General features: G+C 70.3%; 53 protein-coding genes (1 of these 53 running past the window's edge). 18 read left to right on the top strand and 35 right to left on the bottom strand.

The annotated features are described in order from the left end of the window. From coaA to FV229_RS03200, 14 genes are all read right to left on the bottom strand, one after another. A protein-coding gene (gene coaA, locus FV229_RS03265) for a type I pantothenate kinase (protein WP_147750566.1) crosses the window boundary here: on the bottom strand, window positions 1–912 show its 5' portion. The gene continues 99 nt to the left of window position 1, outside the view; 912 of the gene's 1,011 nt are visible here — the first part of the coding sequence; the start codon lies at window positions 910–912; its stop codon lies beyond the left edge, outside the window. After that, a complete protein-coding gene (locus FV229_RS03260) occupies window positions 909–1,232 on the bottom strand; it encodes a phosphoribosyl-ATP diphosphatase (RefSeq protein WP_147750565.1) in 324 nt (107 codons plus the stop codon). Before FV229_RS03260 ends, coaA begins: the two co-directional genes overlap by 4 nt. A gap of 209 nt (window positions 1,233–1,441) precedes the next feature. Then, window positions 1,442–2,218 carry an imidazole glycerol phosphate synthase subunit HisF gene (gene hisF / locus FV229_RS03255; protein ID WP_147750564.1) on the bottom strand — a complete coding sequence of 259 codons (777 nt, stop codon included), beginning with the start codon at window positions 2,216–2,218 and terminating at the stop codon, window positions 1,442–1,444. A gap of 12 nt (window positions 2,219–2,230) precedes the next feature. Next, complete coding sequence (locus FV229_RS03250) at window positions 2,231–2,716, bottom strand: DUF29 domain-containing protein (protein ID WP_147750563.1); 486 nt, start codon at window positions 2,714–2,716, stop codon at window positions 2,231–2,233. A gap of 37 nt (window positions 2,717–2,753) precedes the next feature. Next, window positions 2,754–3,500, bottom strand: coding sequence for a 1-(5-phosphoribosyl)-5-[(5-phosphoribosylamino)methylideneamino]imidazole-4-carboxamide isomerase (gene hisA, locus FV229_RS03245; protein ID WP_147750562.1), 747 nt, complete (start codon window positions 3,498–3,500; stop codon window positions 2,754–2,756). A gap of 44 nt (window positions 3,501–3,544) precedes the next feature. After that, window positions 3,545–4,207: an imidazole glycerol phosphate synthase subunit HisH gene (hisH, locus tag FV229_RS03240; protein ID WP_147750561.1), complete on the bottom strand. Its 663-nt coding sequence runs from the start codon at window positions 4,205–4,207 to the stop codon at window positions 3,545–3,547. A gap of 22 nt (window positions 4,208–4,229) precedes the next feature. Then, window positions 4,230–4,709, bottom strand: coding sequence for a DUF2628 domain-containing protein (locus tag FV229_RS03235; protein WP_147750581.1), 480 nt, complete (start codon window positions 4,707–4,709; stop codon window positions 4,230–4,232). Window positions 4,710–4,815: 106 nt separating this feature from the next. Then, window positions 4,816–5,403, bottom strand: coding sequence for an imidazoleglycerol-phosphate dehydratase HisB (gene hisB / locus FV229_RS03230; RefSeq protein WP_147750560.1), 588 nt, complete (start codon window positions 5,401–5,403; stop codon window positions 4,816–4,818). 87 nt (window positions 5,404–5,490) lie between these two features. Continuing rightward, complete coding sequence (locus FV229_RS03225) at window positions 5,491–6,366, bottom strand: S-methyl-5'-thioadenosine phosphorylase (RefSeq protein WP_147750559.1); 876 nt, start codon at window positions 6,364–6,366, stop codon at window positions 5,491–5,493. A 264-nt stretch (window positions 6,367–6,630) separates the two neighbouring features. Next, window positions 6,631–7,542: a cytochrome c1 gene (locus tag FV229_RS03220; RefSeq protein WP_147750558.1), complete on the bottom strand. Its 912-nt coding sequence runs from the start codon at window positions 7,540–7,542 to the stop codon at window positions 6,631–6,633. A 20-nt stretch (window positions 7,543–7,562) separates the two neighbouring features. Next, a complete protein-coding gene (locus FV229_RS03215) occupies window positions 7,563–8,849 on the bottom strand; it encodes a cytochrome b N-terminal domain-containing protein (protein WP_147750557.1) in 1,287 nt (428 codons plus the stop codon). 17 nt (window positions 8,850–8,866) lie between these two features. Beyond that, window positions 8,867–9,439 (bottom strand): ubiquinol-cytochrome c reductase iron-sulfur subunit, encoded by a 573-nt coding sequence (petA, locus tag FV229_RS03210; protein ID WP_147750556.1) that lies wholly within the window; start codon window positions 9,437–9,439, stop codon window positions 8,867–8,869. 249 nt (window positions 9,440–9,688) lie between these two features. Next, complete coding sequence (locus FV229_RS03205) at window positions 9,689–11,098, bottom strand: MATE family efflux transporter (protein ID WP_147750555.1); 1,410 nt, start codon at window positions 11,096–11,098, stop codon at window positions 9,689–9,691. A gap of 196 nt (window positions 11,099–11,294) precedes the next feature. After that, a complete protein-coding gene (locus FV229_RS03200; protein WP_147750580.1) occupies window positions 11,295–13,178 on the bottom strand; it encodes an ABC transporter ATP-binding protein in 1,884 nt (627 codons plus the stop codon). 175 nt (window positions 13,179–13,353) lie between these two features. Here FV229_RS03200 and FV229_RS03195 point away from each other — a divergent pair, with 175 nt between their 5' ends. Next, the gene (locus FV229_RS03195) at window positions 13,354–13,851 is read left to right on the top strand and encodes a tRNA (cytidine(34)-2'-O)-methyltransferase (protein ID WP_147750579.1); all 498 of its coding nucleotides are present in this window, start codon (window positions 13,354–13,356) and stop codon (window positions 13,849–13,851) included. A 231-nt stretch (window positions 13,852–14,082) separates the two neighbouring features. Next, a complete protein-coding gene (locus tag FV229_RS03190; RefSeq protein WP_147750554.1) occupies window positions 14,083–14,940 on the top strand; it encodes a manganese catalase family protein in 858 nt (285 codons plus the stop codon). A gap of 44 nt (window positions 14,941–14,984) precedes the next feature. Here FV229_RS03190 and FV229_RS03185 read toward each other — a convergent pair whose 3' ends face one another. Together FV229_RS03185 and FV229_RS03180 are read right to left on the bottom strand one after the other, a co-directional pair. Next, window positions 14,985–15,389: a carboxymuconolactone decarboxylase family protein gene (locus tag FV229_RS03185; protein WP_147750553.1), complete on the bottom strand. Its 405-nt coding sequence runs from the start codon at window positions 15,387–15,389 to the stop codon at window positions 14,985–14,987. Next, window positions 15,322–15,750 carry a MerR family transcriptional regulator gene (locus tag FV229_RS03180; RefSeq protein ID WP_147750552.1) on the bottom strand — a complete coding sequence of 143 codons (429 nt, stop codon included), beginning with the start codon at window positions 15,748–15,750 and terminating at the stop codon, window positions 15,322–15,324. Before FV229_RS03180 ends, FV229_RS03185 begins: the two co-directional genes overlap by 68 nt. 148 nt (window positions 15,751–15,898) lie before the next feature. Here FV229_RS03180 and hemF point away from each other — a divergent pair, with 148 nt between their 5' ends. Then, complete coding sequence (hemF, locus tag FV229_RS03175; RefSeq protein ID WP_147750551.1) at window positions 15,899–16,828, top strand: oxygen-dependent coproporphyrinogen oxidase; 930 nt, start codon at window positions 15,899–15,901, stop codon at window positions 16,826–16,828. Window positions 16,829–16,926: 98 nt separating this feature from the next. Continuing rightward, window positions 16,927–18,054 carry an ATP-dependent RecD-like DNA helicase gene (locus FV229_RS03170; RefSeq protein ID WP_147750578.1) on the top strand — a complete coding sequence of 376 codons (1,128 nt, stop codon included), beginning with the start codon at window positions 16,927–16,929 and terminating at the stop codon, window positions 18,052–18,054. A gap of 143 nt (window positions 18,055–18,197) precedes the next feature. Here the strand turns inward: FV229_RS03170 and FV229_RS03165 are convergent, their stop codons facing one another. From FV229_RS03165 to FV229_RS03145, 5 genes are all read right to left on the bottom strand, one after another. Next, window positions 18,198–19,346 (bottom strand): XRE family transcriptional regulator, encoded by a 1,149-nt coding sequence (locus FV229_RS03165; protein ID WP_246688027.1) that lies wholly within the window; start codon window positions 19,344–19,346, stop codon window positions 18,198–18,200. Then, complete coding sequence (locus FV229_RS03160) at window positions 19,339–20,004, bottom strand: hypothetical protein (RefSeq protein WP_147750549.1); 666 nt, start codon at window positions 20,002–20,004, stop codon at window positions 19,339–19,341. Before FV229_RS03160 ends, FV229_RS03165 begins: the two co-directional genes overlap by 8 nt. 307 nt (window positions 20,005–20,311) lie before the next feature. Beyond that, window positions 20,312–20,557, bottom strand: a complete 246-nt coding sequence (locus FV229_RS03155; RefSeq protein ID WP_147750548.1) for a hypothetical protein — start codon at window positions 20,555–20,557, stop codon at window positions 20,312–20,314. Between the two features lie 227 nt (window positions 20,558–20,784). Then, complete coding sequence (gene trpB / locus FV229_RS03150) at window positions 20,785–22,005, bottom strand: tryptophan synthase subunit beta (RefSeq protein ID WP_147750547.1); 1,221 nt, start codon at window positions 22,003–22,005, stop codon at window positions 20,785–20,787. Between the two features lie 227 nt (window positions 22,006–22,232). After that, on the bottom strand, window positions 22,233–23,228 hold the full coding sequence (locus FV229_RS03145; RefSeq protein ID WP_147750546.1) for a cytochrome c family protein: 996 nt from the start codon (window positions 23,226–23,228) through the stop codon (window positions 22,233–22,235). 369 nt (window positions 23,229–23,597) lie between these two features. On the opposite strand from FV229_RS03145, the gene FV229_RS03140 reads away from it, so the two are divergent. Together FV229_RS03140 and FV229_RS03135 are read left to right on the top strand one after the other, a co-directional pair. Beyond that, window positions 23,598–24,341 (top strand): 3-deoxy-manno-octulosonate cytidylyltransferase, encoded by a 744-nt coding sequence (locus FV229_RS03140; RefSeq protein WP_147750545.1) that lies wholly within the window; start codon window positions 23,598–23,600, stop codon window positions 24,339–24,341. Between the two features lie 7 nt (window positions 24,342–24,348). After that, window positions 24,349–25,209 carry a prephenate dehydratase gene (locus FV229_RS03135; protein WP_147750544.1) on the top strand — a complete coding sequence of 287 codons (861 nt, stop codon included), beginning with the start codon at window positions 24,349–24,351 and terminating at the stop codon, window positions 25,207–25,209. Between the two features lies 1 nt (window position 25,210). Here FV229_RS03135 and FV229_RS03130 read toward each other — a convergent pair whose 3' ends face one another. Continuing rightward, window positions 25,211–25,936 carry a tyrosine-protein phosphatase gene (locus FV229_RS03130; RefSeq protein ID WP_147750543.1) on the bottom strand — a complete coding sequence of 242 codons (726 nt, stop codon included), beginning with the start codon at window positions 25,934–25,936 and terminating at the stop codon, window positions 25,211–25,213. Window positions 25,937–26,112: 176 nt separating this feature from the next. Here FV229_RS03130 and FV229_RS03125 point away from each other — a divergent pair, with 176 nt between their 5' ends. Both FV229_RS03125 and ppa read left to right on the top strand, forming a co-directional pair. Further along, entirely contained in the window at window positions 26,113–26,619 is a 507-nt protein-coding gene (locus FV229_RS03125) for a GNAT family N-acetyltransferase (RefSeq protein WP_147750542.1), read from the top strand. 114 nt (window positions 26,620–26,733) lie between these two features. Next, window positions 26,734–27,270: an inorganic diphosphatase gene (ppa, locus tag FV229_RS03120; protein WP_147750541.1), complete on the top strand. Its 537-nt coding sequence runs from the start codon at window positions 26,734–26,736 to the stop codon at window positions 27,268–27,270. A gap of 415 nt (window positions 27,271–27,685) precedes the next feature. On the opposite strand, the gene FV229_RS03115 is transcribed toward ppa, so the two are convergent. Beyond that, the gene (locus FV229_RS03115) at window positions 27,686–28,942 is read right to left on the bottom strand and encodes an FAD-dependent monooxygenase (protein ID WP_147750540.1); all 1,257 of its coding nucleotides are present in this window, start codon (window positions 28,940–28,942) and stop codon (window positions 27,686–27,688) included. 204 nt (window positions 28,943–29,146) lie between these two features. Between FV229_RS03115 and tesB the strand changes: the two genes are divergently transcribed. From tesB to FV229_RS03095, 4 genes are all read left to right on the top strand, one after another. Further along, window positions 29,147–30,055, top strand: coding sequence for an acyl-CoA thioesterase II (gene tesB / locus FV229_RS03110; protein ID WP_147750539.1), 909 nt, complete (start codon window positions 29,147–29,149; stop codon window positions 30,053–30,055). Between the two features lie 310 nt (window positions 30,056–30,365). Continuing rightward, entirely contained in the window at window positions 30,366–30,704 is a 339-nt protein-coding gene (locus tag FV229_RS03105; protein ID WP_147728184.1) for a P-II family nitrogen regulator, read from the top strand. An 83-nt stretch (window positions 30,705–30,787) separates the two neighbouring features. Then, window positions 30,788–32,293: an ammonium transporter gene (locus tag FV229_RS03100; RefSeq protein ID WP_147750538.1), complete on the top strand. Its 1,506-nt coding sequence runs from the start codon at window positions 30,788–30,790 to the stop codon at window positions 32,291–32,293. Window positions 32,294–32,743: 450 nt separating this feature from the next. Continuing rightward, window positions 32,744–34,021: an outer membrane beta-barrel protein gene (locus FV229_RS03095; protein ID WP_147750537.1), complete on the top strand. Its 1,278-nt coding sequence runs from the start codon at window positions 32,744–32,746 to the stop codon at window positions 34,019–34,021. A 127-nt stretch (window positions 34,022–34,148) separates the two neighbouring features. Here the strand turns inward: FV229_RS03095 and FV229_RS03090 are convergent, their stop codons facing one another. From FV229_RS03090 to trmD, 3 genes are all read right to left on the bottom strand, one after another. Then, on the bottom strand, window positions 34,149–35,318 hold the full coding sequence (locus FV229_RS03090) for a phosphoserine transaminase (RefSeq protein ID WP_147750536.1): 1,170 nt from the start codon (window positions 35,316–35,318) through the stop codon (window positions 34,149–34,151). A 149-nt stretch (window positions 35,319–35,467) separates the two neighbouring features. Beyond that, complete coding sequence (locus FV229_RS27210) at window positions 35,468–35,626, bottom strand: hypothetical protein (protein ID WP_187273669.1); 159 nt, start codon at window positions 35,624–35,626, stop codon at window positions 35,468–35,470. A gap of 231 nt (window positions 35,627–35,857) precedes the next feature. Then, on the bottom strand, window positions 35,858–36,574 hold the full coding sequence (trmD, locus tag FV229_RS03085; protein WP_147750577.1) for a tRNA (guanosine(37)-N1)-methyltransferase TrmD: 717 nt from the start codon (window positions 36,572–36,574) through the stop codon (window positions 35,858–35,860). 119 nt (window positions 36,575–36,693) lie between these two features. On the opposite strand from trmD, the gene FV229_RS03080 reads away from it, so the two are divergent. After that, the gene (locus tag FV229_RS03080; protein ID WP_147750535.1) at window positions 36,694–37,431 is read left to right on the top strand and encodes a methyltransferase domain-containing protein; all 738 of its coding nucleotides are present in this window, start codon (window positions 36,694–36,696) and stop codon (window positions 37,429–37,431) included. A 242-nt stretch (window positions 37,432–37,673) separates the two neighbouring features. Here the strand turns inward: FV229_RS03080 and FV229_RS03075 are convergent, their stop codons facing one another. Beyond that, window positions 37,674–37,910, bottom strand: coding sequence for a hypothetical protein (locus tag FV229_RS03075; protein WP_306422439.1), 237 nt, complete (start codon window positions 37,908–37,910; stop codon window positions 37,674–37,676). Between the two features lie 17 nt (window positions 37,911–37,927). Further along, window positions 37,928–39,079 carry a helix-turn-helix domain-containing protein gene (locus FV229_RS03070; RefSeq protein WP_147750533.1) on the bottom strand — a complete coding sequence of 384 codons (1,152 nt, stop codon included), beginning with the start codon at window positions 39,077–39,079 and terminating at the stop codon, window positions 37,928–37,930. Between the two features lie 279 nt (window positions 39,080–39,358). Between FV229_RS03070 and FV229_RS03065 the strand changes: the two genes are divergently transcribed. Together FV229_RS03065 and FV229_RS03060 are read left to right on the top strand one after the other, a co-directional pair. Beyond that, window positions 39,359–40,069: a Crp/Fnr family transcriptional regulator gene (locus tag FV229_RS03065; protein WP_147750532.1), complete on the top strand. Its 711-nt coding sequence runs from the start codon at window positions 39,359–39,361 to the stop codon at window positions 40,067–40,069. Beyond that, entirely contained in the window at window positions 40,069–40,329 is a 261-nt protein-coding gene (locus FV229_RS03060) for a hypothetical protein (protein WP_147750531.1), read from the top strand. Before FV229_RS03065 ends, FV229_RS03060 begins: the two co-directional genes overlap by 1 nt. Before the next feature lie 381 nt (window positions 40,330–40,710). Here the strand turns inward: FV229_RS03060 and FV229_RS03055 are convergent, their stop codons facing one another. The 7 genes from FV229_RS03055 to FV229_RS03025 all read right to left on the bottom strand — a co-directional run bounded on the left by FV229_RS03055 (window position 40,711) and on the right by FV229_RS03025 (window position 50,544). After that, window positions 40,711–41,733, bottom strand: a complete 1,023-nt coding sequence (locus FV229_RS03055; protein ID WP_238271574.1) for an aromatic ring-hydroxylating dioxygenase subunit alpha — start codon at window positions 41,731–41,733, stop codon at window positions 40,711–40,713. Between the two features lie 209 nt (window positions 41,734–41,942). Further along, the gene (locus tag FV229_RS03050; RefSeq protein ID WP_147750529.1) at window positions 41,943–43,166 is read right to left on the bottom strand and encodes an acyltransferase; all 1,224 of its coding nucleotides are present in this window, start codon (window positions 43,164–43,166) and stop codon (window positions 41,943–41,945) included. Next, on the bottom strand, window positions 43,163–44,374 hold the full coding sequence (locus FV229_RS03045) for an acyltransferase (protein ID WP_147750528.1): 1,212 nt from the start codon (window positions 44,372–44,374) through the stop codon (window positions 43,163–43,165). Before FV229_RS03045 ends, FV229_RS03050 begins: the two co-directional genes overlap by 4 nt. Then, the gene (locus FV229_RS03040) at window positions 44,371–45,576 is read right to left on the bottom strand and encodes a glycosyltransferase (protein ID WP_147750527.1); all 1,206 of its coding nucleotides are present in this window, start codon (window positions 45,574–45,576) and stop codon (window positions 44,371–44,373) included. The genes FV229_RS03045 and FV229_RS03040 overlap by 4 nt, the downstream gene beginning before the upstream one ends. Next, window positions 45,576–47,846: a polysaccharide biosynthesis tyrosine autokinase gene (locus FV229_RS03035; RefSeq protein ID WP_147750526.1), complete on the bottom strand. Its 2,271-nt coding sequence runs from the start codon at window positions 47,844–47,846 to the stop codon at window positions 45,576–45,578. Before FV229_RS03035 ends, FV229_RS03040 begins: the two co-directional genes overlap by 1 nt. Window positions 47,847–47,984: 138 nt before the next feature. Continuing rightward, window positions 47,985–49,154: a glycosyltransferase gene (locus tag FV229_RS03030; protein ID WP_147750525.1), complete on the bottom strand. Its 1,170-nt coding sequence runs from the start codon at window positions 49,152–49,154 to the stop codon at window positions 47,985–47,987. 271 nt (window positions 49,155–49,425) lie between these two features. Beyond that, window positions 49,426–50,544, bottom strand: a complete 1,119-nt coding sequence (locus FV229_RS03025) for a glycosyltransferase family 1 protein (RefSeq protein ID WP_147750524.1) — start codon at window positions 50,542–50,544, stop codon at window positions 49,426–49,428. Window positions 50,545–50,597: 53 nt separating this feature from the next. Between FV229_RS03025 and FV229_RS03020 the strand changes: the two genes are divergently transcribed. The 3 genes from FV229_RS03020 to FV229_RS03005 are packed head-to-tail and all read left to right on the top strand — an operon-like array spanning window position 50,598 to window position 54,733. After that, window positions 50,598–51,851 (top strand): glycosyltransferase family 4 protein, encoded by a 1,254-nt coding sequence (locus FV229_RS03020; protein WP_147750523.1) that lies wholly within the window; start codon window positions 50,598–50,600, stop codon window positions 51,849–51,851. Continuing rightward, window positions 51,832–53,193 carry a glycosyltransferase family 4 protein gene (locus FV229_RS27900; protein ID WP_246685670.1) on the top strand — a complete coding sequence of 454 codons (1,362 nt, stop codon included), beginning with the start codon at window positions 51,832–51,834 and terminating at the stop codon, window positions 53,191–53,193. The genes FV229_RS03020 and FV229_RS27900 overlap by 20 nt, the downstream gene beginning before the upstream one ends. Further along, the gene (locus FV229_RS03005; protein WP_238273141.1) at window positions 53,183–54,733 is read left to right on the top strand and encodes a lipopolysaccharide biosynthesis protein; all 1,551 of its coding nucleotides are present in this window, start codon (window positions 53,183–53,185) and stop codon (window positions 54,731–54,733) included. The genes FV229_RS27900 and FV229_RS03005 overlap by 11 nt, the downstream gene beginning before the upstream one ends. Window positions 54,734–54,905: the final 172 nt, after the last annotated feature.

The following is a 54,905-nucleotide window of genomic DNA, read 5'->3' as shown; positions in this document are numbered from 1 at the left end:
GTTCGGCAAGTTGATCGTCGACCACAGCCGGTCGGCGATGGCGAGCGCTTCCGCCTCCGGCACCTCGGCGTATTTGCGGAAGTACGAGCGGGGGTCGCGGAACGCGGTCTGGCGCAGGCGCATGAAGCGCATCACGTACCACCGGTGCAGGTCGTCCTCGTGCCCGTCGAGGTAGATCGAGAAGTCGAAGAAGTCGGAGACGAACGGGATCGCGGTGCCGTCGCGCGGCAGGCGCGCCGGCTGCAACACGTTCAGGCCCTCGACGATCAGGATGTCGGGGCTCTCCACCACCCGCTCCTCGCCGGCCACCCGGTCGTAGACGAGGTGGGAGTAGAGCGGCGCGGTCACGCGCTTCCGGCCCGATTTCACGTCGTGCAGGAACTGCAGCAGGGCGGCGGTGTCGTAGCTTTCCGGGAAGCCCTTCCGGTCCATGATGCCCTGCGCGGCGAGCTCGGCGTTCGGCAGCAGGAACCCGTCGGTGGTGACGAGGTCGACCTTCGGGGTGTTCGGCCAGCGCGCGAGCAGCGCGGTGAGCACGCGGGCCGTGGTCGACTTGCCCACCGCCACGGAGCCGGCGAGCCCGATGATGTAGGGCGCCTTGGTCTCGCGCTCGGCCATCAGGAAGCGCTGGGTCGCCTTGAACAGCCCCTGGCTCGCCGCAACGTAGAGCGAGAGCAGCCGCGACAGCGGCAGGTAGATCGCGACCACCTCCTCCAGCGAGATCGGGTCGTTCAGCGATTGCAGGCGCTCCACGTCCTCCTGCGTCAGGGTGAGCGGCGTGTCGGCGCGCAGCTGCGCCCAGGATTCGCGGCTGAACAGGCGATAGGGCGAGATCCGCTCGGGCCCGTCGCCCGTGACCGGGTTCTGCCCCGTCACCGGATTCTGGCCGGGGGCGAGCGCGGCCGCCTTCATGCCGGCGGCCTCGACGCCTTCTCGGCGATGCCGCTCTGCGCGGTGCGGCGTTCCAGCTCCGCCATCACCGCCGACAGCTCGACGCCCCCGGCGCGCAGCAGCACGACGAGGTGGTAGAGCACGTCCGCCGCCTCGTTGGTCAGGCCGGCCTTGTCCCCCTGCACCGCGGCGATGGCGGCCTCCACCGCCTCCTCGCCGAGCTTCTTGGCGGCCTTGGCCGGGCCGCCGGCGAGCAGCTTGGCCGTGTAGGACTGGTCGGGCGCGGTGCCGGCGCGGCTCGCCACGAGGCGTGCGAGGTCGTCGAGGGTGTAGGCGGACATACAAGACCCGTGCGGCAGGGTTCGAAGGCGACGATGCCGTCGCCGGAACCTGCGTCAACGGCGGGCGCCGGGCAAGCGGGGAGCCGGCGCAGGAGCGCGTCGCCACCCGCATTTCCGCGACGGCCGGCCGGAATTGTCGGAAAAATGGTTCCGGATCGTGCCATGCCCAGGCCCTGCTATGGGAATGGGTTCACCGCATGGGACCGGGTTCAGGCGTCCAGCCGCATGGCGAGGCCGGCCGCCGCCATGTGCACCTTGGCCTCGGCGACGCTGTGCTGCCCGAAATGGAAGATCGAGGCCGCCAGCACCGCGCTGGCATGGCCCTCGGCGACGCCGGCCACGAGGTCGTCGAGCCCGCCGACGCCGCCAGAGGCGATCACCGGCACGGTCACCGCGTCGGCGATGGCGCGGATCAGCGCGAGGTCGTAGCCCGAGCGCGTCCCGTCCCGGTCCATCGAGGTGACGAGCAGCTCGCCCGCCCCCTTGGCCGCCACCGTGCGGGCGAAGGCGATCGCGTCGAGGCCGGTGGGGGTGCGGCCGCCATGGGTGAAGATCTGCCACGCGTCCGGCTCGCCCGGCGCCGAGGTGCGCTTGGCGTCGATCGCCACCACGACGCATTGCGCGCCGAACTTCTCCGCGGCCCGCGCCACGAGGTCGGGGTCGTTCACGGCCGCCGTGTTGATCGCGACCTTGTCGGCGCCGGCGAGCAGCAGCGCGCGCACGTCCGTCACCGCCCGCACGCCGCCGCCGACGGTGAGCGGCATGAAGCAGGCCTCCGCCGTGCGGCTCACCACGTCGAGCAGGGTGCCGCGCGCCTCGTGGCTCGCGGTGATGTCGAGGAAGCAGAGCTCGTCGGCGCCGGCCGCGTCGTAGGCCTTGGCCGCCTCCACCGGATCGCCCGCGTCGCGCAGCTCGAGGAACTTCACGCCCTTGACGACGCGGCCGTCCTTGACGTCGAGGCAGGGGATGATGCGGGTCTTGAGCACGGGGGCGGCCCTTCAGGCGGTCGTGTCGTCGGGGTCGATCGCGAAGGGACGCGTCAGCATCTCGTCGCGGGTGTAGGGGCAGGTCTCGGGGAAGGTCGCGAGGGGCAGCCGGGTCTCCCGCGCCGCCTTCAACCGGGCCGTGTCGTAGGCGCGTTCGAGCGCCTCGTCCAACCGGCTCTTGAGGCCGGGGTTGTCCTTCAGCACGAAGGATGCCTCCTTGCACTGCTCCTTGATCGACAGCGTCCAGGACCGCGTTCGGCGCGCCGGCTGATGATCGAACTTCAGCATGTGCAGGAGGAGGACGCGCCACGCGCTGACGAGGCTGTTGAACTCGCTCTTGCCCAAGCTCTCGATCTCCTCGGCGAGGTTCTGCAGATCGAGGGCGGTCAGGTCGCCGGCCCGGAGGCGCGCGCTCTGCTCCTGCGTCCAGGTGTAGAAATCGTCCGCGTAGGCCGTTCCGGCCTCCGCCGGTCGCGCCGCCTTCGCCAAAGCCGTCATCGCAGCCTCCCGGCAAATCCTTGACCGGGCGAGACTATCACGAGGCGGCGTTGCCGCGCGCGGCCTTGATCGCGAACAGCGCCGCCCGCGGGTCGATGCGGCCGTCGTAGAGGGCGCGGCCGGTGATGGCGCCGGCCAGCATCGCGCAATCGGGCTCGAGCAGGCGGTGCACGTCCTCGATCGAGGCGAGGCCGCCCGAGGCGATCACCGGGATGCTCACGGCTTCGGCGAGCGCCACCGTCATCTCGATGTTGAGGCCCTTCAGGATGCCGTCGCGGGCGATGTCGGTGTAGATGATCGCCGAGACGCCGGCATCCTCGAAACGGCGGCCGAGGTCTTCCGCCGTCATGCTGGAGGTCTCGGCCCAGCCCGCCACCGCGACGCGCCCGTCCTTGGCGTCGATGCCCACCGCGATCTTGCCCGGATGGCGCCGCGCCGCCTCGTGGACGAAGGCCGGGTCGCGCACGGCTGCCGTGCCGATGATCACCCGGGCGACGCCCTTCTCGAGCCAGCCCTCCAGCGTCCGCATCTCGCGGATGCCGCCGCCGAGCTGCACCGGGATGTCGATCTCGGCCAGGATCGCGTCGACCGCGGCCGCGTTCATCGGCGCGCCGGCGAAGGCGCCGTCGAGGTCGACCACGTGCAGCCAGGAGAAGCCCTGGTCGGCGAACGCCCGGGCCTGCGCGGCCGGGTCGTCGTTGAACACCACGGCCTGCGCCATGTCGCCCTGCACGAGCCGGACGCAATGTCCTTCCTTGAGATCGATGGCCGGATACAGGATCACGCGGACGCTCGTTTCTTCTGGGCGGTCGATGGAGGACGCGGCATCTACGGACGCCAGCGCAGAAAGTTCGCGAGCAGGGCCAGCCCGAGATTCTGGCTCTTCTCCGGGTGGAATTGCGTGCCGGCGAGGTTGTCGCGCGCCACCATCGCGGTGACGGGACCGCCGTATTCCGCCTCGGCGACGACCTCGTCCGGGCGATCGGCCTTGAGGGCGAAGCTGTGCACGAAGTAGGCGTGCAGCCCGTCCGGCCCGGTGCGGATGCCGTCGAGCAGGGGATGGTCGCGTGCCGGCGCCAGGGTGTTCCAGCCCATGTGCGGGATCTTCAAGGCGGGATCCGACGGCCGGATCGGCCCGACGTCGCCCGAGATCCAGCCGAGGCCGTCCGTGGTCTCGTATTCGAGGCCGCGGGTGGCCATGAGCTGCATGCCGACGCAGATGCCGAGGAACGGGCGCCCCGATCCGATCGCCGCCTCGCCCATCGCCTCCACGAGGCCGGGGACGGCGTCGAGCCCGCGGCGGCAGTCGGCGTAGGCGCCGACGCCGGGGAGCACGATCCGGTCGGCGCGCGCGACCGCATCCGGATCGCCGGTGACGACGATGCGGGTCTCAGGCAGGCCGGCTTCGCGGGCGGCCCGCTCGAAGGCCTTGGCCGCCGAGTGCAGGTTGCCCGACCCGTAATCGATGATCGCGACGGTCTCGGCGCTCACGGTCTCTGTCCCTTGAAGACGCTCACCGGCCGCCCTGCGCCGGGAACAGGCCGATCACCGGCTCGACCGCGCGGGCGCCGGCGAACTCGGTCGAGGTTCGCACACTCGGCGTGCGGGCGGGGTCGAGCCAGCGCGTCATCGCCTTGGCCTCGGCCTCGTCGGCATTGAAGGCCACCACCGCGTCGCGCGCCGGCCGGCCGTTGCGGGCAAGCGTCCAGCGCCGGAGCGAGGACGCCTCGAGCCCGATCAGGACCAGGACCAGCAGCGTGATGACGGTGCCGGCCGCCGGCGACAGGCCGAGGCCGTAGCCGACGAGGGCCGTGGCGCCGAGCCCGGCGAGGACGAGCAGGGCGGCGAGCCAGAGGCGGTGATACAGGAACCACAGGACCGAGAAGGCGAAGGCCGTGCCTGAGAACCCGTCCGGCACCAGCTGCGCCCGGTCCAGGTCGTGCGCCTCGCCGGGGCGGGCCTCGTGCGGCAGATGGAGCGTGTAGCTGCGCATCCTCATGGCGACCCTCTTCCTCCCCCGTCACGCCTTCGAACTGGCGCAACCTTCGCGAACGCGCCGGTAACCCTAGAGCGAACCCCGGCCCAGAGCGAACCCCGACCTAAAGCGAACCTTTGGTCGAGGGCACCCGCCCCTCCTCCCGAGGATCGACCGCGACGGCCTTCCGCAAGGCGCGGGCCAGCCCCTTGAAGCAGCTCTCGGCGATGTGGTGGGCGTTGTCGCCGTAGAGCGTCTCGACGTGGAGCGTGATGCCGGCGTTCATGGCGAAGGCCTGGAACCACTCGCGCACCAGTTCGGTGTCGAAGGCGCCGATCTTCTCGACGCGGAACGCGGTGCGGAACACCAGGAACGGCCGGCCCGAGATGTCGATCGCGACGCGGCTCAGGGTCTCGTCCATCGGCATGTGGATGTCGGCGTAGCGCGCGATCCCGCGCTTGTCGCCGAGCGCTTTCGCGAAGGCCTGGCCCAGCGCGATGCCGCAATCCTCCACCGTGTGGTGCTGGTCGACGTGCAGGTCGCCGGTCACCCGGGCCTCGACGTCGAACAGCCCGTGCCGGGCGAAGAGCTCCAGCATGTGGTCGAGGAAGCCGACGCCGGTGGCGATCCCGATCTTGCCGGTGCCGTCGAGGTCGATCGAGACCGAGACGTCGGTCTCCGCCGTCTTCCGGCTGATGCTGGCGCTGCGCATGGGCTTCGTGATTTTTCGTTGGCCGGGCCGACGCGGCCGGCTTTGGTGCCTTCTAGTGCGGAAGCCGTCGCCGGGGAAAGGGGCTGCTCAACCGTTGAGCACGCGCCCCGCCACCGCGTCGAGCTTGGCCAGCAGCTCCGGGTCGCGGTGGGACGGCGCCGTCATGATCGCGCCGTCGAGCGCCCGGTGCGAGCCCGCTGGGCAATCCTCGCGGGTCGCGGGCAGGTCGCGGGCGAGCCGCGCCACGAGGCGGGCGGCCTTGTCGGCGTTGGCCCGCGCCACTGCGACGACGGCGGCCACGTCGACCGCGTCGTGGCCCGGATGCCAGCAGTCGAAATCGGTGACCATCGCGATGGTGGCGTAGGTGATCTCGGCCTCGCGGGCGAGCTTGGCCTCGGGCATGTTGGTCATGCCGATCACGTCGAACCCTTGCGCCTTGTAGCTCTTCGATTCGGCGAGCGAGGAGAATTGCGGCCCCTCCATGCAGACGTAGGTGCCGCCGCGGTGCACCGCGATCCCCTCGGCCTCGGCCGCGTTCGCGATCCGCTTCTGCAGGTTCGGGCCGACCGGGTGGGCGAGCGAGACGTGGGCGACGCAGCCGTTGCCGAAGAACGAAGACGGACGCCCCACCGTCCGGTCCACGAACTGATCGACGAGCACGAACAGGCCCGGATGCAGCTCGTTGCGGAACGAGCCGCAGGCCGACAGCGAGACGAGGTCGGTGACGCCGGCCCGCTTCATCGCGTCGATGTTGGCGCGGTAGTCGATGCCGGTGGGCGAGAGCCGGTGCCCGCGCCCGTGCCGGGCCAGGAACACCACTTTGGTGTCGCCGACGTGCCCGATCCGCAGGGCGTCGGACGGCTCGCCCCAGGGCGAGGCGACCCGCTCCTCGCGCACGTCCTCGAGCCCCGGCAGGTCGTAGACCCCGGACCCGCCCATCACACCGAGCACCGCTGCCGTCATGTCGTTCGTCCGTTGAGACTGGTGGGGTACGGGATCCGCGACGGAGCTCTCTCTGCCAGGGAGAGAGGGTTGGGGTGAGGGCCGTGATCTCTCCGGAAAGCTCACGCCCCTCATCCTGTCCTTCTCCCCCTGGGAGAAGGGACCCGCGCAGGTCTCGGCGAGGTCGAGATCTCCGCGACCCGCTATCACGATCCGCGTGCGGCGCAAAAACGCGAACGGGCCCCGCGAGGGACCCGTTCGGTCGTCCGTGGATCGATCGCGCGATCAGCCCGCCTTGTGCAGCTCGGGCTGGAGGCCGTGGACCTCGCCGCCGACGTCGGCCCAGACGCGCTTCTTGACGTAGTAGAGCAGGCCCGAGAGCAGGATCAGGAACAGGATCACCCGCAGGCCGAGCGCCTTGCGCGCCATCATGTGCGGCTCCGCGGCCCAGGCCATGAAGGCCGCGACGTCCCGGGTGTACTGGTCGACCGTCTCCGGCACGACCGGCTGGCCGGCCTCGTTCTTGGCGTAGGTGACCTGCCCGTCGCTGATCGGGTTCGGCATCGCGATCAGGTGGCCGGGATAGTACTTGTTGTAGTGCACCCCGTCCGGCACCTCGGTGCCCTTCGGGGGCTCCTCGTAGCCGTTCAGCACCGCGTGGATGTAGTCCACGCCCTGCTCGGAATAGCCCACGAAGGGGAGCGCATCGGTGATGAACCACGGGAAGCCGCGCTCGAAGGTGCGGGCCTTGGCGAGCACCGAGAAGTCCGGCGGCGCCTTGCCGCCGTTGGCCGCGGCGGCCGCCTGGTCGTTCGGGAAGGGCGGCGGGAACTTGTCGGCCGGGCGGCCGGGCCGCTCGAACATCTCGCCCGCGTCGTTGGGGCCGTCCTTGACCTGGTAGGTCGCGGCCAGCGCCTTGACCTGGCTCTCCGAGAAGTCGGGGCCGCCCTCCTCCGCGAGGTTGCGGAAGTCCACGAGCTTCATCGAGTGGCAGGCGGAGCAGACCTCCTTGTAGACCTGGAAGCCGCGCTGGAGCTGGGCCTGGTCGAACCGGCCGAACACGCCGGCGTAGCTCCACTTCAGGCGGGGCGGCTGGTTGCCGCCGTGGGCGTCCTCGGCGGAGGCCGCCGAGGAGCCCAGCGGGGCGCCGAGGGAAAGCGCCAGCAGGGAGGCGGCGAGAAGGCTCGAGAGTTTCATCGTCGGTTCCGGTCCTGCCCTCAGCCCTTGGTGGTCGGCGCCGCGGCGGCGCCCGCCGGCATCCCCGACCCGCTCACCTGCTTGCCCGGCCCGGTGACGCTCTCCAGGATCGATCCGGGCAGCGCCTTCGGGGTCTCGATCAGGCCGACGATCGGCATGACGAGAAGGAAGTGGGCGAAGTAGTAGAAGGTGCAGATCTGCGAGGCGATGACGTAGCCGCCCTCCGGCGGCTTGGCGCCGAGCCAGCCGAGGATGACCGTGACCGCGAGGAACAGCCAGAAGAACTGGCGATAGATCGGGCGGTAGTTGCACGAGCGCACCCGCGACGTGTCGAGCCAGGGCGCGAGCGCCAGGATCAGCACCGCCGAGAACATCAGGATGACGCCGCCGAGCTTCGAGGGCACCGCGCGCAGGATCGCGTAGAACGGCAGGAAGTACCATTCGGGCACGATGTGGGCCGGGGTCACGGCGGGGTTGGCCGGGACGTAGTTGTCGGCGTGGCCGAGGTAGTTCGGCTGGTAGAAGATGAACCACGCGAACAGGATCATGAACACCACCACGGCGAACACGTCCTTGATCGTGGCGTAGGGGGTGAAGGGCACCGCGTCCTTCGAGGACTTGATCGGGATGCCGGTCGGGTTGTTCTGGCCGGTGACGTGCAGCGCCCAGACGTGGAGCACCACGACGCCGACGATCATCCATGGCAGCAGGTAGTGCAGCGAGAAGAAGCGGTTGATCGTCGGGTTGCCGACCGAATAGCCGCCCCAGAGCAGGCTCTGGATGGTGTCGCCGACCACGGGGATCGCGGCGAGGATGTTGGTGATGACGGTGGCGCCCCAGAAGCTCATCTGGCCCCACGGCAGGGTGTAGCCGAGGAAGGCGGTGGCCATCATCAGGAGATAGATGATCACGCCGAGGATGTAGAGCACCTCGCGCGGGGCCTTGTACGACCCGTAATACAGCGCCCGGAAGATGTGCACGTAGACGGCGACGAAGAACATCGAAGCGCCGTTGGCGTGTGCGTAGCGCAGCAGCCAGCCGTAGTTCACATCGCGCATGATGTGCTCGACGGAGTTGAACGCCTGGGTCGCCGAGGGCTCGTAATGCATGGCGAGCCAGACGCCGGTGACGATCTGGATGCCGAGGAACGCCATCAGGATGGCGCCGAAGGTCCAGAAGTAGTTCAGGTTGCGCGGCACCGGGAAGGCGACGAACGAGGAATGCACCAGCCCGACGATGGGCAGGCGCGCCTCGAACCACTTCGCGACGCGGCTCTTGGGGACGTAGGCGTTGGCGTGAGCGCTCATGGGATGTCCCTCGTGTCTCAGGCCGCGGCCTTGGCTTCCTCGCCGATGCGGATCTTCGCGTCGGTCTGGAAGGAGTAGGGCGGGATCGGAAGGTTGATCGGGGCGGGGCCGCGGCGGACACGGCCGACGGCGTCGAACTGCGAGCCGTGGCAGGGGCAGGCCCAGCCCTCGAAGTTGCCCTGGTGGCCGATCGGCACGCAGCCGAGGTGGGTGCAGTTGCCGTAGACCACGAGCCACTGGTCGTGGCCCTTCTTGACCCGCGCGCCGAAGGGGGCCGGATCGGAAAGCTGGCCCTCTGGAATCGCCTTCATGTCCGTCACCTCTTTCTCGGTGAGCTTGCGGACGAAGATCAGCTTGCCGCGCCAGAACACGTTGACGATCTGGCCGTCGGTGATCGGGGTCAGGTCCACGTCGATCGGCGCGCCGGCGGCGATGGTCGCGGCGTCCGGTGCCATCGAGGCGACGAAGGGCCATGCGACGGCGCCGACGCCGACCGCGAGGCCTGCGCCCGTGGCTAGGAACATGAAGTCGCGGCGGGTTCCGTCCGGGGCGGCTGTGCCGGTGGACGCGGCGGCGGAGGTGTTCGCCAAGGTCGTCAATCTCCCAGTGTGCCGTCGCCCGGTGTCGTGCCGTCGGGCGGGTCGGTGGAGCGCTCCCGAGCGGATGGAATTCCGGGCACGCCCGACGCGTCGGGCCGCCCGCGCAGGGTGGACCAGAGCATCATCGTTCTAATCTGTGCAATGCGACCGCACGTCGCCCGAAGTCAAGCCAAGCTGCGCGGTAGGGCGACACGGAGCGGCGTTCCTCGCGACACGGATCGGCCTTCCTATCGTGTCGTCCTACCGCGCCGGCGGTAGGGCGGTCAGCCGGCGCCAGCGCGCGGTGAGCAGAACCGCCACCACGAACAGGCCGGCGCAGAAGCCGAGCCAGATCCCGTAGCCCTGCAGCCCCGCGCCCCAGGCCAGCGCCGCGCCGGCAGGCACGCCGACGCCCCAGTAGCCGCCGACGGCGATCCACATCGGCACCTTCGTGTCCTGCAGGCCGCGCAGCATGCCGAGGGCGACCGACTGCACCCCGTCGGCTACGGCGAACATGGCCGCGAAGCCGAGGAAGCCCACCGCGTAGGGCATCACCGACGCGTTGGCGGGTGCGTCGACGTCGAGGAACAGCCCGATCAGCAGGCGCGGCGCGCCGAGTTGGAGGCTGGCGCAGACCAGCATGAAGCCGAAGCCGAGTCCCAGCGCGACGCGGCCGGCGAGCCGCACTCCGGCGCGGTCGTGCGCACCGTGCCGCAGGCCGATGCGCACGGTGGCGCCCTGCGCGACCCCGTTCGGGACCATGAAGCAGAGCGCCGCGATCTGGATCGCCACCGCGTGCGCGGCGAGCTGCGCCGCGCCGAACAGGCCCATGCCGAGCACCGCCGCCTCGAACAGCCCGGCCTCGGCCAGGCCTGTTCCCGCCATCGGCAGGCCGAGGCGGAACAGGGCGGAGAGCCGCGCCGCATCGAAGCGCCAGACCCGATGGAGCAGCCGGTACTGTCGCAGGCCGCGGTCGCGTAGGATCACCGCGACGAGCACGAGGAGCGTGAAGGACGCCGCGCAGGTGGTGGCGATGCCGACCCCGACCAAGCCCATGCCGAGGCGCCCGGGCCCCTCGAAGGCGAGCCAGATCCCGAGGCCGACGTTGACCGGTAACGCCAACAGGCTGGCGGCCAGCGGCCAGTTCGGGCGTTCCAGCGCCGCGAAGGCGCCGCGCATGACCATGAACAGCAGAGCCGGCCACATCGCCCATTGCAGCGCCCGCATGTAGCGGCCGGCGGCCTCGGCCAGCGCCGGCGGCTCGCCGATCGCTTCGAGCAACGCCTGCGTGTGCCACAGGCCGAGCATCAGCGGGATCGCGACGAGGGTCGCGGCCCAGAAGCCGGCGCGCACGATGCGGCGCACGGCGTCCGAATCGGTGCGGTCGCGCCCGAGCGCCTCCGCGATCAGAGGCGCCACCGCCGAGGTCAGGCCGATGCCGCAGATGAACAGGATGAAGTACAGGCTGGTGGCGAGCGTCGCCGCGGCGAGCTCGGAGGCTCCGAGTCGCCCGAGCATCACCGTGTCGGCGGTGATCAGCCCGTGTTGGGCGAGATTGGTAAAGACGAGGGGGGCGGCGAGCGCGAGCGTCGCGCGCAGCTCCGTGATCCAGGGCCGGCGAAACGGGGGCCGTCCCTCAACGGCGGACGCCGCGAGGCCGAATGCCGGCATGTCTTGGTCTCTCGATTTGGACGTTGCTCAGAGCCGACCTTCCCTCCCCCCTCTGCGGGGGAGGGTGGCCCGCGAAGCGGGTCGGGAGAGGGGAGCACCGTATCCGGAGAGGTTGGTTCCCCTCTCCCGACCCTCGCTCACGCGAGGCCCACCCTCCCCCGCCGCGGGGGAGGGAAGCGCGCGTGATCGACGAGACCTACCCCGGCAACGCGTCGGAAATCTGACGGGCCTCGGGTTTGGGCGCCCGGTCGGGCAGGAAGCCGCCCGATTGCCGCTCCCACAGGCGGGCGTAGAGACCGCCCTGGCCGATCAGCTCGGCATGCGTCCCTTCCTCCACGATGCGGCCCTCGTCGATGACCACGAGGCGGTCGAGCGCCGCGATGGTCGAGAGCCGGTGGGCGATGGCGAGCACGGTCTTGCCCTGCATCAGGGTGTCGAGGCTCTCCTGGATCGCCGCCTCGACCTCGGAATCCAGCGCCGACGTCGCCTCGTCGAGGATCAGCACGGGAGCGTCCTTGAGGATCACCCGGGCGATGGCGATGCGCTGGCGCTGGCCGCCCGAGAGCCTCACCCCACGCTCGCCGACCTGGGCGTCGTAGCCGCGCCGGCCCTTGTGATCGACGAGGTCGTGGATGAAGGCGTCGGCATGCGCCAGCTCGGCGGCGCGGGCGACCGCGTCCATGGTCGCGTCGGGGCGGCCGTAGGCGATGTTGTCGCGGATCGAGCGGTGCAGCAACGAGGTGTCCTGGCTGACCATGGCGATGGCGCCGCGCAGCGAATCCTGCGTGACGCGCGCGATGTCCTGGCCGTCGACGGTGATGCGGCCGCTCTCGACGTCGTGCAGGCGCAGCAAGAGCGAGGTGATCGTGGTCTTGCCCGCGCCGCTGACGCCGACGAGGCCGACCTTCTCGCCGGCCCGGATGTGGAGCGACAGGTTCTCGATCACGTTGGCGTCGCCACGCCCGTAATGGAAGCCGACGTTCTCGAAGCGGATGTCGCCGCCCGCGACCTTCAGCACGGCGGCGTCGGGCGCATCGACGAGCCCGTGCGGACGGCTGATCGTCTGCATGCTCTCCTGGATCACGCCGACGTTCTCGAACACGCCGCGCACGGTTTGCATGACCCAGCCCGACATCGCGAGCAGGCGCAGCACCAGGGCGAGGCCGGCGGCGGCCTCCCCCGTCGTCATGCCGCCGCGCTGCCACAGCACGAGGCACAGGCTGCCGGTGGCCAGCAGCAGGGCGCTGTTGAGGATGCCGAGCAGGGTCGTCGTCAGCGTCACCAGCCGGAACTGGTGCAGGTAGGTCCGAATGTTGCTGTCGATCGCCTCGCGCACGGCGGCGCGCTCCTCGCGGTCGCGGGCGAAGAGCTTGACGGTGAGGATGTTGGTGTAGCTGTCGACCACGCGGCCGACCAGCGCCGAGCGGGTCTCGGCGGTGCGGTGCGACCGTTCTCGGGCGCGGGGCACGAACCACGCCGTCAGCGCGGCGTAGGCCGCGATCCAGACGACGACCGGTAGGGCCAGCCACACCGAGATCGACGAGAACAGCCCGACCGCGGTGATCGCGTAGATCGCCACGTAGAGCAAGGTGTCGATGAACACGACCGCGATCTCGCGCACCGCCGGGCCGACCTGCACGATGCGGTTGGCAAGGCGGCCGGCGAAGTCGCCCTGGAAGTACGAGAGCGAGTGGCCGAGGGTATAAAGGTGGGTGCGCCAGCGGACCTGGTTGGTGGTCTGCGGCACGATGAGCTGGTTCGAGGCGACCTCGTGCAGCCAGATCGTGATCGGGCGCACGACCACGAGGAACAGGGCGGCGAGCGCCAGCCCGAGCCCGTGCTCCTGCAGCAGGGTCGTGCGGTCGGCGCCGTTCATCAGGTCGATGAACCAGCGCATCAGCAGGTAGAGCGAGGCCTCGACCGTGCCCGCCACCACAGCGATGACGAACAGGGCGGCGAGGGCGGCCCGCATCGGCCGCAGGTAGAACGCGGCGAAGCCCAGCACGGTGCTGGGCGGCATCCGCTCCGCGTCGAAGGGCGCGAACGGGTCGATGCGGCGCTCGAGCCAGTCGAGGAACATGGTTTTGCGGGTGCTTTGCGTCGGGGAGGCGTGATCCTCATGTAAGCGCGCCGCGGTCCCGGCCAAGCGGGAGGCGATGCCGCAGCGCGTCGGGGCTGCCATGCGCGGGCGCCGGTCGGCCAGCCTCGCCGAGGCGGATTGGTCGGCGGGGCCGGAGCGGATATCCCCTTTGGCCATGCTCCGCCTCGCGCTCTACCAGCCCGACATCCCACAGAACACCGGCACGCTGCTGCGCATGGCGGCCTGCCTCGGGCTCGCCGTCGAGATCATCGAGCCGGCGGGCTTCGACGTGTCCGACCGGCACCTGCGCCGCTCGGGGCTGGACTACCTCGACCACGTCGCGATCACCCGGCACCGCTCCTGGGCGGCGTTCTCGGCGTGGCGCGTGCAGGAGGGCATCCGCCTGGTGCTCGCCACCACCGCGGGCGCCTTGCCCTACACGGACTTCGCCTTCCGCGACGGCGACTGCGTCCTGATGGGGCGCGAATCGGCCGGCGTCCCCGGGGCGGTCCACGCGGCGGCCGACGCGCGGGTGGTGGTGCCGATCCGAGAGGGCATGCGCTCGCTCAACGTCGCCGTGGCCGCGGCGATGATCTGCGGCGAGGCGATCCGGCAAGGAGCCGGGCAAGGGACCGCGCAAGGGGTCGTCCTAAGGGCTGGTCTCACGCCCTGAACCGCACGCGATGCCCGCCGCACCTCCAGAGGGCGAACGGTCTCCTGCGGCCCGCGCAGGCAGGTGAAGCAGGCGAGAGACGCGGGGCGGCGGAGGATATTTCTGCCGTGACGGCGTGAACCGATTCAGAAAACCAAGGTTTCAGGGGGTAAGACGAGCGAACTTCGCGTCGAGAGGCGCGGGATCATCTTTGCTTGTCGTTCACTCAACTTTCCACGAAGGAAATAACATATGTTCTATGTCGACAAGCGGCTCCAGTATCCTGTCAAGGTCGAGAGCCCGGACCCGGTCTACGCGCGCATGCTGCAGCAGGCCATCGGCGGCATCGAGGGCGAGATCCGCGTCTGCATGCAGTACTTCTTCCAGGCGTGGGGCTCCCGCGGGCCGACGACGAAGTATCGGGACATGCTCCTCAACACGGCGACCGAGGAGATGGGCCATATCGAGATGCTGGCGACCGCCGTCGCGATGAACCTCGAGAACGCGCCGACCAAGCTTCAGGAAGCGGGCGTCGCCGACAAGGTGGTCGGCGCCGTCATGGGCGGAGAGAACCCGCGCCACGTGGTCGAGGGCATGCTGCACCGGCACCTACTCTCGACCGGCATGGCCGCCTTCCCGGCTAATTGCGAGGGCGTGCCCTTCGACATGAGCCACGTCTACGCGAGCGGGAACCTCGCTGCCGACATGTACTGCAACGTCGCCGCCGAGACGACGGGGCGGGTGCTCGCGGTCCGGCTGTCGAACGCGACCAACGATCCCGGCATGAAGGACATGTGGAGCTTCCTCATCGCACGCGACACGATGCACCAGCAGCAATGGCTCGCGGTGATCGAGGAGCTGGGGGGCTACGAGGGCTCGCTGCCGATCCCGAACAGCTTCCCGCAGAGCGAGGAGCACCAGAAGTACAATTACAGCTTCTTCGCCACCGGCGTCGAAGGCTCCCCGGCCCCCGAGGGGCGCTGGACCAGCGGCCCGTCGCTCGACGGCAAGGGCGTCTACAACGTCGTCCAGAACGCGCCGATGGGCCAGGAGCCGGTGCTCGGCCCGGCACGCCCCGACAGCGGCGCCCAGAGCCAGCAGATCGGCTGATCGCGAACCCCACCGCATCCGGTGGTCGCGGCGCGCGGTCGGCTTCAGGCCGTCGCGCGCGCCGCGAAGACCTCCTTGGCGGCGAACAGGCCGTTGAGGGCGGCCGGGAAGCCGGCATAGACCGCCATCTGCATGATGGTCTCGACGATCTCGTCGCGAGACAGGCCGACGTTCAGCCCCGCCGCGATGTGCACCTTCAGTTGCGGGGCGGCGTTGCCCAGCGTGGTCAGCGCCGCGATCGTGGCGATCTCGCGCGACCGCAGGTCGAGGCCGGGGCGGCTGTATATGTCGCCGAACGGGAACTCGATCAGGTAGCGGGCGAAGTCCGGCGCGATGTCGGCGAGCGCCGCCACCACGTGCTCCCCGCCCTTCCCGTCGATCTCAGCGAGCGCGCGGGCGCCGCGCGCGTAGCGGCTTTCCGTCGTCGGGTTCTGCTGGTCCGTCGTCATCGTTCATCCCTTCGGTGGTGTCGGCATAGCCGGCGATCTTCGTGTCCAGGACCGTCAGGGCCTCCCGCAACGCGGCGACGTGCGCGCGGACCTGCACGCGATGCCGTTCGAGCAGCAGCCTGCGGTCCGGGGCCGTCGCCGGTCTGGCCTGCCGCAGGGCCGCGTATTCGAGCATCGTCCGGATCGGCATGCCGGTGGTCTTGAGGCGGTCGAGGAAGCCGATCCAGGTCAGGATCGACGCGTCGTAGTCCCGATGCCCGGAGGCATCGCGGCCAACGAACGGCAGCAGCCCGATCCGCTCGTAGTAGCGGATGGTGTGGCCCGTCAGCCGAGAGCGTCGCGCGAGTTCGCCGATCCGCATGCACCCCGTGCTCCTGGGACCCTTTGGCCCTCGGCACGATGTTCTGGAGGCTACGACTTCGAGCGTGCTCGAAGTCAAGCGAGGGGTGCGGCCCGGTTTCGCCGTCGGTGAATTGACGGCGGGTGAGCGGAATGGGACATCCGCCTCCATGACGATGCCGGACACACCCGCCCTCCCCCGTCTGCCCGAGGCCGACATCACGGCGCTCAAGGCCGAGGCGACCGCGTGGTTCACGACGCTGCGCGACCGCATCGTCGCCGCGCTCGAAACGCTGGAGGCCGACGCGAGCGGCCCCTTCCACCCGGACGCGCCGGACGCTGCGCAGACCTTCAAGAAGACCCCCTGGGAGCGCACCGACCACACCGGCCTCCCGGGCGGCGGCGGCACCATGGCGATGCTGCACGGCCGGGTGTTCGAGAAGGCAGGCGTCCACGTCTCGGCGGTCCACGGCGAGTTCGCGCCGGAATTCCGCGCGCAGATGCCGGGGGCCGCCGAGGACCCGCGCTTCTTCGCCACCGGCATCTCGCTGATCGCGCATCCGTGGAACCCGAACGTGCCGACGGTGCACATGAACACCCGCTTCGTGGTGACCACGAAGACGTGGTTCGGCGGCGGCGCCGACCTCACCCCCGTGCTGGAGCGCCGGCGCACGCAGGACGACCCCGACACGCAGCACTTCCACTCCTGCCTCAAGGCGGCGTGCGATGCCCACGCTCCTGCTGCGGATTACGACAGGTACAAGCGGTGGTGCGAGGAGTACTTCTACCTGCCGCACCGCAAGGAGCCCCGCGGCGTCGGCGGGATCTTCTACGACTACCACTGGACCGGCGACCCGCAGGCCGACCTCGCCTACACCCGCGACGTCGGCGGCGCCTTCCTCGCGGCCTATCCCGAGATCGTCCGGCGCAACGTCGCGACGCCGTGGACCGAGGAGGACCGGCTGGAGCAGCAGGTGCGGCGCGGGCGCTACGTCGAGTTCAACCTGCTGCACGACCGCGGCACGATCTTCGGCCTGAAGACCGGCGGGAACGTCGCCTCGATCCTGTCCTCGCTGCCACCCACCGTGCGCTGGCCGTGAGCGACGACCGCGCCGAGGACGCGCACAAGCACAAGCCCTTGCACAAGCCCTTGCACGAGGACCTATCCAACCACTTGCCCGACCACTTGCCCGACCACTTGCCCAACCACTCGCACACGCCCAAGCACTTCGCCCCGCAGCAGGACGCGGCGCTGAAGGCCATCGCGGCCTGGCGCAAGGACAAGGGCGCCGCCCAGGTCTTCCGGCTGTTCGGCTACGCCGGCACCGGCAAGACCACGCTCGCCCGCCGCATCGCCGACGACGTCGAGGGCTCCGTCGTGTTCGGCGCCTTCACCGGCAAGGCGGCCTCGGTGATGCGGCAGAAGGGCTGCGCGGACGCCGCGACGATCCACTCGCTGATCTACCGCACCAAGGAGACGGAAGAGGGCGGCCCCGCCTTCTCCCTCAACCGCGCCGGGCCGGCGGCCAAGGCCGACCTCATCGTCATCGACGAGTGCTCGATGGTCGACTCCGACCTCGGCCACGACCTGCTGTCGTTCGACAAGCCGGTGCTGGTGCTCGGCGACCCGGCCCAGCTCCCGCCGGTGCGCGGCGGCGGCTTCTTCACCGAGGCCGAGCCCGACGTGATGCTCACCGAGGTCCACCGCCAGGCCAAGGACGACCCGATCGTCCGCATGGCGATGACGGTGCGCGAGGGCGGCCGACTCGAGCTCGGCGCGTACGGCGCCAGCCGCGTGGTCTCGCGCCGGTCGATCGACCCGACCCAGGTGCTCGATTGCGACCAGGTGCTGGTGGGCATGAACAAGACCCGCCGGCTCTACAACGGGCGGCTGCGGGAGCTCGCCGGCCACGTCGACCCGATGCCGGCGGTGGGCGAGAAGCTGGTCTGCCTGCGCAACGACCGCACCAAGGGCCTGCTCAACGGCTCGACCTGGACCGTGCAGGCCCTGCGCGCCCCGCCCCGCCCCGACACGATCCGCCTCGACGTGGTGCCCGAGGACGACGGGGGCACGCGCAAGCGCGCCGTCGACATCAAGGTTTTACGCGCCGTGATCTCCGGGTCCGAGGAGGAGATCCCGGCGTTCCTGCGCCGCGAGACCGACGAGTTCACCTACGGCTACGCGCTCACCGTGCACAAAGCGCAAGGCTCGCAGTGGGACAAGGTGGTGCTGTTCGACGAATCGTTCGCCTTCCGCGAGCACCGGGCACGGTGGCTCTACACCGGCCTGACGCGGGCGGCGCAGGCGATCACGGTGGTGGTGTAGGGGCAGGGTGTCCGATGCCGGGTAAGCGGCCCCGACCCTGTCATTCCGCGGCGCCGACGGCGAGCTCGGAATCCAGAGCTGCCGTTGGCTGATAGTGTCTCAGTTTGAAACCGAACTTTTTTTGCGTCAAGTATGACGCGCCGCTATCCAGTTGCGACAACCGATCTCGTGAGCAGGCTAGTTTCCCCAGGTGCGCCAAATAAGTTCGCAATCAGATTAAGCGAAAAGCCAATTGTATCTTCTACGCCTTGAGCGGGTAAGGCGCGCCTTGCAGCAAAAAGGCGCCAGCACTTGAGGAGCCATTGCGGCATTTCAATGGGTATTTCTCTATCAAGCGGCTCAATTTTGTTCCACTTATTTGAGCTGATCTGTTTTCTAAACAACACATACTGATAATCGTCGATAATTCCGAGCCGTTTTGCCCAGTGTGCGATTGCCTGCATCGAAACTCGCCACCGTAATTTAAGTCCTTTAAGATGACTTAAACGGGTTGAAAAAAACTCACGCATCATCGCCACGCGAGGAAATAGGAACGCTGCAGCAAAAGCATGAGCCTCCAATTCTATGCGTTCTCTGACGGATTTTTCCTCTAAATCTTCTTGTGCTATATCGCGATGAAGTAGCAAATGAGCAAGCTCATGGGCTGCATCAAATCTTGATCGACAACTTGACTGCTTTTCGGAGCCAAGCAAAATGTAAGGACGCTTTTCGATCCAGCATGAAAAGGCGTCTACATCGTCTGATATTAAGCTGAGTCTTGTAACTATTACGCCATGAGTCTCGAACAGCGCTACGACATTTGCAATTGGACCGTCACCTAGCCCCCAGTGCCTCCGGACGCGCTCTGCAGCACTCTCCAACTCTTCAAGAGTGTAATGTATGCCGTGCTCTGGAGGGAGAATATCGGGCAAATTGGGCGCCGGAAAACGAATTTCGGATCCAACGAGGTTTACCAGTTCCCAGAGCCATTTAGCCCTGACGTCAAGAGCGTAGTTAAGCTTATTGGATCGAGCGCCCACGCTACGGAAATAGCGAGTACCTTGATGGCGCTCAATAGAAGGGCTTGGCTTTAGAAAAAACGGAACGGGTTGTTCTAGCGCGCTTGCGATACGGATAATTACAGACATGTCTGGACGGCGTTCGCCAGTCTCATAGTGACCAATAGCTTGCCCACTAAGATCTATCTCTCGCGCTAATTCGGCACGCGACTTCTGCTTGGCGAGCCGGGCTTCGACTAGCCGAGCAGGAGAGAAGCCAGAACTACGATCCGGGAAAGATAAAACCTTAGTCATTGTCACGAAAATGCCGTTCGATGCTCTCGATGATCTCAGGGTCTGGTGACTCCGTAGGACCTTCGGGTGGGGTCAACATGCCGATCGCCACGTGCGGCAATCGCATCAAATTATTGGTCCGAAATATGTGACCATTTTTGTCCGGGCTTGGGTAAGCGATGTGTGCGAAATTGAGATCTTGATATCCATGAAGTATGTGCAATGACCGCCGCTCACCATCTAAGATTGCTTGCTCAATTTTTCTGCGGCGCTCTGCTTCATCGTCTTCAAACAATAGAGATTGATTGGACTCCTCAAAATTTGCACGGAAAACAGCTTTGCGTGGTTTTTTGCTAGCATCTTCGACTTGATTAGCTGTAATCAGAGCGCGATTTGTTCTAATTACGAAATGTTTGCCCGTAGGCCGAGCATAGTTCTCCCAACTACCGTCGAAGGGTAGGTCACCGGTTTTGACCAATCGCTCAAGTTCGAACGACACGGCTAACATAATAAGATCGCCGCGCTGATACTGACCACCCGGAGTCGATAGATAAACGTTCTGATCGATAGTTCTGTCGGCAGTCGCATACGCACGGCGCAGAGCGGATGGGATGAGGGGGCGTATCGTCGAAGGAAATTCCTCGTCGATAAAAATTTCGGCTGGGTTGTCCGCGGCCATGTCGGTGCCTGTAGTGGAGTGCAATTTCCTACAGAAGCCGACATTCGTATCAAAAAGTCAACACCCTCGCGACTTCGCCTATCGTTTGGTGACCGCATTTCGTGCGATCTCTCGGCCCAACGTTCTGCCGGCATACCTGCCGATCGCGCAGCAGCTGTCTCAACCCATCTCGGCCGCAGCCTCATTCATCTTGGGTTTGGTCAGGCCGAAGTTCTCCGGCTCTTCTGCAGTAACGATGCGCATTGCTTTTACGGCGTTGCCGTTTGTGTCGGTAGGGCGCGTCTGGCCTTTGGTCCCGTGGGCATGGCTAATACTTAATCCCACCGGCGTCGCGGTCGTAGATGTTCTCAATAGCTGCGGCTATTTCGTCGTGCAGCACATCGCCATCAAGCTCTGGATCGCTCAGATCGAGGCCCGCTGTCTTTGCGGCAGCCCTCAATTTCTCAACCTCATCAGCAGCCCAATCATCTAGCCGGGCGTCCCACCGAGCGGGATCATTTCGGATATTCGAAGCGATCCAGTCGCGCACAAAGCTTGATGCTTGCTCGGCCATACCCATCTCCTGATCGGCGGCAAGTATACGCCAGCGTTAGTTATCGCGCGACGGACCGGAACAGGAACGCGAGCCTCAACCGTTCGAAGTCGGATTTCGAACCGACCTACTACCCATCGACTCTATGACTTGTTGACTCGCCGTTTCTAGATTCCGGGCTCCGCTGCGCGGCCCCGGAACGACGGAGGGGATGTTTTGCGAAACCCTGTCCGCGAGACGAGGCCGCCTCAGAGCTTCGTCCCAAAGATCTCCGCCACCTGCGGGATGTCCTTGTCGCCGCGGCCGCACAGGTTCATCACCATGAGGTGGTCGGCGGGCTTGTTCGGGGCCATCTCCAGCACCTTGGCCAGCGCGTGGGCCGGCTCCAGCGCCGGGATGATGCCTTCCTGCATCGAGCACAGCTTGAACGCGCCCAGCGCCTCCTGGTCGGTGGCCGAGAGGTAGGTGACGCGGCCGGATTCGTGCAGCCACGCGTGCTCGGGGCCGATGCCCGGATAGTCGAGGCCGGCCGAGATCGAGTGCGCGTCCGCGATCTGCCCGTCGTCGTCCATCAGCAGGTAGGTGCGGTTGCCGTGCAGCACGCCCGGCCGGCCGCCCGAGAGCGAGGCCGCGTGCAGGCCGGAGGACACGCCGTGCCCGGCGGCCTCGACGCCGAAGATCTCGACCTCGCGGTCGTCGAGGAACGGGTGGAACAGCCCCATCGCGTTCGAGCCGCCGCCGATGCAGGCCACGAGCGAGTCGGGCAGCCGCCCCTCGGCCTCCAGCATCTGCTCCTTGGTCTCGCGGCCGATGATCGACTGGAAGTCGCGCACCATCGCCGGATAGGGATGCGGGCCGGCGACCGTGCCGATGCAGTAGAACGTGTCGGCGACGTTGGTGACCCAGTCGCGCAGGGCCTCGTTCATCGCGTCCTTGAGGGTCTTGGTGCCGGACTCGACCGGGATCACCTCGGCGCCGAGCATCTTCATCCGGAAGACGTTGGGCGCCTGGCGCGCCACGTCGACGGCGCCCATGTAGACGACGCAGGTCAGGCCGAACCGGGCGCAGAGGGTCGCGGTGGCGACGCCGTGCTGGCCGGCGCCGGTCTCGGCGATGATCCGCTTCTTGCCCATCCGCCGGGCGAGCAGGATCTGCCCCAGCACGTTGTTCACCTTGTGCGAGCCGGTGTGGTTCAGCTCGTCGCGCTTGAAGTAGATCTTCGCGCCGCCGCAATGCTCGGTCAGCCGCTCGGCGAAGTAGAGCGGGCTCGGCCGGCCGACATAGTGCTTCAGGTAGCCGTCCATCTCGGCCTGGAACGTCGGGTCGGCCTTCGCCGCGGCGTAGGCCTCCTCCAGGGAGAGGATCAGCGGCATCAGCGTCTCGGCGACGAAGCGGCCGCCGAAGATGCCGAACCGGCCGCGCTCGTCGGGGCCGGTGCGGAACGAGTTCGGAGGGGGAGACAGGGTCACGGGTCGCGTCCTTGTTCGCGAGGGTGGGGTCGCGACGCGGTGATCGCGATGGGCCGTCCGGGTGCGGGGCGCACCGGGCGGGCCGTGTGGGGTCGGGTTTGCGGTCAGATCGCCCCGCGGGTCAACACGCGCCGGCGCATGGCGGACGGGGCCGACCGTCGCGGCGGGAAACGAAAAGGCCGGGCGTCGCCGCCCGGCCTTCGTCGTCCGATCCCGTTCGGGCCGGGCTATTGCGGCTTGTCGGCCGGGACCCCCTGCACGCTGCCGTTGGCCTTCAGGTCCTGGGCCTTCTGCTCGGCCGCAGGGTCGGCCTTGGCCGGCGCGTCGGTGGTCGCGGGCGCCGGCGGCGCGGTCGGCGCGGGCGCCGTGTCGGAGGAGGGCGACGGCCCGCTGCTCTCGGGCGCCGACTTCTGCTCGACCGCGTTGCGGTTCTCGGACCCGGCGCCGGCGGGCGCGCCCGGCGGCTTCTCGGTGACGGGCTTGTCGGTCTTCACGTCGGCGGGCTTGGCCGGGCTGTCCTTGCCCTCGGAGGCCTTGCCGGCGGCCGGCTTCTCCGAGGTCGGCTTGTCGGCCGGCTTCTCGGCAGCCTTCGCATCAGCCGGCTTCTCGGCGGGCTTGGCGGCGTCCGCGGGCTTCGCCGCGTCGGCCGGCTTGGCCGCGTCCGCAGGCTTGGCCTCCGCCGCCTTCTCGGCCACCGGGAGCGGCTTCGGGCTGTCCGACAGGGTGTGGAGGTAGGCGATGACGTTGGCGCGTTCCTGCGGCGACGAGATGCCGGCGAACGCCATCTTCGTGCCCTTCACGTAGGCCTTCGGGCTGGTGAGGAATTCGTCGAGGTCGGCGTAGGTCCAGGCGCCGCCCTTCTCCTTCATCCCGGCCGAGTACTCGAAGCCCTCGTGGCCGCCCTTCTTGCGCTCGACCACCTCCCACAGGTCCGGGCCGACCTTGTTCGGGCCGCCCTTCTCGAAGCTGTGGCAGGCCTGGCAGGCCTTGGTGCCGCCCTGGCCCTTCTCGACGTTGGCCGAGGCCAGGCGCACCGCGATCGGCTCGACCTTGGCGGCCTCGGGCGCGGCGGCGCTCTCTTCCTTGGCCTCCGGCAGGTCGTAGCCGGCCTTGCCCGCGGGCTTGGGGTGGTAGATCAGCTCGGCGACGAAGCCCGATCCGGCCACGAACAGCAGGGCGCCGAGGACCGCACCGGCCACCTTGTTCAGCTCGAACGAGTCCATGCTCTCTTCAACTCCTGTCGCGCTGCGCGGCGGGCCGGCCCACGCCCGGCGTGCCGGCGCCGGACTTTGGAAGATTTCGAGGGTGCTTAGCCGCTCCAAGCCGACCTTGACAATGGCGGATCGGGTGACGACGGCCACACGATTGGTCGCACGCCGCCCGCCACCCAACGCGCCCGGGCGCCCTCGGGTGCCCGAACCGGGCCTGTGGCGTGCCCCCGCGGGGCGTTTGGCGTACACCCAGCGGGGCGTACGACCGCGCGCCGGCGCCTTCGATGACAAGGCGGCGGGCGCCTGTTAAGCACCCGTCCGCGGCCGGATCGCTGGCCCCAAATCGCCGCCTCAAAGTCGCTCGCCCGAGATCGCCGACGGATGTCCGATCCCCTCGTCCTGATTCCCGCCCGCCTCGCGGCGACGCGCCTGCCGAACAAGCCTCTGGCCCTGATCGCCGGCGAGGCGATGATCGTCCACGTCTGGCGCCGCGCGGTCGAGGCCGGCATCGGCCCGGTGGTGGTCGCCACCGACACCGCGGAGATCGCCGCCGCGGTCGAGGCGGTGGGCGGCGTCGCGGTGATGACGCGGGCCGACCACCCGTCGGGCTCCGACCGGCTCGCCGAGGCCCTGGAGATCGTCGACCCGCAGGGGAACCACGACGTCGTCGTCAACGTGCAGGGCGACCTGCCGACGATCGACCCGCGCGCCATCGGCGCGGCGGTGGCGCTGCTCGCCGACCGGGCGGTCGACATCGCGACGCTGTGCGCGCCGATCACCGATCCGGCCGAGGCCGACGACCCGAACGTGGTCAAGCTCGTCGGCCACACGGTCGGGCCGGAGCGCCTGCGCGCGCTGTACTTCACCCGTGCCCGCGCTCCGTGGGGCGACGGGCCGCTGTTCCACCATATCGGCCTCTACGCCTACCGCCGCCGGGCGCTGACGCGCTTCATGGCGCTGCCGCCGGGCGAGCTCGAGACCCGCGAGAAGCTGGAGCAGCTCCGCGCCCTGGAGGCCGGGATGCGCATCGACGCCGCGATCGTCGACGACCTGCCGCTCGGCGTCGACACCCCCGCCGACCTGGAGCGCGCCCGCGCCCTGCTCGGCGCCCGCCGCCTCAACTGACGATCCGATGACCGATCCGAAGACCATCAGCTACCAGGGCGAGCCCGGCGCCAACTCGCACATCATCTGCGCGGAGGCCTACCCGGACTGGACGCCGCTCCCCTGCCCCACCTTCGAGGACGCCTTCGCGGCGGTCACCGAAGGCCGGGCGCAGGCCGCGATGATCCCGATCGAGAACTCGATCGCGGGCCGCGTCGCCGACATCCACCACCTGATCCCGACCTCGGCGCTCCACATCGTCGCCGAGCACTTCCTGCCGATCCACTTCCAGCTGATGGTCCTGCCGGGCACGAAGCTGGAAGACCTCAAGTCCGTCCACACCCACGTCCACGCGCTCGGCCAGTGCCGCCGCATCATCCGGCGGCTCGGCCTCAAGGCGGTGGTGGCCGGCGACACCGCGGGCGCCGCCCGCGAGGTGATGGAGGCCGGCGATACGTCCCGCGCGGCCTTGGCGCCGGCTCTGGCGGCGGAGGTCTACGGCCTCGACATCCTCGCCCGCGATGTCGAGGACGAGGCCCACAACACCACCCGGTTCGTGGTGTTCCGGCCCGACGCCCTGCCTGCGGCTTCGGACGACCGGCCGATGGTGACGAGCTTCGTCTTCCGGGTGCGCAACATCCCGGCGGCGCTCTACAAGGCGCTCGGGGGCTTCGCCACCAACGGCGTCAACATGTCGAAGCTCGAGAGCTACATGGTCGACGGCGAGTTCACCGCGACGCAGTTCTACGCCGAGGTCGACGGCCACCCCGAGGAGCCGGGGCTGGCCCGGGCGCTCGCCGAGCTGGCGTACTTCTCGCGCGAGCTGCGGATCGTCGGGACCTATCCGGCCCACCCGTTCCGTGACGCGGCGCGGCCGGCGGCGGAATAGCTCACTCCCGCCCGATCACCCGGTCGACCACCACGTCGGACCAGAAGCCCGGCCGGAAGCCGCGCTTCAGCGCCTCCGGGTCGTAGACGGTCTCGACCCAGGTCAGGAAGTCGAGGCCCCGCGCCTCCCCCTCGATGCGATAGCGCGCGAAGAACGCGTCGAGGATGCCGGTCTTGGCGAAGCGGAAATGGCCGTAGCGGGCCGAGAGCTGGCGCGCCGCCTCCGCCACCGGGCGGTTCTCGTGCAGGATCAGGTAGAGGGCGGCGCCGAGGCCCGCCCGGTCCGCGCCCGACTTGCAGTGCATCACCGCCGGGTATTCGAGGCCGGCGAAGAAGTCGCGCGCCGCCAGGATCGTCTCGCGCGAGGGCGCCTCGCGGGAGCGCAGCACGAACTCGACGAGCTTGAGCCCCTGGCGCTCGCAGGCCTCGCGCTCCAGCGGCCACGAGCCGTGCTCGCGCCCGCCGCGGAGCGAGACCACCGTGCGCACCCCCTCGGCGCGGAAGCGCGCGAGCTGGTGCGGCCCGGGCTGGGCCGCGCGCCACATCTTGCCCGTGCCGACGGGATGGCGGTTGAGGTAGGCCATCCGGAAGATGCCGTGGTCGACGAACAGCATGTTCGCCCAGGCGCCGAGGCGTGCCGGCGCGCCGCTGATCGGGCGCGCGAAGCGCTCGATGCGGGCCATGCGGCGGGCGTAGCGGGTCTCGGGGCTGAGGAAGCGGTTGAACACGGGCTCTCGGGGCTGCGTCGCGGGGCAGGCCCTATCACCGCACCCGGTGGGCGGCAATTCGGCATCGCCCTTGCCTGTCGTCGGCTGCCTTCTGTTCGCCCCGATCGCGGGAGAACCTGACGGCCCGACGCGGGTTGCCCCTCGCGAACCGCACGACCGAACGGAAGGGTCCGGCCATGAGCACCCGCACCACGAGCATCCGCCGGGCCCGCAACGCGGATGTCGGCGCGCTGTCGGCGGTGTTCGATGCGGCGTGGCGCGAGGCCTATCGCGGGATCATCCCGGGCGTCGCCCTGGAGCGGCTGATCGCCCAGCGCGACGGCGCGTGGTGGCGCGCCGCGCTGAGGCGCGGGCGGCCGATCGCGGTGGTCGAGACCGCCGACACGGTGGTCGGCTACGCCGGCTACGGCCGGGCCCGCAGCCGGTCGCTCGGCGTCGAGGGCGAGGTCGACGAGCTCTACCTCCGGCCGGAATACCAGGGCGTCGGCCTCGGGCGGCGCCTGTTCCTGGCGGTGCGCAACGACCTGGCCGACCACGGCCTGACCCGGGTCGGCGCCTGGACGCTGGAGGACAACGCCCGCGCCGCCGAGTTCTACGCGGCCTTGGGCGGTCGGCCCGGCCCGCGGGCGCTCGACCGCCTCGCCGGCGTGCCGCTGCCCAAGGTCGGCTACCTGTTCGGCTGACGCTTCTCCGCGTTCGTCGCGGGCGGCGGCGCGGCCCGGATTTGCTTCGGCGCCGAGGCGCTTTAAGAGACCGGCCCAACGGGGCGAGGCCCCGATCCACGGGACGCCAGCGCCATGATCATCGACAACATCTCGATCGGCAAGAATCCGCCGCACGACGTCAACGTCATCATCGAGGTGCCGCTCGGCGGCGAGCCGATCAAGTACGAGATGGACAAGGAGGCCGGCGCGCTCGTCGTGGACCGCTTCCTCTACACCCCGATGTTCTACCCGGGGAATTACGGCTTCATCCCGCACACCCTGTCCGGCGACGGCGACCCCTGCGACGTGCTCATCGCCAACACCCGCGCCGTGCTGCCGGGCGCGATCATGAGCGCGCGCGTGGTCGGCGTGATGGTGATGGAGGACGAGGGCGGCGAGGACGAGAAGATCATCGCCGTGCCCTCGCGCCACCTGACCAAGCGCTACGACCGGATCGAGAACTACACCGACCTGCCCGAGATCACGATCGAGCAGATCCAGCACTTCTTCGAGCACTACAAGGATCTCGAGCCCGGCAAGTGGGTCAAGTTCGTGCGCTGGGGCGACAAGACCGAGGCCCACCGCCTGATCCAGGAAGGCATCGACCGCGCCACCAAGGCCAAGGGCTGAGCTGCAAAGGCCTGAGGGAGTTCCGCGCGGCCTGATTCGAAGGCCGCGCGCCTCCTCCCTCCCCCCGCAGACGGGCTCCCGTAGTCACACATGTCGTCACGGCCTCGGACGACCCGCGGGTTCCCCTCTCCCCGCGGGCGGGGAGAGGCCTGCACGGACCTCGTCGTCCGTGCGGGAAGCGAAGGCGAAGCCGCAGCGGCGGTGAGGGGGAGCTTCCGAAAGAGCCACGTCCGGCGTCGCCCCCTCACCGTCGGCTGCCGCCTCGCTTTGCCGACGACGAGGTCGGCAAAGCCCTCTCCCCGCATGCGGGGAGAGGGGATGCGCGTAGAGTGCATCGCCAGAAGCCGGGATGTCTGAATTCCGTCGGCAGAGCGGCGGGGAAACCGAGCGCGTTACCGCCACGACCTGAGGCGCCTCACAGCGCCTCGCCGCGCAGCAGCCGCGGTTGGGTGCCGCGCGAGGCGGCGGCCTCGCCGACGAAGAAGCGCTTGAGGCCGGGCAGTCGGTCGACGAGGCCGAGGCCCAGGTCGCGGGCGATGCGGACCGGCAGGGCGTCGTTCGAGAACAGGCGGTTGAGGCCGTCGGTGGCCGCCGCCATCGCCAGCGTGTCGAACCGGCGCGCCCGCTCGTAGGCGACGAGCACGTCGGCCGCGCCCGGATCGAGCCCGAGGCGCAGGGCGCCGGTGACCGCCTCCGCCAGCGCCGCCGCGTCGGCGAGGCCGAGGTTCAGCCCCTGGCCCGCGATCGGATGGATGACGTGGGCGGCGTCCCCCAGCAGCGCCAGGCGCTCGCCGTGGAAACGCCGGGCGATGCCGAAGGCGAGCGGGTGGGCGCTCGGCCCCTGCTCCAGCGCCAGCTGCCCGAGCTGAGGCGTGAACCGCCGCTCGATCTCGGCCAGCACCGCGTCGGGCTCGCCCCCGAGCAGGGCGTCGACGTCGGCGGCCCGCTCGGTCCAGACGATCGAGGAGCGGTGGCCCTGCGGCCCGTCGGCCAGCGGCAGGATCGCGAACGGGCCGCTCGGGAGGAAGTGCTCGGTCGCCCGGCCGCCGTGCGGGCGGGCGTGCAGTACCGTCGCGACGATGCCCACCTGCGGGTACGACCAGCCGACCCAGCCGATCCCGGCCGCCTCGCGCAGGCGCGAGCGCGCTCCGTCGGCGGCCACGAGCAGGGCCGTCCGCAGGTCGCGCCCGTCGGCGAGCGTGGCGCGGATGGTGTCGCCGTCGGGCGTCGCGCGGGCGATCCCGACCGGCTCCAGCGCGACGCCGGCCGCCTCGCAGGCCGCGCGAAGGGCTTCCACAAGCGCCTCCGCCTCGACCATGTGGGCGAAGGGGCCGTCGGCGTCCCGCGGCGTCTGCGCGAAGGTGAGGAAGACCGGGCGCACCGGGTCGGGGAGCCGGCTGTCGCTGATCGCCATCTCGGTGATCGGTGCGGCCGCCGCCCCGAGCCCGTCCCAGATCCCGAGCCGCTCCAGCATGCGCCGGCCGCCCGCCGCGATGGCGAAGGCCCGGCCCCGCTGCCGCACGGCCGCCTGCGCGAGCCCCGGATCGCAGACCGTGACCGCGAGCGCATCCCCGTGCGCCTGGCGCAGGGCCAGGGCCAGCGACAGGCCCGGGATGCCCGCGCCCGCGAGCAGCAGGTGGCGGCTGCCCGGGCGGGTCGTCGAACCCCTCATCGCCTCGTCCTCATCGTTCGTGCATCCCGCCTCGCGGCGTCCCGGCAGTGACACCGCTTCCGCCCGCAGGCAACGCCCGGCGCGGGCGGGCGGTCCCGGAGTGGCGCCGTCGCAGGCCGAGCGCGATGGCGGGCGCGATGGCGAGGCGGGCCGTGCGGATGCTATGGCGGAGGCGTCCCCGCCGAGAAAGCCCGCCGCACCGCCATGCCGTCCGATCCCGTCCTGCCGCCCGAGCCGGCCTCGCCGACCAACCCCGACATCGTCGCCGAACTCCTCGCCATCCTCGACCTCGAGCGGCTGGAGACCGACCTGTTCCGCGGCGTCAGCCCGCAGAACGGCTGGAAGCGGGTGTTCGGCGGGCAGGTGGTGGGGCAGGCGCTGGTCGCCGCGACCCGCACGGTGCCGAGCGCCCGGGCGCCGCACTCGCTCCACGCCTACTTCCTCCTCGGCGGCGATCCCAGTGTGCCGATCGTCTACGAGGTCGAGCGCATCCGCGACGGCCAGAGCTTCACCACGCGCCGGGTCAAGGCGATCCAGCACGGCCGCGCGATCTTCGCGATGACCGCCTCGTACCAGGTGACGGAATCCGGCCACGCCCACCAGGCGGCGATGCCCGAGGCGCCGCCGCCGGAATCGCTGCCCGACACCAAGTCCCTGCTCGCCAAGGGCGTGCCCGGCATCCCCGCGGCGGTGGCCGGCTATTTCGGCCGTCCCCGCCCGATCGAGCTGAAGCCGGTCGACCTGCGGCGCTACCTCGAAGGCGGGCCGCAGGCGCCCCTGTGCAATGTCTGGCTGCGCGCGGCCTCGACGCTCCCCGACGACCCGGCGATCCACCAGGCGGTGCTCGCCTACGCCTCGGACATGACCCTGCTCGACGCCACGCTGATCGCCCACGGCCGCTCGGTGTTCGATGCCGACATCCAGTCGGCGAGCCTCGACCACGCCCTGTGGTTCCACCGCCCGTTCCGGGCCGACGACTGGCTGCTCTACGCGCAGGACAGCCCCAACGCGGCGGGCGCCCGGGGTTTCGCCCGCGGCCAGATCTTCTCGCGCGACGGGACGCTGGTGGCGTCGGTGGCGCAGGAGGGCCTGATCCGCCCGCGGTCGGCCTAGTTTCGCGCCAAACCCTTCGGCGGCGGCCTTGGTGGCCGTTCGATTGAGCTTCGATCGAGCAAGATGCCTGCTCAGTAGGCATCTACTGCTCAGCTTGCGCCCGCCGCCGCGCCAGTGCGCGACCAATGCGTGTGCATTCGGGACGGATGCGAAAAGGTTCCCGAATACGTCGGCCCTGGCATAGTCCTTGAATGACGGCCCGGCGATCGCGGGGCCATTCCGGCCCTGCGCGACCATTCCCGGACCGGGGCCCCCTGCCGAGCGTCGGCTGCGGCGGACGGTTCCCAAGCCACAGCAGGGGGCGCCACCCATGAAAATCGTGATGGCCATCATCAAGCCGTTCAAGCTGGAGGAGGTGCGCGACGCGCTGACCGGCATCGGCGTGCACGGCCTGACGGTGACCGAGGTCAAGGGCTACGGCCGCCAGAAGGGCCACACCGAGATCTACCGCGGCGCGGAATACGCCGTGAGCTTCCTGCCCAAGCTGAAGATCGAGGTCGCGGTCGCCGCCGACCTGACCAGCACGGTGATCGACGCCATCGCGGGCGCCGCCCGCACCGGCCAGATCGGCGACGGCAAGATCTTCGTCATGCCGCTGGAGAAGGCCGTCCGGATCCGCACCGGCGAGACCGACGCCGACGCGCTCTGAGCGGCCGGCGACAGACGCCGTCCCTCCCTCCATTCTGCCTCGCATCCATCCTGACAGCACCGCGACCCGGGAGTCTCGTGTCCATGAAACTTCGTAACGCCCTCGCGCTCGGACTGGGAGGGGCCGCGCTCGCCCTCGTCCTCGTCGAGCCGTCCCTCGCGCAGACGCCGGTGCCCGAGGCGGCCTCCGCGCCCGCGCCCGCCGCCCTGGTGCCCAACAAGGGCGACACCTCCTGGATGCTGATCTCCTCGGCCCTCGTGCTGATGATGAGCGTGCCGGGCCTGGCCCTGTTCTACGGCGGCCTCGTGCGCACCAAGAACATGCTCTCGGTCCTGACGCAGGTCTTCGCGATCGTCTCGATCGTCTGCCTGCTGTGGGTGTTCTACGGCTACAGCCTCGCCTTCACCAACGGCGGCGGCATCAACGACTTCGTCGGCGGCTTCTCGAAGGCGTTCCTGAAGGGCGTCGACCCGAACTCGACCGTCGCGACCTTCTCCAACGGCGTCGTCATCCCGGAATACGTCTACATCTGCTTCCAGATGACGTTCGCGATGATCACCCCGGCCCTCATCGTCGGCGCCTTCGCCGAGCGGATGAAGTTCTCAGCGCTCGTGGTGTTCACCATCCTCTGGGTGACGCTGATCTACTTCCCGATGGCGCACATGGTCTGGTACTGGGGCGGCCCGGACGCGGTCGGCAACGCCGCCAAGGCCCTGGCTGCCGCCACCGACGACGCCTCGAAGGCGACCGCGCAGGCGGCCCTCGACGCCGTCAACGCCGACGCGGGCTTCCTGTTCAAGAAGGGCGCCCTCGACTTCGCCGGCGGCACCGTCGTGCACATCAACGCGGGCATCGCCGGCTTCGTCGGCTGCCTGATGCTCGGCAAGCGCATCGGCTACGGCCGTGACCTGCTCGCCCCGCACTCGCTGACCATGACCATGATCGGCGCCTCGCTGCTCTGGGTCGGCTGGTTCGGCTTCAACGCCGGCTCCAACCTCGAGTCGAACGGCACCACGGGCCTCGCCATGATCAACACCTTCGTCGCCACGGCGGCGGCGGCGGTGTCCTGGCTGTTCGTGGAGTGGGCGATGAAGGGCAAGCCGTCGCTGCTCGGCATGGTCTCCGGCGCCATCGCCGGCCTCGTGGCCGTCACCCCGGCGTCCGGTTTCGCCGGCCCGATGGGCTCGATCGTCCTCGGCCTCGTCGCCGGCGGCGTCTGCTTCGTGATGTGCTCCACCGTGAAGAACGCGATCGGCTACGACGACTCGCTCGACGTGTTCGGCGTGCACTGCATCGGCGGCATCCTCGGCGCCCTGGCGACGGGCATCCTGGTCGACCCGAAGCTCGGCGGCGTCGGCATCCCCGACTACGCGACCAAGCCCGGCGAGATGGTGCTCGGCACCTACGACATGATGAGCCAGTTCATCATCCAGGCGGAGGCCGTCGGCCTCACCCTGCTGTGGTCGGGCGTCGGCTCGGCGATCCTGTACAAGCTCGTGGACCTGACCATCGGCCTGCGCGTGACCCAGGACGAGGAGCGCGAAGGCCTCGACATCGCCGACCACGGCGAGCGCGCCTACAACTACTGAGCCGTCGACGTCCCCGAGACGTCCAAGGAAGCCCCGGTGCCCCGCACCGGGGCTTCTTTCGTTCCAGCGAGCCGCCGGCGAGCATGCCCATCAGCCCTCCGACGGGTCCGCCGACGGGTCCGCTCGGCGAGACCGGTGCGGAAGCCTGATCCCGAGGCAGGCGATCGCGCCGCGGACCAGTCCTCCGGCGTCGAGCGATTCGCCGATGCAGTCGATCCCGGCTCGTTCCGCCGCCGCTTGGTAACGATGCGTTAACGAAGCGGCACGGAATTCCGGAAGATCAACTCCTGACGGTGCGTTCGGCTGTGGTGCGACGGCAACACATCTTGGCGATAGAACTGTCCAGCTCTGGATTGCCTCTTTGCTAGGCAATTGCCCGCAAGATGTTTTTGCGGAGGTTGGGAACTTTCGGCACCTTGGCCGCAGCAAAAAACAAACGGGGCTCGGACTATGACCTTGAAGCTGTTCCTCCAGGGCGCCACGGCGTCGATCGCCACGCTGCTCTGCGTCGGACAGGTGTCGGCCGCCGACCTGTCGGCTCGGCCCGCCCCGCCGCCCGTGCCGGAAGCCTGCAAGGTCGCGATCACCTTCCCGGCCTATGGCGGCGTGATCAAGCAGAACCCGAACCCGAGCTGCTTCACCATCGGCGGCCTCGGCGAGATCTACGTCGGCGGCGCGGTGACCGGCTACGCCTACACCCAGACCAACCCGTTCAACACGCTCGTCACGCCCCCCGGCGTGCCCAACGACCGCGCCGGCCGCGTCGACTTCTCGAACCTGCAGGGCTTCATCCAGAAGGCCGACGGCCCGTTCCAGTTCTACGTGGCGGTCGGCGCCTACACGATCCCCGGCCTCGGCGCGCCGATCTACAGCGCCTTCGACCAGACCGACCTGCTCTTCACCCCGGTCTCGATCGCGTTCGGCAAGTATCAGATCAACGACGAGTGGTCGCTGCAGGGCGGCCGCATGCCGACCAACATCGGCTCGGAGCTGCCGTTCACCTTCCAGAACCTGAACATCTCCCGCGGCCTGCTGTTCAACCAGGAGAACGTGATCAACCAGGGCGTGCAGGTGAACTACGCCAGCGGCCCGTGGGCGGCCTCGCTGGCTGCGACCGACGGCTTCTTCTCGGGCGAGCTCAACTGGATCACCGGCCTGATCACCTACAAGATCGACGACGCCAACACGATCGGCATCAACGGCGGCACGCACTTCAGCAGCTTCAACTCCGGCCTGCAGAGCCTGCGCTTCCAGTACGCCACCCCCCTGGCGCTGCAGAACAGCAGCATCGTCAGCCTGAACTACACCTACGCGGCCGGCCCCTGGATCGTGACGCCCTACATCCAGTACACCAACGTCGAGCGCAACGCCGCCTTCGGGCTCAACGGCGCCGAGACCTTCGGCGGCGCGATCCTGGCGAGCTACGCCTTCACCGACAACTTCGCGCTCGCCGGGCGCTTCGAGTACATCGCCCAGACCGGCAGCCGCTTCAGCGTGATCCCCGCGACCTCCGTGCTGTACGGCCCGGGCAGCGAGGCGCTGTCCTTCACCGTCACGCCGACCTTCACCTTCGGCCAGTACTTCCTCCGCGGTGAATACTCGCGGGTCGAGCTCTACGACATCAGCCGCGGCAACCTCGCCCTCGGCACGCTCGGCACCGGCTTCGGCCGCACCGGCAACCGCACCTCGCAGGACCGCTACATGGTCGAGACCGGCATCACCTTCTGAGGCCGGCACCGCGCGGGACCGCTCATCCGGTCCCGCACTTGCGACCGAACGAAGAAGGGGCGGCGCCGATGCGCCGCCCCTTCTTCGTCTGCGCCTCGTCCGGCCTGCCGGGCGAGGCGGTCCGCGCTCAGGCGGCCTGCGTCAGCGCCGCCTTCTGCTGGGCGAAGGCCCAGTCGAGCCACGGCGTCAGGGCCTCCAGGTCGCTCCGCTCCACCGTGCCGCCGCACCAGATGCGCAGGCCGGGCGGCGCGTCGCGGTAGGCGCCGATGTCGAGGGCCACGCCCTCGCGCTCCAGGGTCTCGACGATGCCCTTGGCGACCCGCTCCACCACGGCGTCGCCCAGCGCGAGCACGTCCGCGTCGGCGATGACGAGGCACACGCCGGTGTTGGAGTAGGTCGCCGGGTCGACCGCGAGGTTGGCGATCCAGGGCGTGCGCGCGACCCAATCGTGGATCACCTTCGCGTTCCCGTCGGCCCGCGCGTGCAGGGCGTCGAGCCCGCCGAGCGATTGCGCCCAGGCGAGCGTGTCGAGGTAGTCCTCGACCGCGAGCATGGAGGGCGTGTTGATGGTGTCGCCGGAGAAGATCCCCTCGATCAGCTTAGCCCCCTTGGTGAGGCGGAACACCTTCGGCAGCGGCCAGGCCGGGACGTGGCTCTCCAGGCGGGCGACGGCGCGGGGCGAGAGCACCAGCATGCCGTGCGCCGCCTCGCCGCCCATCACCTTCTGCCAGGAGAAGGTCACGACATCGAGCTTGTCCCAGTCGAGCGCCTGCGCGAAGGCGGCCGAGGTCGCGTCGCAGATCGTGATGCCCTCGCGGTCGGCGGCGATCCAGTCGCCGTCCGGCACCTTCACCCCGGCGGCGGTGCCGTTCCAGGTGAAGACCACGTCGTTGGCTTTCGTGTCGATCGCCGACAGGTCGGGCAGCACGCCGTAGGGCGTCTGGTGGATGCGGGGGCTGATCTTGAGCTGCTTCAGGGTGTCGGTGACCCATTCGGAGCCGAACGCCTCCCAGGCCGCCACCTCCACGGTCTTCGGCCCGAGCATCGACCACATCGCCATCTCGACGGCGCCGGTGTCGGAGGCCGGGACGATGCCGATTCGGTAGTCGGCCGGCACCCGCAGCACCGCCCGCGTCAGGTCGATCGCCTGCTTCAGTTTGGCCTTGCCCGCGGGCGAGCGGTGCGAGCGGCCGAGCGGCGCGTCGGCCAAGGCCGCCGGCGTCCAGCCGGGGCGCTTGGCGCAGGGGCCGGACGAGAAATGGGGTAAGCGCGGGCGTGTGTCGGGTCGGCGCAACATCAGATCCATCCTTACAGATGGGCGCACCTCGTCGGGGAGGCGTGTCCCGCCGCCGGGATGCGCCGATCCGAGCATCGGCGCAATCATGGGGGGCTTGGAAAAATCTTCACCGGGCGTCCCGGTTCGGCGCCCCCGACGCCGGTCCGGCATCAGATCGGCTCGGATACCGGAATGAAGAGGCCACGAATACAACGCGGATTTCGCACCGCGATCTGCGTATGGCTCTTTTGCTTGAATCCCGACCCGGGATAGAGTTCGCCGCCCTCGGTAAAAATTCCCCTCACCGTATCGTAGGGTTCGAGGTCCAAGTCTTCGTCGCACGATTGATCGATCATGCGTGAAGGTGGTTGATGACGGCGCAGTCCAAAAACCGAAGCAGCTGATCGGAATGCTGGTCGTTCTTAATGTTTTTGTTTTTTGGCAGAGGAAGGTCCGGCGAGCCTGAGGTCCTATTGAGATCTCCGTCGGACTCGCAACCGACGATGCGAAAGATCGGCACGCGATCTCGGTTCTTCGACCATTCGGACGTGACGGACGCACTACCCGCGCGGCTTCCCCATCAGATCCGGCCGGCGCTCGGCGGTGATCCGCTCGGATTCCGCGCGGCGCCAGGCGCGGATCGCGCCGTGGTCGCCGCCGGTGAGGACGTCCGGGATCGTGCGGCCCTCCCAGTCGCGGGGCCGGGTGTAGTGCGGGTATTCGAGGCGTCCGCCCTCAAAACTTTCCTCGTCGCCCGAGGCCGCCTTGCCCATCACGCCGGGCAGCAGGCGCACGCAGGCGTCGACGAGGGTGATCGCCGCGATCTCGCCGCCCGAGAGCACGTAGTCGCCGATCGAGACCTCCTCGAGGCCGCGCCCCGCGATCACCCGCTCGTCCACCCCCTCGAACCGGCCGCAGACGATCACCGCGCCCTCCCCCGCGCTCAAGGCCCGCACCCGCACCTGCGTCAGCGGTCTTCCGCGCGGGGACATGAGCAGGCGGGGCCGCGCGTCGTCCGGGCCCGTCGCCGCGTCGATCGCCGCGGCGAGCACGTCGCAGCGCAGCACCATGCCGGCGCCGCCGCCGGCCGGGTTGTCGTCGACGTTGCGATGGCGGCCGAGCCCGTGCTCGCGGATGTCGCGGGCCTCGCAGACCCAGTCGCCGCGGGCGAGCGCGCTCCCCGACAGCGAGGCGCCGAGCGGCCCGGGAAACATCTCGGGATAGAGCGTCAGGATCGTCGCCCGCCAGGGGCGCGCGTTCGGCGTCGGGGTCGTCATGGTCGAGGTGGTCATGGTCGGGGCGGTCATGGCCGCTTGATGGCGCCGCGACGCCTGCGCGGTCAACGCCGCGGCCGACACCACGGCACTTGGTGCCGCCCTCGCGCGTTCGGACTGCGATGATCAGATCCGCTTGCGCCGCCCTCCTCGCCCTGACCTTCGCGGCGCAGGCCGCCGAACCCCTCGGGCCCCCCGGCGCGCCGGCCGCGGCCTTCCCGAAACCCGACCGGCCGGTGGCCGAGATCGTGGCGGCGCAATGGGCGCTGGAAAAGGACCGCGAGAAGGCCGACGAGTTCGGGCAGGTCGCCCGCCTGATGGGCTTCAAGCCCGGCGAGACGGTGGCCGACGTCGGCGCCGGCAGCGGCTACTACGTCACGCGGCTGAGCCCGCTGGTCGGGCCGCAGGGCCGCGTGCTCGCCGAGGACGTGACGCCGCGCTACCTCGCCGACCTCGAGGCCCGCCTGCGCAAGGCGGACCTGACCAACGTCACGGTGGTGCGCGGCGAGCCGCACGACCCGCGCCTCGCAGCCGACTCCGTCGACGCCGCGATCCTGGTGCACATGTACCACGAGATCACCCAGCCCTACGGCCTGCTCCACAACCTCGCCGCCGCGATGAAGCCCGGCGGCCGGGTCGGGATCGTGGACGCCGACGACATCCCGTCGCGCCACGGTACGCCGCCGAAACTCCTGCGCTGCGAGCTGTCGGCCGCGGGATATCGCGAGACGAGTTTTTCGGTGCTCGACGGCGGCGTCGGCTACCTCGCGGTGTTCACGGCGCCCGCGGCGGGCGAGCGGCCCGACCCGAAGGCGATCGTCCCGTGCAAGGACGAGGCGACGCGAGGGAAGGCGCGATAGGGGTGGCTTCGGCCGCCGAGACGGCGGCTTCGCGACCCCTCGCAGAGCCTCGCAAGTCCGCTTCCGGGCGTCTCGAGGATGCGAGCCGACGGCCGTGCCGGGTTGAAAGCCGTTCCACGAAGCGGCTGCACACGACGCTTCTGGGCGTGTGAGACCCGATCCGGTCGATCCCTTCGGGATGGCGGATTCGGGCTTCGCTCGGGCGCCGCGCGGGCTGGCCCGATCCGGCCTGTCGATCGGCGCTACGAACCGATGTCGCCGATGCCGGCGAGGCGCGCTTCGATCCAGGTTTGCGCCGCGTCGAGGCTGGCGAAGATCGGCGCTCGATAATCATCGACGCGGCCGAAGCCCGCCTCCAGGAACCACTTGCCCGCGTCCTCCCCATGCTGCTCCGACAACTGCACCAGGATCGCAGCCAGAAACCCATCGGCGAAGACGAGCCGGCTTTCCTGGTCGTCGCTTCCCGTGGCGACCTGCACAGGCTGTAACTGAAGGGTCATGCCGCAACACGCTCCCCCAGATGCAGGTAGTTGGCCTTGAACTCGGCCAACGCCTTGAGGCGCGGGAGGTCGAGGATGGTCAGTCGGCGATAGCGGAGTTCGATCAGCCCCCGCCGCCGGAGTTCCTGCAGCGTCCGGTTGAGGTGCACGTTCGACAGGCCGGTGGTGTCGGCCAAGACCTCCTGCGTGAGCGGGAGGTCGAAGCTGTTGTTCTCGACCAGTCCCACCACCTGGAGTCGGACCCGAAGCTCACACAGCAGATGCGCGAGCCTCTCCAAGGCCGAGCGGCTGCCGACGTTGACCAGCCACTCGCGCAGCGTCGCCTCGTCCACCAGCGTACTCACCCGGAACGCACGCGCGATCTGAGGATGATGCTCCATCACCTCGGCAACCGTCTCCGGTGCGATGCGGACCACGCGGCAGGCGGACAGGGTGGTGATCGCGTGGTCCATTTTGTCGAGCAACGCCACGTCGAGGTCGCAGAAGTCGCCCGGCACGAGGTAGGCGGTGATCTGGCGGGCGCCGGTCGCCCGCACCTTGTGGCGGCAGGCGATGCCCTCCAGGATCAGGAACACGCCCTCCGGCGCGTCGCCCTCGCGGACGAGGTCGGTCTGCGACGGGACGATCCGGGACGGAGCGCTGATCCGCTCCAGCACCGCCATGTCGGCCTCCGACAGGGGCGCGAAGCCCTTGAGCTTGCGCACGAGCGGATTGTTCCAGCCGGTCGCAGCCTTGGACAGCCGGAGCGGTGTCGGCGCCTCGGCGCTGACAGGTGCGGCGCTGGAGAGGGCGAGTTCGTCCAACAGGGTCACCACGTCCCAAGGCAGGGCGGGCTTGATCAGCCACGGCGCGTTGCGAAAGCTGGTGGCCGCCGGCTCGTCGCGGTGGATGCCGGTGTGGACGAGGAAGGGGATCTCCCGCTGGCGCAGCTCGCGCGACAGGGGGATGCAGGGTCCGTCCCGCAGCTGCACGTCGAGGACGGCCAAGGTCGGCTGCTCGCGCTCGAGGATCTGCACGGCGTCCGCCGTCGTCGCGCAGGGGTCGAGCACGCGGTAGCCCGCCGTCTCCAGCGCTTCGCTGAGATCCATGGCGACGACCGCATCCGGTTCCGCGAGCAGTACGGACGGCTGCTGACTCATCGGATCCATGCATAGCTCCCGTTCACTGCGCCGCAGAGCCAATTGCCGATCACATGGTTCCAGCACCTAAGTTATAAACGGTGCTCCATCGTATTTGATAGATATCTCTTGCTCTTGGTGTGGTAGCCAACACACCGTCCAGCTGCGTTTCACATAAGTTAAAGCTTAGTCCTGACATTTGACTAGATCGAAGATGCTCGGATACTTCGTCCGTCGTCTGCCGGTGGTTCCGGGCGCAGTCGCTTAGGAGACCACCGTGCTCTTGCCCTTCCCCCGCAAGAGAGCGCCGTGTCCCAGCCTCAGCAAGCCACCGTCCGCAACCGCCTGCTGAAGGCCCTGCCTGCCGACGATTTCGCGCTGCTCCAGCCGCACCTGCAGCGCTTCACCGCCGAGCTACGCCAGACGGTGATCGCGCCCGACGAGCCGATCCGGTCGTTGTTCTTCCCGGAGAACGGCTTTTCCTCGATCGTCAGCGGAAGCGCCGGCAAGGTCGAGGTCGGGTTGATCGGCCGCGAGGGCCTCGTCGGCGCCTCGCCCGTACTGCTCGGCGGGGATCGGACGCCGTTCCACCACTTCATCCAGTCCGCGGGCGAGATGCTGGCGATCGGCATCGCGGATCTGGAAGCGGCCGTCGACGCGAGCCCATCGTTGCGCAAGCTGCTGCTGCGCTACGTCCAGACCCTGATCCTCCAGACGGCGCAGACCGCCTTCGTCAACGCCGCGTACAACATCGACGTGCGCCTCGCCCGCTGGCTGCTGATGTGCCACGACCGCTTGGACGGCGACGACCTCGCGCTCACCCACGAGTTCCTCGCTACGATGCTGGGCGCGCAGCGCAGCACCACCACCCTGGCCATCCAAGCCCTGGAGGGGCACGGCCTGATCCGTGCGCGGCGAGGTCGCATCACGATCCTGGATCGCCCGGCGATGGAGGCGGTTGTGGAGGAAGGCTACGGCCTGCCCGAGCGTGAGTATGCGCGGCTGATCGAGAGTACCTGATGCCCCGGTTCTTCTTCAACGTTCGACACCGCGACGGCGTCTCGGGATTGGCGATCGATGAAGAGGGTGACGAGCTCGCCGACGTGGCGGCGGCCCGGGAGCACGCCCTGTCGGTCGCCCGGAAGATGATCGCGCAGGACCGCCTGACGATGATCCGCGACTGGATGGTGTGTTCGTTCGAGGTCACCGACGAGGCCGGCGACCGGGTGCTCACGGTGCCGTTCGGCGACACCGTTCCGCAGGAGGACGGTTTGGAGTGAACCCGTCGGATCGTACCCTGCGACGCCCGTGAAGCCGCCGCCCGGTCCATGGAACGTCGACAGGGGTCGCAGGCGGAACGTCCGAGACGGCCGCCTCCGCTCGATCGAAGCGGAGCCCGTCTCAGGCCAGCCCGGGCGGCGCCTGAGCGAAGCCCGGATCCGCCATCCCGCAGGGATCGACCGGATTTGGTCTGACTCGCGACGACAGGCCGAAGGCCGCTTCCCGCACGGCGCGGAGCCCGCTCCCGAAGACGAGCGCGAGAGCATCGTCCAGGGCCTCCGGATCACGGAGGACGCCCTATCTCGTCGTGGGGTCGAATCTCTTCGCGCGAGCCGGCATCCGCCCGGCTTGAACACGCCGTGGGTCTCCCCCGACATCCCTCACGAGCGCCAGCGCAGCTCCCGCGTCTCCAGTGGGTTTTCGAACGGGCGGCCGGCGCGGGCGGCTTCCAGCGCCTCGCGCTTCAGGCGGAAATACCATTGCGAGGGCAGGTCGCCCTGGCCGAACAGCACCATGGTGGGTTTCCGGTCGAGGCCGGCCTGGGCGTGCTGGAGCACCTGCTGGTCCTGGGTCAGGAACTGGCGCATCAGCGGGCGGGCGACGGGCTTCAGCAGGTTGAGGCCGGGGATGTTCCAGTAGAGCGCGTTGGTCAGCAACGTGCGGTTCGCCGTCAGCGGCGTCGCGAAGGTGTAGTTCGCGAGGCGCTTGGGCCCCGCCGTGATCCGCTCCAGGCGCACGCCGGGGAGGCGGAACTCGATCTCGACGTCGGGCACCCCGCCGAGCAGGCGGTAGACCGGCGAGCTCGTCGTCGTGGCGTGGCTCGACATGACGAAGCCGTGCGGCACCGGCCGGAAGGTCTTCTTCTTCTCGCGCAGTTCTTTCGACGGCCGGAACCACCAGGAATCGTGGACGAAGGCGACGTGGCCGGGATCGACGAGGCTCAGCGTCGTCAGGTCGAACGAGGCCTCGACCACGAGCTCGACCACGAGGGAGCCGACGGGGTCGAAGTCGAGGGCCGGCAGGGAAGCGGTCTCGCCCGGCGCCCCGAGGTTCGGGTTGACCCAGACGAAGCCGGCGCTCTCGACCACGGGGAAGCGCTGCACCACGATCTTCGAGAAGTCGGCCGCGTCGTGCTCGGAGAGCGTCGGCACGTCGCGGCAGCGGCCTTCGGTGGAGAAGCGCCAGCCGTGGAACGGGCAGACCAGCTCGGCGCCGTCGAAGCCGCCCTTGGACAGCGCCATGCCGCGGTGGGGGCAGCGGTCGCGGAGCGCGAAGGGCGCGCCCGACGCGTCGCGCCCGATCACGATCTGCTCGCCGTTCAGCTCGACCGCGCGCAGCGCCTTGCCCGTCAGCCCCGAGGCCTGGCCGACGCAGTACCACGCGTCCGGCAGCGGCCGGCGCATCGCGTCGGGGTCGAGGGCCTCGTCGGCGGCCGGGTCGCGCGCGGGACCGGTCGCGTGAGGGGCGATCGAAGGGGCCGCGACGGGTGAGACGGACATGGGGTCTCGCAACGGTTCGGGGGCGTCCTCATACGCCGCGTCGCCGGATGGGGAAAGCGAGGCCGCCCCGCCCGCGGCCGCCTGCGCGGGTTGGCCGCCGGGGCCGGCCGCTCTCAGGACCGCGCGATGTCCGCCCGCAAGGTCCGGTCCGCCCGCAAGGTCCGGTCCGCCTGCAAGGTCCGGTCCGCCTGCAAGGTCCGGTCCGCCCGCAAGGTTTGGTCAGGCTTCGGGATCGCGAGGCGCCCGAGCCGTCGGCGCGCGGGCGCGTCGTAGACGCGGACGAGGACGAGGCAGGCCGCGAGCAGCACGACCAGAAAGGCGAGCCCGGCATAGGGGGCGGCGATCCGGTCGGCGACGCCCGGCATGCGCCGGCCGACGGCCTCGACCCAGGCGACGCAGGGCGCGTGCAGGATGTAGAGCGGATAGGAGGCCGCGCCCGCCTTGAGGCAGAGGGCGGCCAGCCGCGGGCCGGGCGTGATCCCGGCGGCGGCGTAGACCAGCGCCGGAAACACGAAAGCCACCACCAGCACGTCGTAGACGGGCTTGACCAGGGCCGGGACCGGCACGACCAGCACCAGCGTCAGCGCCGCGAGGCAGGCGACCGCGCCGGCGTTGCCCGACGCGAGGCGGCGCGGGGCGCCGCTCGCGCGCGCGATCCAGCGGCGATAGAGCAGGACGCCGACCGGGAAGGCGAACATCACCCGGATCAGCCCGGCGTGGACCTCGTTCCAGGTGTAGCCGACGTCGAGGTCGCCGGCCTGGAGGGCGACGGCGCAGAGGCCCGCGAAGGCCAGCGCCACGAAGGCGGCGAGCCGCCGGGCCGACAGGGCCGACAGCCCGTAGAAGAACGCCATGTTGGCGATCAGCTCGAAGAAGATCGACCACGACGGGAAGTTCAGCGGGAAGATCGCAGCCGGCAGGGTCGAGACCGCTGGGGGCGTCGGCAGCATCAGCGCGGAGCACAGGGTCGACAGCGCCAGCGCCGAGGGGGAGAAGCCCGGGCCCTGCCCGACCGCGAAGGAGAGCAGAGCCACCGCGACGGTGAGCGCGAGCCCGAGCGCGTAGAGCGGGTAGAGCCGGATCACCCGGATGCGCAGGAACGCGCGCGCCGGCAGCCCGTCGCGGACCCGCGCCGCGTAGGCGTGCGCCAGGACGAAGCCGCTGAGCACGAAGAACAGGTCGACGGCCAGATGCGTCTCCACCGCGCCGGGCTGGAGGCCGAACAGGTTCGGCGCGTGGCGGACCACCACCAGGATCGCGGCGACGCCGCGCAGCCCGTCGAGCAGCGCGAAGGTGTGGCCGGGCGCGGCCCGGGCCGGGATCGCGGGCGCCGTCATGCGCCGGCTCCCACCCGCACGCCCGGTGCGGCGGGCCTGCGCGGTCCGCCCTGCAGCCAGCGCAGCACCGGCCGCTCGACGCGGCGGTGGAAGACCTCGGTCGCCGCGACCGAGACGGCGACGAGGAGCAGCGCCAGCGGCCAGAGAAGCCCGGCGCCGAGCGGCAGCCGCGGCAGGATCGCCTTGGCGGCGAGGAAGACGAAGGGGTGCAGCAGGTAGAGCGCGTAGGACGCGTCGCCGATCCGCGCGATCGCCCGGAACGGAGGCGCATCGAAGCGCAGGTCGCCCAGGACCACGCCGGCGACGACCAGCACCGCGCCGCCGCCCCAGACCAGGGTGCGCGCCCAGCCGTAATTGCCGGGCGCGTCCGACCCGGCGAACCCGGACAGGTCGATCGTCGCCCACACGGCGAGGCCGAGGCCGCAGAGCAGGACGCCGCCCGCGCGCCCGAGCCGGACGCCTCGGCGGAACAGCAGCGCCAGGCCGACGCCGGCGGCGAATTCGAGGACGATCGGGCGCAGCCAGAACCGGAGCTGGTCGAGGGCCGGCGGCCACAGCCAGGCCAGGGCCACGCCGCCGGCGAGGACGGCCACGGCGGCCAGCGCCGCCCGCTCGCGTGCGGTCGCGGTCATGCTCGGCGTCGTCCGCGCGGCGAGCGCCATCGCCCCGGCGAAGACGAGGTAGAACAGCATCTCGTAGTTCAGCGTCCAGCCGAGATCGAGGATCGGGAACGGGTAGTCCGGCCCGAAGCCGCGGGTGTCGAACGGGACGAACAGGTACGAGGTCGCCACGTCCGCCAGGCTCGGCGCGGCGGCATGGCCGGCGGCGGCGAAGGCCAGCAGCACGGCGAGCCGCAGGGCGAGGGCGAACCAGTACAGCGGTACGATCCGCAGCAGGCGGCGCCTCAGGAAGGTCGCAGCCCCGCCGGGCGCGCCGAACAGCGGCTCCGAGGCGTAGACGATCACGAACCCGGAGATGACGAAGAACAGGTCGACGCCGGCCCCGAGCGGCAGGGCGGTCAGGCGCGGCATGGCGAGGCCGCGCGCCTCCGCCTGGAGCGACACCAGCAGCTCGGCGTGGAGCAGGACGACCATCACGGCCGCCGCCGCCCGCAGGATCTGCAGGCCGTCGAGGCGCAGGTTCTGCACGCCGTCGCGGCGGTGGAGCCGCGCCGGCCGGTCGAGGGTGCCGGCGCGTCCCGTGCTCATCGCGTCGTCCTCGCCGGCGCGTCGGCCGAAATCTCCGGGATCGCGGCGGAGGCTCCCTCGCCGCCCGCGGCGCGGCGGATGAGGTCGGCCAGGCGCGCCTGCATCCGGGCGGCGCCGTAGCGGGCGCGGGCGGTCGCCTGCGCCCGGGCGACCTGGTCTCCGATCTCGGGCGGAGCCGACAGGACGCGGGCGATGGCGTCGGCGAGCGCGGCGGCGTCGCCGGGCGGCACCAGGGTTCCCGCCGCGCCCCGGTCGAGGATCTCGGCCGCGGCGCCCGCGTCGGTGGCGATCACCGGCGTGCCGACCAGCATCGCCTCGACCAGGGTGCGCCCGAACGGCTCGGGGGCGGTGGAGGGGTGGACCACCACGTCCACCGCCCGCATCAGGCGCGGCACGTCCTCGCGCTGGCCGAGGAAGTGGACGCGGTCGGCGAGACCGCGCTCGGCCGCCAGCGCATGCAGGCCGGCCGCGTAGGCGTCCTCGCCGAACAGGGCGGTGCCGGCGACGAGGCAGGCGGTGCCGGGCGAACGGGCCAGGGCTTCGAGCACCACGTGCTGCCCCTTCCACGGGGCGAGCCGGCTGAACACGCCGACCAGCGGCCCGTCCGGCAGCCCGAGGCTCCGGCGCAGGTCGGCCGGGTCGCCGGGGTCGCCGTCGAGGTCGAGGCCGTTGGGCACCACCTCGACGAGGTCCCGGCGCCCGCCCGATGCGACGAAGGCGTCCGCCGCGGCGGTGGAGGGCACCACGACGCGGGTCGCGCGGGCGTTGGCGAGGCGGACCTGGAGCCCGCGCTGCGCCGCCCCGAAATGCGCGGGATCGAGGATGTCGTGCAGGTGCCAGACCAGGGGGCGGCGCACCAGCGCGGTGGCGAGCGCCGAAAGGACGAAGGCCTTCTGCGAGTTGGCGTAGACCACGTCGTGGGACTTGGCGCATCGCGCCAGCGCGAGGACCGTCGCCAGGAGCCTGCCGGCGAGCGGGATCGACCGCCAGAGCGAGCCGTCGCGGCGGAGCGCCGACAGCCCGGCCCCGTGGCGCGCATGCACGAGCGTCAGCCCCCGCTCCTGCAAGGCCGGCCCGAGCGGCCCGTCCTCGAACAGGAAGGCGGTCGCGCCGCGCCAGGGGGCGACGGCGTCGCACAGGACCATCTCGGCGCCCGACATCGTGCCGGTGTGGCTGACGAACACGACCCGCGGGCGGCGCATCACGCGGCTCCGAGGTAGCGGCGCGCCGGCTCGTGCCCGGTGTCGTAGAACGGGTGGTCGTCGGGACGCACCATCGTGATCGCGAGCCCGAACACGTCGCCGCCGGCCTCGCGCAGGCCCGCGACGGTGGCGCTGATCGCCGAGACCTGCGAGCGGCCCCAGCGGGTGCAGCACAGGACGCCGTCGACCTGCCGCGCCAAGATCTGGGCGTCCATCAGGATCGCGGCCGGCGGGCTGTCGATCAGCACGAGGTCGTACTTGCGCGCCCAGACCAGCAGCTCGGTCATGCGCGCGCCCATCAGCAGCTCCGTCGAATCCGTGGTCGGCGTGCCGGCGGGGATGGCATCGAGGTTTTGCGTCGCGGTCGCGATCACGGCCTCCCGCGGCAGGGCCTCGCCGCGCAGGATGCCGGCGAGGCCGGGGCCGGCGGGCAGGTCCAGGGCGGCCTCGAAGACCGGGCGGCGCAGGTCGCCCTCGATCACGAGCACCCGGCGTCCGCTCGCCGCGTTGAGCTGGGCCAGCGCGAGGGTGGTGAAGGACTTGCCCTCGCCCGGCGCCCCCGAGGTCAGCAGGATCGCGCGGCTGCGGCCGTCGGCGCCGGCCAGCATCAGCCGGGCGCCGAGGTTGCGCAGCACCTGCTGCATCAGCGGGTCGGCGCGCGCGTCGCGCAGGGCGGCGGCGAGCGGCAGGTCGGCTCCGGCGGCGCCGATCCGTCCGAGGCGCGCCGTCCCGCCGGCCGCGCGCAGGTGCGGCAGCTGGGCGAAGACCGGGGCGTGGGCGACCGCGGCGACCTGCGTCGAGGTGCGCACGCTGCGGTCGGCGCGGTCGCGGAGTAGCGCGGCGGCGGCGGCCAGCGCCGCGGCGAGCACGAAGCCGGCGCCGAGGTACAGCGGCGGCTTCGGGGTGACGGGGGCGGCCGGGACGTCCGCGAGGCTGACGAGGCGGGTGCTGCCGACGAGGATGCGGCGCTCGGTCTCGAGCTCGTTGGCGCGCTTGTACAGGTCGGCGTACTGGCCCCGCTTGATCTCGGCGTTGCGCACCATGCCGGCGGCGACCGACTCGTTCTCCATCGCGGCGGCGGCGTCGGTCCTGGCGCCCTCCATCTGCTGGCGCAGCGACTTGGCGAGCGCGCTCGACGCGTCGTAGGTCTTCTTCAGGCCGGCGCCGATGCTCGCGACCTCGCGTTCGACGCGCAGCTTCAGGCCGGCCAGCTCCGTGCGCATCGCCTGCAGCGTCGGATGGTTCGGCCCCAGCACCGTGCCGGCGTTGGCGATCTGCGCGGCCACCACGTTCATCTGCTGCTTGAGGTCGCCGATGGTGCGGCTCGCCAGCACCGCCGGGGCGTCGATCGAGCCGCGGGCCTGGTCGGCGTTGATCTCGGCCAGGCGCGCGGCGGCGTCGGCCTTGGCGGTCTCGGCCGCCGCGAGCTGCTGGGTGATGGTGCTCAGCCGCTCGGAGGTGATCGGCGCGTTGGCGCCCGACATCAGGCCCTTGCTGCGGCGGAAGGCCTGGATCTTGGCCTCGTCGGCGCGCAACGACGCGTCGAGCTGGCGGACCTCCTTCCACAACCACTCGGTGGCCGCCTCGCGGCTGTTGGCGAGGACGCCGCGCTGGTCGTCGAGGAAGGTCGTGATCAGCGCGTTGGTCAGCGCCTGGGCGGTCTCGGCGTTCGGCGACCGGTAGGCGATGTTGATGACGCGCGAGCGGCCCGCGCCGGTGACGACGAAGCGCCGCTGCAGGGTGTCGACCACCAGGTCGGCGTTGCCGCGCAGCCTGTCGCAGCCGTCGTCCCTTTGCGGCATCAGGCCCGCGAGGAGGCCCCCGCGCGCACTCTGCCGGCATTCGGCCACGACCTTCTCGACCACGTCGCCCGAGGCGACGAGGCGCATCATCCGCGGCGAGCGGATCACCAGCATCTGGCTCTCGATGTCGGCCGGGTCGCCGAGCTTCTGGATCCAGGCGACCGAGGCGTTGGGGTTGTTGCTGCCGGGCTCCGGCTCGGCCACGATCACCGAGCCGACCGCGAGGTACTGCGTCGGCGCCGCCATCAGCAGCAGGATCGCGACGGCCATCACGGAGGCGAAGACCGCCGCGAACAGGCCGCGCCGCCGCAGGATCGCCGCGACCAGGCCGGCGGCCTGGTTGGTCGCCTGGCCTGCAGCTTGGCCTGCAGCTTGGCCTGCACCTTGGCCTGCACCTTGGCCGTTCTCGGCCGCCCGCGAAGGGGCCGGGCCGGCCGTCTGGATCGGGCTGAGGTAGGACGTCGTCATCGTCGACCACCGGGTCTGGTGCCGGTCCGCGGGCAGGGGCGCGGAAGCCGTGCGAGGTGAGCGAAAGGTCCGGCCGCGTCGCGCGGGCCGGGGGTGGCGGATGCCGTCGGGCCGGGGCCTCGGGCCCGGGCCAGAACCTCAGGCGAGCGCCTTGAGGCGGTGGCCGGAGCGCTCCCGGCCGGCGCCGAGGTCGTGGTGGAGGGCCATCTGCGCGTCGACGAAGCCGGCGAACTCGGCGCGGAACACCTCCGGGGCGAACTGCGCCGCCTGGGCGCGGCAGGCGGCGCGCGAGAACGTGCCCTCCTGCTCGATGAACTCGCGGACGCAGGCCGCGATCGCCGCGGGCTCGGGCTCGGCGAAGAACATGCCCGAGCGGTTGGGCGCCAGCGTCGCCACCGTCTCGCGCGCGCCGCCGCGGCCGAGCGCCAGGACGGGGGTGCCCTCGGCCTGCGCCTCGACCGGGATGATCCCGAAATCCTCCTCCGCCGCGAACACGAAGGCGCGCGCCGTGATCATGAGCCGGCGGAGCTCCTTGTCGGCGAGGTAGCCGGCGAATGTCACGTTCGGCCCGGCCGCCTCGCGCAGGCGCGCCTCCTCGGGACCGGTCCCCGCGACGACGAGCTTGAGGTCGGGCATCAGCGCGAAGGCCTGCACCACCGCGAGCACGTTCTTGTAGGGGACGAGGCGGCTCGCCACGAGGAAGTGTTCGCTCCGCGGCAGGTCCGCGCGGGTCGCCGACTGCGTCACCGGCGGATGGATCACCTCCGCGGTGCGGCCGTAGACCTTTCGGATGCGCCGGGCGACGAAGGCGGAGTTGGCCACCACCGCGTCCGGCCCGTTCGCGGTGCGGGTGTCCCACAGGCGCATCCGGTGCAGGATCATGCGGGCGACCATGCTCTTGACGCCGTGGTCGTATCCGCTCTCCCGCAGGTAGTCGTGCTGCATGTCCCAGGCGTAGCGCATGGGCGAATGGATGTAGGAGACGTGGACCTGGTTCGGCCCGGTCAGGATGCCCTTGGCGACGGCGTAGCTGCTCGAGATGACGAGGTCGTAGGCCGAGAGGTCGAACTGCTCGACGGCGATCGGCATCAGCGGCAGGTACGACCGGTGGCGGGTCCGCACGAACGGCATCTTCTGCAGGAAGCTCGTCTGCGTGGCGCCGAGGCCGATCCGGGCGCGGTCGGCCGGGCTCAGGAAGTCGAACAGCGTGAAGACGTCCGCGTCGGGATAGATCGCCAGGATCTCGCGCAGCACCCTCTCGGCGCCGCCGACGACGTAGAGCCAATCATGGACGACCGCGACGCGCATCTTCGAGACCTCGAAGGAGAGGGACGGCGATGGGACGCCGCTGGCGGATGCGACCGTCAGGTTGAGTGCCCTGAACGATCGCGACCTATGCTTTCGTTAGGTTGAGATGTTTGCGGTTTTAGAAATATCGACCGCTGAAAGGCCGCAGGACAGGCGTAAGACTGCCTATTTCCCCGACGTGGTAAATCTTAACTATACCGATCGCCGTGAATTCGAGGCCGCGTGCCATCGGGAAACGCGGACGGCGCGTGCGCCGGCCTGGGCCTCGCCGTCAGCGCGGGCGGGGCGGCGCGTCGGCGAGCACGGCGTCGAGCAGGTCGGCGTAGCCGCGGGCGGTGGCGGCCCAGGTGTAGCGGGCCTCGTTGCGGCGGCCCTTTGCGACCAGGGCCTCGCGCAGGCCCGGCTCGTCGAGGAGCCGGCGCAGGCATGCGGCCAGCGCGCCGGCGTCGCTGGGATCGAAGGTCAGCGCGCCCTCCCCCGCCACCTCCGGCGTCGCCGAACGGTCCGAGCACACCACCGGGCAGCCCAAAGCCTGCGCCTCCAGCACCGGCAGGCAGAAGCCCTCGGCGAAGGACGGCACGCACAGGCATAGGGCGCCGCGGTAGAGCGCAGCGAGCCGGCGGTCGTCGATGCGCGACAGGCGGACCACCCGGGTGGCCGCCCCGAGCCGCCGGAGCGTCCCGGCGACGGCGTCGGCCGGGTCCTCGCCGACGTGGACGACGGCGAGGTCGGGATGGCTCGGCCCGAGCGCGGCCACCGCTTCGGCGAGCAGGCCGAAGTTCTTGTTGTGCGTGGCGTTTCCGACCGCCAGCACGTAGTGCCCCGCCACCTCCGCGGGGTCCATCACGGCGAGCGCCGAGGAGTCGAGCACGGAGGCGGACGGGATCACGCGGACGCGCCCGCGCGCCGCGGGATAGTGATGCTCCAGGTCGCGCCGGGTCGCATCCGAGACCGCGACGACGGCGTGGTTGCGCGCCAGCATCAGCCGGAAGATCCAGTCGGTGGTGAAGGCCTCGCGCGGGCCGGCGCTCTCGGGGATCGTGCGGAAGTACAGGTCGTGGACCACGACCACCCGCGCCCGCCCCCCGGCGCCCGCGCCGTAGGGGTCGACGTTCAGCACCACGTCGATGGCGTGCCGCCGGCAGCAGGCCGGGACGGTGACGAGCTGGGCCAGAACGTCGAGGACCATGATGCGCGGGCGCGGCACGGTCACGACCTCGACGGCGTCGCGGAACGCGGCGGGGAGCGCGTCGCGGGTCCAGGGCGAGCGCAGCACGACGGCCAGGTCCGGGCGCCGGACGAGCTCTTCGACGAGCGCGAACGCGACCCGTGCGACGCCCGACGGCTTGCCCCCGAACTGGCTCGGCATGTTGAGGAGGATTCGCTTCATCGACTGGCAATAACCCCGCACTAGGGTCGATCTAGCACCGCCAGATCGAACAGATGCGTATTCTCCACATCACCTCGCTGTTTCAGCCCGAACAGGTCGGCGGGGCGGAGCTGATGGTGGAGACCCTCGTGCGGATGCAGGCGGGCCTCGGGGCGCAGGTCGGCGTCGCCTGCCTGTCGCGCCGGGCCCAGCCGCCCGAGCGGTCGGACGCGGCGACGATCTACCGCCTCGGCCACGGGACGCCGTTCCACGTCCTCGACTGGGCCGAGCACGGACGGCTCGACCGCCTGCGCTACAAGCTCGCCGTGCAGTGGGACGGGCGCACGCTCGCCGCGATGGAGGCGGCGGTCCGCGATTTTTCCCCCGACGTGGTGAACACCCACTCCCTGTCGGAGCTGACCCCGCGGATCTGGCCGATGCTGCGCCGCCTCGGGGTTCCGGTCGTCCACACGCTGCACGACTTCACGAGCCTGTGCAGCAACGGCGCGATGGTGCGCGACGGCCGGGCCTGCCAACGGCAGCACGCCAAGTGCCGCGCCTACGCGCTGCTGCACCGGGTCTGCCAGCGCCCGGTCGAGGCGGTGGTCGGCGTCGGCGCGGACATCCTGGCCCGCCACCTCGCGGCCGGGTACTTCCGCGACGTGCCGGAGGCCCTGCGGCAGGTGATCTGGAACCCGATCGAGGCGGGGTCGCCGCCGGCCCCGCGCGCCCTGCCCTCGGATGGGATCACCTTCGGCTACATGGGCCGGATCGAGGCGTCGAAGGGCGTCGACACCCTGCTCGAGGCCTGCCGCCGCCTGCCCCCCGGCGGCTGGCGCCTACGCATCGCCGGGCGCGCCGCCGACGGGCTCGACCGCTACGTCGGCCTCGCCGCCGGCCTGCCCGTCGCCTTCGACGGGTTCGTGGCGCCGGACGCCTTCCTCGACCGCCTCGACTGCCTCGTGGTCCCCCCGGTCTGGCCCGAGGCCTTCGGGCGCACGGTCGCCGAGGCCTACGCCCGCGGCGTGCCGGTGATCGGCACGGCCGTCGGCGGCATCGCCGAGCAGGTCGGGACGAGCGATCCCGCCTGGCTCGTGCCGCCTGGCGACGCGGAGGCGCTGGCCGTCGCGATGGCGCGGGTCGTGGCCGACCCCGCCCGCCTCGCGTCCGGCCTCGGCAACGCGGCGGCGGTCACCGCCGGGACCCGGCCGCAGGCGGTCGCCGCCCGCTACCTCGACCTCTACCGCACCCTCCTCAGCCCTGAGCCCGCCCTCGCCGACGGATCGCGACTCCAAGGATCAAGGCGCCATGCGCATCCTGCATCTTAGCTCGCTCTACCCGCCGCACATCGTCGGCGGCGCCGAGCGGTCCGTCGAGCACCTGGCGGAGGAGCTCGCCGGCCTCGGGCACACGGTCGCCGCCGCCTGCATCGAGCGGCAGGCCGAGGCGAAGACCGTGCGCAACGGCGTCACGGTCTACCGCATGGCCCACCACAACGACTTCTGGCTCGAGGACTGGGCGCAGCACGGCCGCTTCGCGCGCAACGCCGCCAAGCTGAAGCAGCAGTGGAATTTCGCGGTCGCGGCCGATTTCGGCCGGGTGCTCGACGACTTCCGGCCCGACGTGGTCAACACCCACTCGCTCCTCGACATCTCGACCCTGGTCTGGCGCGAGGCGGCCAAGCGCTCCATCCCGATCGTCCACACGGTCTGCGAGTACGACCTGATCTGCGGCAACGCCGCGATGTTCAAGCACGGCGCGCCGTGCACGCACTGGCACCTCGGCTGCAAGGTCGTGAACGCCTCCAAGCAGCTCACCAACCGCTGGATCGACGCGGTGGCGAGCGTCGGCACCCGCATCCTCCAGACCCATGTCGACCACGGCCTGTTCCGCCACCTCGCCCCGGAGCGGCGCCGTGTGATCTACTATTCCTGCACGGTGCCCGACGGCGACCCGGAGGCGCGCCGCCGCATCGACCGCACGGGTAAGCCGATGACCTTCGGCTATCTCGGGCGGATCAACGTCGAGAAGGGCGTCGGCACGCTGATCGACGCGCTGGCCGAGGTCGGCTCACGCGCGCGCGCCGCCGAAGTGGATCCCGGTTCGGCGAAAGCGTGCGCCTCTGAACCAGACCCCGGAGCCGTTCCCGATCGCGCTGCGATCGGGAACGGCTCCGGGGTCTGGCGCTGCCTGATCGCGGGCCAGGCGATGGACGACTCGATCGAGCGCTTCAAGGCGAAGGCCGAAGGCCTGCCGATCGAGTTCGTCGGCTGGGTCGACCCCAAGGACTTCCTCACCGAGATCGACGTCCTCGTCGTGCCCTCGTTCTGGGCCGAGCCCTCCCCGCGCACGGTCTACGAGGCCTACGCCATGGGCGTGCCGGTGATCGGCGCCGATTCCGGCGGCATCCCGGAACTGATCGGCGAGGGCAACGCCGACTGGCTGTTCCGGGCGGGCGACGCGCCCGACCTCGCCGCCCGCATCCGCACGGTGCTGGCCAACGGCCGTTTGAACCTGCCGGACGAGCGCGCGTTCCAGCACGTCCTGCGGGAATCGACCTCCGAGCGCGTCGCCGAGAAGTACCTCGACCTCTATGCCGAGCTCCTCGCCGAGCGCCGCGGCACCGCACCGGACCCGTCGGCGGCGCACGGCCTCCATCATGGCGCCTAGCCCCCTCGGCCCCGCCGCGGCAGCGGACGCGGCGGCGCCGGAGGACGTGGCGGGCCGCTCCGTGCGGGCGGCCGGGTGGGTCGCCGTCAGCTCGGTCGGCAACGTCGTCCTGAGTTTCGTGGTCTTCCTGGTGCTCGCGCGCCTGCTCGACCCGAGCGAGTTCGGGCTCGTCGCCGTCGCGGTCGTGTTCATCGACATCCTGCTCATCGTCACGCGGGGCGGCCTGCCCGACCTCGTGGTCCAGACCGAGCGGCTCGACGACGGCTTCGTGGACACCGCCTTCTGGGTGGCATTGGCCTCCGGCTGCCTCTACGGGCTGGCGCTCGTCGCGCTGTCGTGGCCGGTCGCCTGGATGCTGCGCATCCCGGAGCTCCAGCCGGTGCTGGCGGCGCTGGCGGCCACCTTCGTGATCGCGGCGGCCGGCGTGATCCACGAGGCGCGGCTGCAGCGCCGGTTCGGCTTCCGCAGCCTCGCGATCCGGGCGCTCGTCGCCAACCTGATCGGCGGCAGCGTGGCGATCGCGCTGGCGCTGAACGGCTTCGGGGTCTGGAGCCTGGTGATCCAGCGCCTGCTCGCCACCAGCATGACGACGCTGCTGACCTGGGCGGCCTTTCCCTGGCTTCCGGGCTTGCGCTTCGTGCGCGCCCACGCCCGGCGCCAGCTCGCCTTCGGCTCGCGCGTGTTCTCGACCCAACTGCTCCTGACGCTGAGCATCCGCAGCCAGGAGGTGGTCGCCGCCTACTTCCTCTCCACCGCCGACATCGGGCTGCTGCGCATGGCGTGGCGCTGCATCGACCTGATCAGCCAGGTCGCGGTGATCCCGTTGGCCGCCGTGGCGCTGCCGACCTACGCCCGGCTGCAGGACCGGCCGCGCGAGCTGGCCGCGGCCTTCGACGGCTTCGTCGCGATGTCGGCGGTGCTGGCGCTGCCGGCCTTCGTCGGCATGGCCGTGGTGGCGCCCCACCTCGTGCCGCTTCTGTTCGGCGAGCAGTGGCGCGAGGCGGTGCCGGTGCTGCGCATCCTGGCGCTGCTCGGGCCGGAATTCGTCGCGACCTCGATGCTGTGGATGATCTTCACCGCCTCCGACCGGACCGGCACCGCCCTGGTGCTGTCGGCGGGGCAGTTCACGATCACGATCCTGGCCGCGATGGTGACGGCGCCTTTCGGCCTGTCGGCCCTCGTCGTCGGGCACGTGGTGCGCGCCTACCTGTTCTCGCCGCTGGTGGTGCGGTCCGCCGGCCGGTTCGTGCCGCTCGGCAACCTTCGGATCGCGGCCCTGCTGGCGCCGATCCTCGCCTGCTCGGTGGCGATGGGCGCCGCCGTCTCGCTGGTGCAGGAACGGCTCTATGCGCAGCTCGGCGACCACGAGGGCCTCGCGGCGGCGATCGGCCTCGGCATCCTGGTCTACGGCATCCTCGCGCTTCTGTTCCTGCGCGCGCCGCTGCGCCGGAGCGTCGCGCTGATCCTGAACCGCAAGGCCGCCCTGGCCACCGCCGCCGCGCCGCGCGCCGAGGCGGTACCCATCCCCGCGACGCCGTAACACCGAACCTCGGTGAGCCCGGCTCATCGAGGTTCGGCCCCCGCGACTGCGGGGCGGCGGAAGTCCGCCGGACCTCATGGGATCTGACCCATGAGACATGGTCTAAGCAGTGAGGTGCGATCGATGCCGCCACGCGGGCCCGCCCTGCCCTGCCCTCCGGCCTCGTCGGGGC

The organism is Methylobacterium sp. WL120 (assembly GCF_008039465.1).
GTDB classification, from domain to species: domain Bacteria; phylum Pseudomonadota; class Alphaproteobacteria; order Rhizobiales; family Beijerinckiaceae; genus Methylobacterium; species Methylobacterium cerastii.
Note: the sequence above shows the minus strand (reverse complement) of the source record. Positions and strands in the feature narration are given on the sequence as shown.

What these genes read in the sequence shown, in the direction of transcription:
- FV229_RS03180 (WP_147750552.1), bottom strand. Translation starts at nt 15,750, where the DNA reads ATGCGGATCGGCGAACTCGCGCGACGCTCTCGGCTGACGGGCCACACC.
- FV229_RS03115 (WP_147750540.1), bottom strand. Translation starts at nt 28,942, where the DNA reads ATGAGGGGTTCGACGACCCGCCCGGGCAGCCGCCACCTGCTGCTCGCG.
- FV229_RS03140 (WP_147750545.1), top strand. Translation starts at nt 23,598, where the DNA reads ATGTCCGATCCCCTCGTCCTGATTCCCGCCCGCCTCGCGGCGACGCGC.
- FV229_RS03080 (WP_147750535.1), top strand. Translation starts at nt 36,694, where the DNA reads ATGATCAGATCCGCTTGCGCCGCCCTCCTCGCCCTGACCTTCGCGGCG.
- FV229_RS03225 (WP_147750559.1), bottom strand. Translation starts at nt 6,366, where the DNA reads ATGACGGCAGCGGTGCTCGGTGTGATGGGCGGGTCCGGGGTCTACGAC.
- FV229_RS03215 (WP_147750557.1), bottom strand. Translation starts at nt 8,849, where the DNA reads ATGAGCGCTCACGCCAACGCCTACGTCCCCAAGAGCCGCGTCGCGAAG.
- FV229_RS03205 (WP_147750555.1), bottom strand. Translation starts at nt 11,098, where the DNA reads ATGCCGGCATTCGGCCTCGCGGCGTCCGCCGTTGAGGGACGGCCCCCG.
- hemF (WP_147750551.1), top strand. Translation starts at nt 15,899, where the DNA reads ATGACGATGCCGGACACACCCGCCCTCCCCCGTCTGCCCGAGGCCGAC.
- FV229_RS03250 (WP_147750563.1), bottom strand. Translation starts at nt 2,716, where the DNA reads ATGACGGCTTTGGCGAAGGCGGCGCGACCGGCGGAGGCCGGAACGGCC.
- FV229_RS03135 (WP_147750544.1), top strand. Translation starts at nt 24,349, where the DNA reads ATGACCGATCCGAAGACCATCAGCTACCAGGGCGAGCCCGGCGCCAAC.
- ppa (WP_147750541.1), top strand. Translation starts at nt 26,734, where the DNA reads ATGATCATCGACAACATCTCGATCGGCAAGAATCCGCCGCACGACGTC.
- hisB (WP_147750560.1), bottom strand. Translation starts at nt 5,403, where the DNA reads ATGCGCAGCGCCAGCATCAGCCGGAAGACGGCGGAGACCGACGTCTCG.
- FV229_RS03025 (WP_147750524.1), bottom strand. Translation starts at nt 50,544, where the DNA reads ATGAAGCGAATCCTCCTCAACATGCCGAGCCAGTTCGGGGGCAAGCCG.
- trmD (WP_147750577.1), bottom strand. Translation starts at nt 36,574, where the DNA reads ATGACGACCCCGACGCCGAACGCGCGCCCCTGGCGGGCGACGATCCTG.
- FV229_RS03100 (WP_147750538.1), top strand. Translation starts at nt 30,788, where the DNA reads ATGAAACTTCGTAACGCCCTCGCGCTCGGACTGGGAGGGGCCGCGCTC.
- FV229_RS03200 (WP_147750580.1), bottom strand. Translation starts at nt 13,178, where the DNA reads ATGTTCCTCGACTGGCTCGAGCGCCGCATCGACCCGTTCGCGCCCTTC.
- FV229_RS03220 (WP_147750558.1), bottom strand. Translation starts at nt 7,542, where the DNA reads ATGAAACTCTCGAGCCTTCTCGCCGCCTCCCTGCTGGCGCTTTCCCTC.
- FV229_RS03155 (WP_147750548.1), bottom strand. Translation starts at nt 20,557, where the DNA reads ATGGCCGAGCAAGCATCAAGCTTTGTGCGCGACTGGATCGCTTCGAAT.
- FV229_RS03005 (WP_238273141.1), top strand. Translation starts at nt 53,183, where the DNA reads ATGGCGCCTAGCCCCCTCGGCCCCGCCGCGGCAGCGGACGCGGCGGCG.
- FV229_RS03055 (WP_238271574.1), bottom strand. Translation starts at nt 41,733, where the DNA reads ATGCGCCGGCCGCTGCCGGACGCGTGGTACTGCGTCGGCCAGGCCTCG.
- FV229_RS27900 (WP_246685670.1), top strand. Translation starts at nt 51,832, where the DNA reads ATGCGCATCCTGCATCTTAGCTCGCTCTACCCGCCGCACATCGTCGGC.
- FV229_RS03105 (WP_147728184.1), top strand. Translation starts at nt 30,366, where the DNA reads ATGAAAATCGTGATGGCCATCATCAAGCCGTTCAAGCTGGAGGAGGTG.
- FV229_RS03035 (WP_147750526.1), bottom strand. Translation starts at nt 47,846, where the DNA reads ATGACGACGTCCTACCTCAGCCCGATCCAGACGGCCGGCCCGGCCCCT.
- FV229_RS03165 (WP_246688027.1), bottom strand. Translation starts at nt 19,346, where the DNA reads ATGACTAAGGTTTTATCTTTCCCGGATCGTAGTTCTGGCTTCTCTCCT.
- FV229_RS03145 (WP_147750546.1), bottom strand. Translation starts at nt 23,228, where the DNA reads ATGGACTCGTTCGAGCTGAACAAGGTGGCCGGTGCGGTCCTCGGCGCC.
- FV229_RS03185 (WP_147750553.1), bottom strand. Translation starts at nt 15,389, where the DNA reads ATGACGACGGACCAGCAGAACCCGACGACGGAAAGCCGCTACGCGCGC.
- FV229_RS03195 (WP_147750579.1), top strand. Translation starts at nt 13,354, where the DNA reads ATGCTCCGCCTCGCGCTCTACCAGCCCGACATCCCACAGAACACCGGC.
- FV229_RS03020 (WP_147750523.1), top strand. Translation starts at nt 50,598, where the DNA reads ATGCGTATTCTCCACATCACCTCGCTGTTTCAGCCCGAACAGGTCGGC.
- FV229_RS03060 (WP_147750531.1), top strand. Translation starts at nt 40,069, where the DNA reads ATGCCCCGGTTCTTCTTCAACGTTCGACACCGCGACGGCGTCTCGGGA.
- FV229_RS03045 (WP_147750528.1), bottom strand. Translation starts at nt 44,374, where the DNA reads ATGAGCACGGGACGCGCCGGCACCCTCGACCGGCCGGCGCGGCTCCAC.
- FV229_RS03095 (WP_147750537.1), top strand. Translation starts at nt 32,744, where the DNA reads ATGACCTTGAAGCTGTTCCTCCAGGGCGCCACGGCGTCGATCGCCACG.
- FV229_RS03030 (WP_147750525.1), bottom strand. Translation starts at nt 49,154, where the DNA reads ATGCGCGTCGCGGTCGTCCATGATTGGCTCTACGTCGTCGGCGGCGCC.
- FV229_RS03125 (WP_147750542.1), top strand. Translation starts at nt 26,113, where the DNA reads ATGAGCACCCGCACCACGAGCATCCGCCGGGCCCGCAACGCGGATGTC.
- FV229_RS03040 (WP_147750527.1), bottom strand. Translation starts at nt 45,576, where the DNA reads ATGCGCCGCCCGCGGGTCGTGTTCGTCAGCCACACCGGCACGATGTCG.
- tesB (WP_147750539.1), top strand. Translation starts at nt 29,147, where the DNA reads ATGCCGTCCGATCCCGTCCTGCCGCCCGAGCCGGCCTCGCCGACCAAC.
- FV229_RS03190 (WP_147750554.1), top strand. Translation starts at nt 14,083, where the DNA reads ATGTTCTATGTCGACAAGCGGCTCCAGTATCCTGTCAAGGTCGAGAGC.
- FV229_RS03260 (WP_147750565.1), bottom strand. Translation starts at nt 1,232, where the DNA reads ATGTCCGCCTACACCCTCGACGACCTCGCACGCCTCGTGGCGAGCCGC.
- FV229_RS03235 (WP_147750581.1), bottom strand. Translation starts at nt 4,709, where the DNA reads ATGCGCAGCTACACGCTCCATCTGCCGCACGAGGCCCGCCCCGGCGAG.
- FV229_RS03050 (WP_147750529.1), bottom strand. Translation starts at nt 43,166, where the DNA reads ATGACGGCGCCCGCGATCCCGGCCCGGGCCGCGCCCGGCCACACCTTC.
- FV229_RS03160 (WP_147750549.1), bottom strand. Translation starts at nt 20,004, where the DNA reads ATGGCCGCGGACAACCCAGCCGAAATTTTTATCGACGAGGAATTTCCT.
- FV229_RS03090 (WP_147750536.1), bottom strand. Translation starts at nt 35,318, where the DNA reads ATGTTGCGCCGACCCGACACACGCCCGCGCTTACCCCATTTCTCGTCC.
- FV229_RS03070 (WP_147750533.1), bottom strand. Translation starts at nt 39,079, where the DNA reads ATGGATCCGATGAGTCAGCAGCCGTCCGTACTGCTCGCGGAACCGGAT.